The organism is Curvibacter lanceolatus ATCC 14669, assembly GCF_000381265.1.
GTDB classification, from domain to species: domain Bacteria; phylum Pseudomonadota; class Gammaproteobacteria; order Burkholderiales; family Burkholderiaceae_C; genus Curvibacter; species Curvibacter lanceolatus.
Window position 1 is genome coordinate 57,672 of record NZ_KB906268.1, and the last position, 57,083, is coordinate 114,754.

The 57,083-nt window shown below is 58.3% G+C and carries 52 protein-coding genes and 5 pseudogenes (1 of these 57 only partly in view); 21 read left to right on the forward strand and 36 right to left on the reverse strand.

The genetic code is table 11. The features are described from left to right. The 5 genes in view from F624_RS0122975 to F624_RS0122995 are tightly spaced (at most 52 nt apart) and all read left to right on the forward strand, a layout consistent with a single transcriptional unit that may run on beyond the window. A protein-coding gene (locus F624_RS0122975) for a DUF6283 family protein (protein ID WP_051107497.1) crosses the window boundary here: on the forward strand, positions 1-36 show its 3' end. 321 nt of this gene lie to the left of the window's left edge; the window shows 36 of its 357 coding nt (coding positions 322-357); its start codon lies beyond the left edge, outside the window; its stop codon occupies positions 34-36. Further along, positions 20-292 carry a hypothetical protein gene (locus F624_RS0122980; protein WP_019576718.1) on the forward strand — a complete coding sequence of 91 codons (273 nt, stop codon included), beginning with the start codon at positions 20-22 and terminating at the stop codon, positions 290-292. The genes F624_RS0122975 and F624_RS0122980 overlap by 17 nt, the downstream gene beginning before the upstream one ends. Positions 293-323: 31 nt before the next feature. Continuing rightward, positions 324-737: a hypothetical protein gene (locus tag F624_RS0122985; protein WP_019576719.1), complete on the forward strand. Its 414-nt coding sequence runs from the start codon at positions 324-326 to the stop codon at positions 735-737. A 17-nt stretch (positions 738-754) separates the two neighbouring features. Further along, positions 755-982, forward strand: a complete 228-nt coding sequence (locus F624_RS0122990) for a hypothetical protein (RefSeq protein WP_157443586.1) — start codon at positions 755-757, stop codon at positions 980-982. A 52-nt stretch (positions 983-1,034) separates the two neighbouring features. Then, positions 1,035-1,673 carry a DUF2786 domain-containing protein gene (locus tag F624_RS0122995; RefSeq protein ID WP_019576721.1) on the forward strand — a complete coding sequence of 213 codons (639 nt, stop codon included), beginning with the start codon at positions 1,035-1,037 and terminating at the stop codon, positions 1,671-1,673. Here F624_RS0122995 and F624_RS0123000 read toward each other — a convergent pair. Beyond that, complete coding sequence (locus F624_RS0123000; protein ID WP_157443587.1) at positions 1,636-2,529, reverse strand: hypothetical protein; 894 nt, start codon at positions 2,527-2,529, stop codon at positions 1,636-1,638. The genes F624_RS0122995 and F624_RS0123000 overlap by 38 nt on opposite strands. 358 nt (positions 2,530-2,887) lie before the next feature. Between F624_RS0123000 and F624_RS35000 the strand changes: the two genes are divergently transcribed. The 3 genes from F624_RS35000 to F624_RS35395 all read left to right on the forward strand — a co-directional run bounded on the left by F624_RS35000 (position 2,888) and on the right by F624_RS35395 (position 4,870). Further along, positions 2,888-3,943, forward strand: coding sequence for a hypothetical protein (locus tag F624_RS35000; RefSeq protein ID WP_157443588.1), 1,056 nt, complete (start codon positions 2,888-2,890; stop codon positions 3,941-3,943). A gap of 237 nt (positions 3,944-4,180) precedes the next feature. Then, entirely contained in the window at positions 4,181-4,588 is a 408-nt protein-coding gene (locus F624_RS35005; protein WP_157443589.1) for an HAD domain-containing protein, read from the forward strand. 12 nt (positions 4,589-4,600) lie between these two features. Continuing rightward, complete coding sequence (locus tag F624_RS35395) at positions 4,601-4,870, forward strand: HAD domain-containing protein (RefSeq protein WP_169426682.1); 270 nt, start codon at positions 4,601-4,603, stop codon at positions 4,868-4,870. 277 nt (positions 4,871-5,147) lie between these two features. Here the strand turns inward: F624_RS35395 and F624_RS0123010 are convergent, their stop codons facing one another. The 8 genes from F624_RS0123010 to F624_RS0123040 form a co-directional block, all read right to left on the reverse strand. Beyond that, on the reverse strand, positions 5,148-5,525 hold the full coding sequence (locus tag F624_RS0123010; protein WP_019576724.1) for a hypothetical protein: 378 nt from the start codon (positions 5,523-5,525) through the stop codon (positions 5,148-5,150). 79 nt (positions 5,526-5,604) lie between these two features. Further along, positions 5,605-6,300, reverse strand: coding sequence for a hypothetical protein (locus F624_RS0123015; protein ID WP_019576725.1), 696 nt, complete (start codon positions 6,298-6,300; stop codon positions 5,605-5,607). A 78-nt stretch (positions 6,301-6,378) separates the two neighbouring features. Further along, a complete protein-coding gene (locus F624_RS32750) occupies positions 6,379-6,588 on the reverse strand; it encodes a hypothetical protein (protein WP_019576726.1) in 210 nt (69 codons plus the stop codon). A gap of 86 nt (positions 6,589-6,674) precedes the next feature. Continuing rightward, positions 6,675-6,950, reverse strand: coding sequence for a hypothetical protein (locus F624_RS35010; protein WP_157443591.1), 276 nt, complete (start codon positions 6,948-6,950; stop codon positions 6,675-6,677). A gap of 77 nt (positions 6,951-7,027) precedes the next feature. Continuing rightward, entirely contained in the window at positions 7,028-7,279 is a 252-nt protein-coding gene (locus F624_RS0123025) for a hypothetical protein (protein ID WP_019576727.1), read from the reverse strand. A 76-nt stretch (positions 7,280-7,355) separates the two neighbouring features. Then, on the reverse strand, positions 7,356-7,994 hold the full coding sequence (locus tag F624_RS0123030) for an ATPase (RefSeq protein ID WP_084679619.1): 639 nt from the start codon (positions 7,992-7,994) through the stop codon (positions 7,356-7,358). After that, positions 7,978-8,202 (reverse strand): hypothetical protein, encoded by a 225-nt coding sequence (locus F624_RS0123035; protein ID WP_019576729.1) that lies wholly within the window; start codon positions 8,200-8,202, stop codon positions 7,978-7,980. The genes F624_RS0123030 and F624_RS0123035 overlap by 17 nt, the downstream gene beginning before the upstream one ends. A 191-nt stretch (positions 8,203-8,393) precedes the next feature. Next, the gene (locus F624_RS0123040; protein ID WP_157443592.1) at positions 8,394-8,732 is read right to left on the reverse strand and encodes a hypothetical protein; all 339 of its coding nucleotides are present in this window, start codon (positions 8,730-8,732) and stop codon (positions 8,394-8,396) included. Between the two features lie 27 nt (positions 8,733-8,759). Here F624_RS0123040 and F624_RS0123045 point away from each other — a divergent pair. Then, positions 8,760-9,791, forward strand: a pseudogene (locus F624_RS0123045) (Mu transposase domain-containing protein); the annotation flags it as partial. After that, positions 9,788-10,153: pseudogene (locus F624_RS0123050) on the forward strand (ATP-binding protein); the annotation flags it as partial. The pseudogenes F624_RS0123045 and F624_RS0123050, both read left to right, overlap by 4 nt. Positions 10,154-10,638: 485 nt before the next feature. On the opposite strand, the gene tnpC reads toward F624_RS0123050, so the two are convergent. The 11 genes from tnpC to F624_RS0123100 form a co-directional block, all read right to left on the reverse strand. Continuing rightward, on the reverse strand, positions 10,639-12,216 hold the full coding sequence (tnpC, locus tag F624_RS0123055) for an IS66 family transposase (protein ID WP_019576733.1): 1,578 nt from the start codon (positions 12,214-12,216) through the stop codon (positions 10,639-10,641). Positions 12,217-12,233: 17 nt separating this feature from the next. After that, entirely contained in the window at positions 12,234-12,584 is a 351-nt protein-coding gene (tnpB, locus tag F624_RS0123060) for an IS66 family insertion sequence element accessory protein TnpB (RefSeq protein WP_019576734.1), read from the reverse strand. Continuing rightward, positions 12,560-13,027 carry an IS66-like element accessory protein TnpA gene (tnpA, locus tag F624_RS34295; RefSeq protein WP_031255973.1) on the reverse strand — a complete coding sequence of 156 codons (468 nt, stop codon included), beginning with the start codon at positions 13,025-13,027 and terminating at the stop codon, positions 12,560-12,562. The genes tnpB (F624_RS0123060) and tnpA overlap by 25 nt, the downstream gene beginning before the upstream one ends. Positions 13,028-13,043: 16 nt before the next feature. Continuing rightward, a complete protein-coding gene (locus tag F624_RS36535) occupies positions 13,044-13,247 on the reverse strand; it encodes a transposase (protein WP_084679620.1) in 204 nt (67 codons plus the stop codon). Positions 13,248-13,559: 312 nt separating this feature from the next. Beyond that, positions 13,560-14,006, reverse strand: a complete 447-nt coding sequence (locus F624_RS0123070) for a type IV pilin protein (RefSeq protein ID WP_031255975.1) — start codon at positions 14,004-14,006, stop codon at positions 13,560-13,562. A 32-nt stretch (positions 14,007-14,038) separates the two neighbouring features. Then, complete coding sequence (locus F624_RS0123075) at positions 14,039-17,293, reverse strand: pilus assembly protein (protein ID WP_019576737.1); 3,255 nt, start codon at positions 17,291-17,293, stop codon at positions 14,039-14,041. Continuing rightward, a complete protein-coding gene (locus tag F624_RS0123080; protein WP_019576738.1) occupies positions 17,293-17,901 on the reverse strand; it encodes a pilus assembly PilX family protein in 609 nt (202 codons plus the stop codon). Before F624_RS0123080 ends, F624_RS0123075 begins: the two co-directional genes overlap by 1 nt. Further along, entirely contained in the window at positions 17,901-18,626 is a 726-nt protein-coding gene (locus F624_RS0123085) for a PilW family protein (RefSeq protein ID WP_019576739.1), read from the reverse strand. Before F624_RS0123085 ends, F624_RS0123080 begins: the two co-directional genes overlap by 1 nt. Further along, entirely contained in the window at positions 18,623-19,180 is a 558-nt protein-coding gene (gene pilV / locus F624_RS0123090) for a type IV pilus modification protein PilV (protein ID WP_031255977.1), read from the reverse strand. Before pilV ends, F624_RS0123085 begins: the two co-directional genes overlap by 4 nt. Positions 19,181-19,182: 2 nt before the next feature. Next, on the reverse strand, positions 19,183-19,713 hold the full coding sequence (locus tag F624_RS0123095) for a GspH/FimT family pseudopilin (RefSeq protein WP_031255978.1): 531 nt from the start codon (positions 19,711-19,713) through the stop codon (positions 19,183-19,185). A gap of 314 nt (positions 19,714-20,027) precedes the next feature. Then, on the reverse strand, positions 20,028-20,789 hold the full coding sequence (locus tag F624_RS0123100) for a hypothetical protein (protein WP_019576742.1): 762 nt from the start codon (positions 20,787-20,789) through the stop codon (positions 20,028-20,030). 108 nt (positions 20,790-20,897) lie between these two features. Between F624_RS0123100 and F624_RS0123105 the strand changes: the two genes are divergently transcribed. Then, on the forward strand, positions 20,898-22,088 hold the full coding sequence (locus F624_RS0123105) for an efflux RND transporter periplasmic adaptor subunit (RefSeq protein WP_245573716.1): 1,191 nt from the start codon (positions 20,898-20,900) through the stop codon (positions 22,086-22,088). Positions 22,089-22,161: 73 nt separating this feature from the next. Next, the gene (locus tag F624_RS32755; protein ID WP_019576744.1) at positions 22,162-25,404 is read left to right on the forward strand and encodes an efflux RND transporter permease subunit; all 3,243 of its coding nucleotides are present in this window, start codon (positions 22,162-22,164) and stop codon (positions 25,402-25,404) included. A 623-nt stretch (positions 25,405-26,027) separates the two neighbouring features. On the opposite strand, the gene F624_RS0123115 is transcribed toward F624_RS32755, so the two are convergent. Continuing rightward, positions 26,028-26,654 carry a response regulator transcription factor gene (locus F624_RS0123115; RefSeq protein ID WP_019576745.1) on the reverse strand — a complete coding sequence of 209 codons (627 nt, stop codon included), beginning with the start codon at positions 26,652-26,654 and terminating at the stop codon, positions 26,028-26,030. Positions 26,655-26,719: 65 nt separating this feature from the next. Between F624_RS0123115 and F624_RS0123120 the strand changes: the two genes are divergently transcribed. Next, positions 26,720-28,390, forward strand: coding sequence for a HAMP domain-containing histidine kinase (locus F624_RS0123120; protein ID WP_019576746.1), 1,671 nt, complete (start codon positions 26,720-26,722; stop codon positions 28,388-28,390). Between the two features lie 29 nt (positions 28,391-28,419). Here F624_RS0123120 and F624_RS0123125 read toward each other — a convergent pair whose 3' ends face one another. The 6 genes from F624_RS0123125 to F624_RS0123150 form a co-directional block, all read right to left on the reverse strand. Next, the gene (locus F624_RS0123125) at positions 28,420-30,042 is read right to left on the reverse strand and encodes an efflux transporter outer membrane subunit (protein ID WP_245573717.1); all 1,623 of its coding nucleotides are present in this window, start codon (positions 30,040-30,042) and stop codon (positions 28,420-28,422) included. Next, a complete protein-coding gene (locus tag F624_RS0123130; RefSeq protein WP_019576748.1) occupies positions 30,032-30,937 on the reverse strand; it encodes a TolC family protein in 906 nt (301 codons plus the stop codon). The genes F624_RS0123125 and F624_RS0123130 overlap by 11 nt, the downstream gene beginning before the upstream one ends. Further along, positions 30,930-34,139 (reverse strand): efflux RND transporter permease subunit, encoded by a 3,210-nt coding sequence (locus F624_RS0123135; protein WP_051107500.1) that lies wholly within the window; start codon positions 34,137-34,139, stop codon positions 30,930-30,932. Before F624_RS0123135 ends, F624_RS0123130 begins: the two co-directional genes overlap by 8 nt. Before the next feature lie 13 nt (positions 34,140-34,152). Then, positions 34,153-35,388: an efflux RND transporter periplasmic adaptor subunit gene (locus F624_RS0123140; RefSeq protein ID WP_031255989.1), complete on the reverse strand. Its 1,236-nt coding sequence runs from the start codon at positions 35,386-35,388 to the stop codon at positions 34,153-34,155. A 290-nt stretch (positions 35,389-35,678) separates the two neighbouring features. Then, on the reverse strand, positions 35,679-35,948 hold the full coding sequence (locus F624_RS0123145; protein ID WP_019576751.1) for an acyl carrier protein: 270 nt from the start codon (positions 35,946-35,948) through the stop codon (positions 35,679-35,681). A gap of 757 nt (positions 35,949-36,705) precedes the next feature. Further along, positions 36,706-36,978: a metal-sensing transcriptional repressor gene (locus F624_RS0123150; protein WP_031255990.1), complete on the reverse strand. Its 273-nt coding sequence runs from the start codon at positions 36,976-36,978 to the stop codon at positions 36,706-36,708. A gap of 221 nt (positions 36,979-37,199) precedes the next feature. On the opposite strand from F624_RS0123150, the gene F624_RS0123155 reads away from it, so the two are divergent. The 4 genes from F624_RS0123155 (at position 37,200) to F624_RS35020 (ending at position 43,894) form a co-directional block, all read left to right on the forward strand. Continuing rightward, entirely contained in the window at positions 37,200-38,663 is a 1,464-nt protein-coding gene (locus F624_RS0123155; RefSeq protein ID WP_084679629.1) for a carbohydrate porin, read from the forward strand. A gap of 121 nt (positions 38,664-38,784) precedes the next feature. Then, positions 38,785-39,501: an MgtC/SapB family protein gene (locus F624_RS0123160; protein WP_019576754.1), complete on the forward strand. Its 717-nt coding sequence runs from the start codon at positions 38,785-38,787 to the stop codon at positions 39,499-39,501. A 280-nt stretch (positions 39,502-39,781) separates the two neighbouring features. After that, complete coding sequence (mgtA, locus tag F624_RS0123165) at positions 39,782-42,547, forward strand: magnesium-translocating P-type ATPase (protein ID WP_031255994.1); 2,766 nt, start codon at positions 39,782-39,784, stop codon at positions 42,545-42,547. Between the two features lie 648 nt (positions 42,548-43,195). Beyond that, positions 43,196-43,894 carry a hypothetical protein gene (locus F624_RS35020; RefSeq protein WP_157443593.1) on the forward strand — a complete coding sequence of 233 codons (699 nt, stop codon included), beginning with the start codon at positions 43,196-43,198 and terminating at the stop codon, positions 43,892-43,894. Between the two features lie 767 nt (positions 43,895-44,661). Here F624_RS35020 and F624_RS0123175 read toward each other — a convergent pair. The 3 genes and pseudogenes from F624_RS0123175 to F624_RS34305 form a co-directional block, all read right to left on the reverse strand. Continuing rightward, positions 44,662-45,591, reverse strand: a pseudogene (locus F624_RS0123175) (IS3 family transposase); the annotation flags it as partial. After that, positions 45,551-46,795: a HAMP domain-containing protein gene (locus F624_RS0123180; protein WP_019576759.1), complete on the reverse strand. Its 1,245-nt coding sequence runs from the start codon at positions 46,793-46,795 to the stop codon at positions 45,551-45,553. The gene F624_RS0123180 and the pseudogene F624_RS0123175, both read right to left, overlap by 41 nt. A 281-nt stretch (positions 46,796-47,076) precedes the next feature. Beyond that, on the reverse strand, positions 47,077-47,547 hold the full coding sequence (locus tag F624_RS34305) for an arsenate-mycothiol transferase ArsC (protein WP_169426676.1): 471 nt from the start codon (positions 47,545-47,547) through the stop codon (positions 47,077-47,079). Positions 47,548-48,035: 488 nt separating this feature from the next. Here F624_RS34305 and F624_RS0123195 point away from each other — a divergent pair, with 488 nt between their 5' ends. Both F624_RS0123195 and F624_RS0123200 read left to right on the forward strand, forming a co-directional pair. After that, positions 48,036-51,161 (forward strand): hybrid sensor histidine kinase/response regulator, encoded by a 3,126-nt coding sequence (locus tag F624_RS0123195; protein ID WP_019576762.1) that lies wholly within the window; start codon positions 48,036-48,038, stop codon positions 51,159-51,161. Beyond that, positions 51,151-52,257 carry a response regulator gene (locus tag F624_RS0123200; protein ID WP_019576763.1) on the forward strand — a complete coding sequence of 369 codons (1,107 nt, stop codon included), beginning with the start codon at positions 51,151-51,153 and terminating at the stop codon, positions 52,255-52,257. Before F624_RS0123195 ends, F624_RS0123200 begins: the two co-directional genes overlap by 11 nt. Here the strand turns inward: F624_RS0123200 and F624_RS0123205 are convergent. From F624_RS0123205 to F624_RS0123215, 3 genes are all read right to left on the reverse strand, one after another. Continuing rightward, the gene (locus F624_RS0123205; protein ID WP_019576764.1) at positions 52,245-53,051 is read right to left on the reverse strand and encodes a substrate-binding periplasmic protein; all 807 of its coding nucleotides are present in this window, start codon (positions 53,049-53,051) and stop codon (positions 52,245-52,247) included. The genes F624_RS0123200 and F624_RS0123205 overlap by 13 nt on opposite strands. Before the next feature lie 339 nt (positions 53,052-53,390). Next, entirely contained in the window at positions 53,391-53,492 is a 102-nt protein-coding gene (gene tnpB, locus F624_RS36540) for an IS66 family insertion sequence element accessory protein TnpB (RefSeq protein ID WP_019576765.1), read from the reverse strand. Positions 53,493-53,643: 151 nt separating this feature from the next. Beyond that, entirely contained in the window at positions 53,644-54,048 is a 405-nt protein-coding gene (locus F624_RS0123215; RefSeq protein ID WP_019576767.1) for a transposase, read from the reverse strand. A gap of 136 nt (positions 54,049-54,184) precedes the next feature. Here F624_RS0123215 and F624_RS35400 point away from each other — a divergent pair. Next, positions 54,185-54,535 (forward strand): annotated as a pseudogene (locus tag F624_RS35400) (integrase core domain-containing protein); the annotation flags it as partial. Between the two features lie 144 nt (positions 54,536-54,679). Here the strand turns inward: F624_RS35400 and F624_RS0123220 are convergent. Together F624_RS0123220 and F624_RS35405 are read right to left on the reverse strand one after the other, a co-directional pair. Further along, entirely contained in the window at positions 54,680-54,901 is a 222-nt protein-coding gene (locus F624_RS0123220; RefSeq protein WP_031256006.1) for a hypothetical protein, read from the reverse strand. Positions 54,902-55,121: 220 nt separating this feature from the next. Beyond that, a complete protein-coding gene (locus F624_RS35405; protein ID WP_169426680.1) occupies positions 55,122-55,514 on the reverse strand; it encodes a thioredoxin family protein in 393 nt (130 codons plus the stop codon). Positions 55,515-55,686: 172 nt separating this feature from the next. On the opposite strand from F624_RS35405, the pseudogene F624_RS0123230 reads away from it, so the two are divergent. Beyond that, a pseudogene (locus F624_RS0123230) lies at positions 55,687-56,295 on the forward strand (cation diffusion facilitator family transporter); the annotation flags it as partial. Between the two features lie 19 nt (positions 56,296-56,314). Here F624_RS0123230 and F624_RS0123235 read toward each other — a convergent pair. After that, entirely contained in the window at positions 56,315-56,983 is a 669-nt protein-coding gene (locus tag F624_RS0123235) for a response regulator (protein ID WP_019576770.1), read from the reverse strand. Between the last annotated feature and the right edge of the window lie 100 nt (positions 56,984-57,083).

Here is a 57,083-nt window from a genome sequence, read left to right on the forward strand (position 1 = left end):
GAGTCAAAGGAGGCCCACCATGGATCAGCTTCCTGATCAAGTTCAGGTGAGCCAGGACGGACAAACAGTGTGGGTCCACAGCGCCGATGGAAGCACCGTGGGGCGCTTTTCAAAGCGGTTCGGCCTCGACGTGCATCGGACGGTGACGGAGCAGCTGCAGGGCGCATCCCAATGCTTGCACTGCACCCATGAGCCACCCAACCACGCTGAATGGGTGCTCTTCTGTCACCTCATGCGTGAGCATTTCGGAATTCAGGTGGACGTGGGCTTGCTGACCATGGCGCCAGTTTGACCCTCGCACGGCTTGTAATGGGAGAAAAGAGATGGTGAGTGCAGCCCTACAGCACAAGATCGACCAGCAGAGGGCTGCAGCCCCTTTGGAATTGCCCAAGGCCCGCCTCTGTGCTCGCGTGGTGCTGGCCGCCCTGGCAGAGGATCCTTCGGCCTCGGGCGGAGCGGATTTGGTTGCAGCCCTGGCAGCATTGAAAGCGGATCTCGGCCAAAGGTGGTCTGCGGTGACCGCGATTCAGTACATGTCCGGGCGCCAGGCGGAGTTCGCCGCTGAATGCGGGTTGCCGCAGGAGCGTGCGGGGCTGCTTTGGGCTCATCTGGTGGCCAAGGCCTTGGTTGATGGCGCGCAGCCTCTGGGGGGCCTCAGCAGCGCTCACGTGAATGCCTTGCAGGGACAGGCGCAGATGCTGGCGCAGGGGCTGTTTTCAGAGGAGAAGGTGCAATGAGTTGTGTGTACGAGGACATGGCTGACCTCATGGTCGCCTCGATGTCCGGGGCTGCTACCGGGATGAGCCGCGACGAGTTTGTCGCCTTGTTCAAGACCCGGTTTCCTGACGAGGCTGACTTCCGGGTCTTCTTGGCCCAGATGCGCGCTCACACCGCACAGATCCTCGGTTCAATGGCCACGGCTGGCGCCGCAAACGACCAGGGCCAGGCGCCAGCTGGTTCCCCGGCCAACCGTTCGCAGTGATGGCCGATCGCCGTAGACATACCTTCGCCCCCCACCGCTTGAAAGTCCACCCTTGAGCAGCTCTGAACTCGACCCGAAAATTCTGGCCAAGATCAAAAAGTGCTTGGCCCTGGCCACCTCTGACAACCCCAATGAGGCCGCCACAGCCATGCGTCAGGCCCACGCGCTCATGAGCAAGCACGGGTTGACTGCAGAGGCGATCACGCAGGCAGACATTGGCGAGGCCCAGACGGCCAGCCGAACGATGGCGCGCAACAAGCCCTCCAAGTGGGAAGCGGCGCTGGCTGGATTGGTCGCAAACGCCTTCGGCTGCAGGATGCTGATCGCGAGCATGGTGCCCAAGGAGGATGCCGAGCTGCCCAAGCGCAGCCAGGGCATTTTCAATGTCGGCAAGTACATCTTTGTCGGCCTCAAGAATCAGGTCGAAATCGCCGCGTACACGGCCCAAGTCCTGACCCGCAAGTGCCAGAAGGCTCGGGCCGCTTGGATCAAGGAGAAGTGCTCGGGCCTCTCGAAAAAGCCTGGGGGACGCAAGAGGACCACCGCCCACGGCGATGAGGGCGGGAGAACGTCGCCGAGATGCTCGTTGGTGGACGAGCTGAGAGGAGAGGGCATGGATTCAGGACGAGAAAGGCGATTGGCGGTGGTGGGTTTTATCGTGGGCGCACGTGGGGCCAGGTGCCCACAATAGGTTCTGAAAACCCCTTTGACCGCAGTGTGGTGATGGCAAGAACGATGTTTGATGTCGAGTAGGCCTGTAGCTCAAGGTCGGGCATGCCGCACTCAGGAGGGAGGGCCTTCTCCCACCCCTCGAAGACCGGCCATGGCGCCAGCTTTTGGCTTCCGTCCTGGGCCTGGACGCGCACCCAGTGTTGGCCCTCAGGCGAGCGTAAAACCGCCACGGAGAAGTTTCTGGTGTGCTGCCATGGCCAAGGTCGATTGGGAGCGGCCAGGGGCCTTTCTTGGGGCTTGCTGGGCTGCTCTCTGGTCTGGGAAAGCTTCTCCATGCGCTCAAGGAAACCCATTTTGGGCTGGCCCCGGTGCTGGCCAGCTGCATGAGCGCGCAGCGCCCGCAGCTTGGCGACGGCTTCGGCCCTTGCCTGCGCTGCCTGGACCTTGAAGCGCTCGATCAGCTCTGCTGTGTTGTCGATCAGCAGCTGGCGCTCTTCGTCTGTCAGTCGGCGCCCAGACCCTGAGGCGCCAGCATGCAGCGGCTGGCCAAGAGCCTTTGCAGATCCGTATCGCTTCGCAAAGCAGCTCGATCCCAGCGCCAGCAATTGGCCTCCTTCGTCCACCACGTGAATGGCAGCGTAAACACTGTGCTGGCATCCTGGCTGCTGACAGAGCACCCGGTTGGTTTGCGCGACGGCCACGATGGCCAGCAACTTGGCGTGCACGGGAGCCGAGGAAGTTGGGTTCGTTATTTGATATGTCATCTGAGGTGATTGTGTGGTGGTGGATCCGCTCTTGTCGTGCTCAAGGCCGTGAAAACCACCGGGGTACGGGTTTTCCAAAAGTCGTACCCTTTGACCGAGCACGAGTCCCATTGGTGCCCCTGACTCGACCCAGGCCTGAGCGCTTAGACTTCCCCCATATAAAGGGAGAGAGTGGATGGGAAACTGGAAGGCGGTCATCGCGAGCGTCCTGGTGCTTTGCGCGTTTGGGAATGAGGCACCAAACATTGATGCCCCGTCACTGCTTCAACGCCCCTTACCTGCAGGTGGGTGATTGCCACGGCCACCACCCGAGGGGTGCCCAGGAACTTGGCTGGGCCCATTCGGCACGGGGCCACGGGATGCGTTCAGTTCGAAATTTGTCATGTCATTTCCTATGAAGTTGATTTGAAATCGTCCCGGGGGACAGGCGATATCCTCCCCGGCCAGGTGACCCCTTTGGTACCGCAACATGGAAAACTTAGCGCGCCAGCATCATTCGAAAACGACATCCTCCGCCGTGCAACAGTCAGGCTCGTTCATATCTCCCTTTGAGCCGGTTGCTGTTCAGCGAGAGCTTGGCACCTATGGCAAGTTTCTGGATCTGACCCCGGGTCTTTTCAGTCCACCACATCCCGAGTTCATGGTCAGACTCGTGACTGATGCCGTAAGTCATCAGGCCTATTTGAGAGATGCCTTGGGTGGTCAGTTCAAGAACTTTGAAAATCATGTAAGAGGCAAGCATAAAGCCAGCGAGATAACTCTAAAGTCGATTGGGAGTGTGTCCAGATTGGACGTTGACCTTCTCAGAGGCCTTGGCGGCACCGCTCCTGATGGCCCATTGCTTGTCAACCTTTTAAATATATTCCAGGCAATTGAGGCACTTCCTGCATCCTTCGCAATTGGGATGCATCGCACTGAAATTCGGTGCAAATGTTGCGGCCATAACATCGTGGATGATGTCGCGCAGTGGTGGACGGAAAACGGGGCTGGTATACGTCAATCCGAATTCATTTTTGCTGAGCGTCTTTTGAAAGCCTTGGTGATGGTTTGTTGTCTGTGTTATTTTCCAATATTCACCTCACTGTCTGGCGCGAATCTCGTTTCAGAGTTGTTTGAAATTGCAGATCCCAAGCGGCATGCAATTGGCAACTGGCTATCGATGGTCCAGAAGTCAGCCTCCGCTAAGTCGCTTGTTGAATTGCATAAATTCATTTTTCGTGAGTCATCCCCTTCTGATTCCGAAATTGCCTATGGCAGGCTCAAGAAATGGGCGTCAGGACAGGATGTGATGCCATTTGAGGCGGCAGAGAGAGTTGCCAAGGCTGGTCGCTTAGGTGACGGATGGCGACCTCAACTGGTCAAAGCCAGATCGGTTGCTGTGATTGTCGATTTTGTTCATTCTTCACTGCCAGATTCTGGCGATGATCTTCAGATTCTTGCGCGGCAGATTGTGTTAGAACGAATCAAGAAAATCGACTTGAATTTTGGAACTATTGTCAGGCAGCATTACCTCAATAGGAGGTAATGTTCTACAATTAGGGGTAGGGTACTTTTTATTCAATCGATTGGTGGACTTTGTTTATGGGTGATTTGATATTTTTCGGTGCTCTGACTTGTATGGTGCTTATTGGGTTTGTATCTCTTGCATTTAGGGTTTTCCGTGGAAGGGATGTGAGTTCAAGCACTCAATCAATTTCGGCTGATTCTGGAGTTTCCATTCCTGACGGCGGGGTACGGACGTTCGGTCAACTTGATGACGTGGATGAATATACAAAGCTTTCTTGTGATCCGACAAGACTGCCTGGTCATTCGCATCTCTTTGATAGAGAATGAATTTCTATTCGCATCGGCGCATCTACTGGGTATGCGTATCTGCAAATTTGTTTTAACTCAGTGGAAAATTGGTGTGAAAATGCCTATTGTTTTTGTCCGACAACTCTTGTCTCGCCTCAATGGACCGGAGGGTAAGCAGCCTATTTCTAGTACAAAAACTTCTAAGTTAGGAATTAACGCTAGGCCATTAGAGCGATTGCCTGCGTTGGGTGTTGTTTTTCTGGATTTTGATGGGGTTCTTCATTCTGGGACAAGTGGGACCTTTGCCCTTTTGCCAAAATTCGAAGACTTACTGACTATTCATCCTGGCATAGATATAGTAATTTCATCGACTTGACGCAATGCCGAAATTGAATATCTAAAACGCTATTTTTCAATTGAAATTTCGACAAGAGTTATAGGTGTCACTCCTGAATTCGATGGACTCGCTGCGCGTGGGCGGGAGATCATGCATATTGTCAACACCTACCAAATCAAAAATTGGATTGTGCTTGATGATGATCCTAGACTGTTTGATGTTGATTTTCAAAACATCATATATACAGAAGGGCACACAGGCATTACCGATGCACATCTTGAGCCCTTGGCGAAGCATTTCAGATCCTGGAAGACTGCTTGATTCCTTAGCGTAAGACGTTTTGATGAGGTAAGCAATTTTTTGTGTTTAAGTGCCCTTGCCTAAAGTTATTAGATCAGCCCTTCGCGCATTTCGTTCAATTAGGTACTCATAAATCGGTTCAACTTACATCACGAGCATCATCCATGATCCGTCAACAGGGTGGTTCTTTTAATCGATAACGAGCGAATTTCGAGTTCAAGCGCCTTGGAAGGGTGCTGGCGCCCCAAAAAGAAAACCCCCGGCCATTGCTGGCGCGGGGGCTCGGGGTTGATCAGGCTCAGGCCTGATTCACCGTGTGAAGGTCAATGCCTTCAGGCGGATGGGTTCGCAAGCTCTGGGCAACCTGGGGGCTGCTCAGGGCCGCATGGTGCAGCGCCAGCGAAGCGTGCTTGATGAGCTGCTCGTGCTCGGCCTTGGTGCCCTCGGGGAGGGTGCCCAGTGCCGCCAGAGCGCGGATCAGCAGTTCGCCGGCCTCGGCGACCTTATCGGTGCAGCTCTTGAGACCGTGCATCTCTGCGTAGCGCAGGATCCACTCCCGCTTTTTGGGAGCGGACTCGGTGTAGAAGCCGCGCCCGTAGTGCAGGCCAACCCACTCCGCGACATCATCAAGGTCAATGGAGTATTGGGCTGCGAGGGCCTTGGTTTGGGAAGTCATTTTTTCTCTCCTGAAAATGTAGATGGGCCCTCCCCGATGGTGGTTCCCATCGGGTGGATGATGATGTTGTGGATGGCGATCAGGTCAGGTGATCGTGGGCCTCGGTGACCAGAGCATCAATGTCGTCGCCGACGATGCAATAGCCATCCGAATCCTGCTGATCTTTGACCATGAATGCGCCAGCATGTCCAGGCCTGACGGCCGGGTCACGTGGCCCCACCAGGTAGCCAGCTTGCGCCAGCTGAATCTGCTTTTTCTGCAGGGCATCAGATGGTGTTGCCAGCCAGACAGCCTGGTGACTTGGCAAGACGAAGGGGGAGTACGCCTGCCGGCGTTCGTCCTCGCTCGCATAGGTGCGCACGACGGGGACAAACGTGTCCTCGGCCTTGGCGGGGTCGCCGTAGCGCCACCACACGATGTAGGAAAGCCCGTTGAGCGTTCCCCACTCGCCAGGTTTCCAGCCAGAGGAGGCATCGAACTCGACCAGGTTGTCCAGACGGGAGCCGATCGACACCCCAGTGAGTTCGTCCAAGGTGAAGTAGCCCATGATGTCGAGCGACTCTTCCAGCTTCGGCTCAAACGGGCCGTCCAGAACGGCACAGGCCTCCTCAGTGCTCGGTGCATGGGATGCCCAGATGAAGTAGGTCGATGCACCGAAGCGGTGCTGGTGAGTGACGGCGTAGGGCTTCAAGCCATCGAGGGCTTCGGCTTTCTGCAGCAAGGCCAGGGCCTCGATGCGCAGTTTCAAAGCCTGGAGGGCGTTGGAGTGGTTCATGGTGAATTCCTTTGGGTAAAAGGATGGCACCAGCCCCGTGAGGGCAATAGGTGCCCTCCGAGGGTTAAAGAGGATGTATCAGAGCGGTGTGACGGCCACACGCAAACCCATGGCCGCCAGCAGGGCTCGAAGGCTTTTCAGCTCCGGATTGCCAGCGGTGGACAGGGTGCGGTACAGAGATTGGGTATTGAGCTTCGCACGCTCGGCAACGGCCTGGACACCACCGAATGCGGCAGTGACCCGACGAATCGCCAGCATGACCTCATCCCGGTGGCCATCGGCCAGCACAGATTCAATTTAGACGGCCGCCAACCCGGGGGCGGTGGCCATTTCTTGAATCAGTGTGTCTTCGTGTGAAACACAAGCTGGGTGAGTCATGCCTTGACCGACTCTGCAACATAGCGCGTCACAAGATCAATCACTTCACGCGCAGATTTGCCAGGAGCGACATCAGCGCCCATGCCCTTCTTTGACGGAGGAAACCACACGTCGAAGGAGTCACGATTGTTGATTTTCGCCAAAGGCGATCGAGCAATTGTGACGACCTTCCCGCATGGGAGTTCAATCGTCATCCGCTCATCTGTATCGTCCTGCCCAACCTTCACATTGAGCTTGAGTTGAGACAGTTCGGATCGCAGTGAAAGAGGCATATTTTTCCTTGATTAAAAGGAGAGTACCAGCCTCTGAGGGCTGGATCCCTCAGAGGGTTGAAAGGGTAGGGAAGTGATCAGGCGGCGCTGAAGTCACCATCGCCCAGCTCGTCTACCAGCAGGCCAATTTCGTCCCAGAGTCGGTCCACGTCGCACGTGGCGTGCAAGCGGTGGATCTCACTGGTCTCCATCTCGCCGCGATCGTGCAGCACCTTGAACAAGGCCCCGACGACGCACCCGTTTTCAGGATGGTTCTCGATGGGGCTCAAGCAGTTGCCGCAGAGGGCGGGGGAGGTCTTGGCCGCAGGGGCCTGGGTGGTTTGGGTCATTTCCTGTGCTCCTGTTGAAAGAAGACAGGCACCGGCCCAGACGGGCAACAAGTGCCCGTCATGGGGTGGTGGTGGATCAGCTGACCATCAAGGTCATGGCCCAGGTTGGAATTTCGCTTACGTCCAGCTCAGCATAAAACTGATGCCCGGATCCCATGCACAAAACCAGTTTGGGTTCGCCGTAGGGGGCGCTGTTGTCAAAGATCATGGCTTGATCGACAAGCGCCAGCACTTCGGGAAGAAATGCGTGTGTCTTGTGATATCGGTTGATGATCTTCTCCGGGGGCACGTCATGCCCACCAGAAGAGACTCTCTGGGCAACACGACCCACGTTGATGGCTGGATTCTCGGTCGAGATAAAGATCAGCTGGACTTGGAAGCCCGCCGCCTTTGCTCGCATGAAGAAACTCAGCCACCGGCTCCGATCCGACATGACCGTTTCGGTTGCAAACGACTTTCTTTGCTCAAGAAGTTCGTGTCGTCGTCTTTCAGCAGCATGCGCCGCTTCAAGAACTTGCTCATTGCTGGCGCTGGTTTGACCCAATGCGCCAGCCATATCCGCCGCCATCACATCAGCGTTCACCAACGGACCCATGTTGGCCATGTGTTGGATCAGCTTTCGCGTGAGCGAAGTCTTGCCTGACCCGTTAGGGCCTGCAAAGACTGTCAGTGTTGGCGGAGATGTGGGCTTGGTTGACTCAGACCCGTTCGACATCGCTCACCTTCGCCAAGCGCAGATCGCTCTTGGAGACAACAGCAAGAATGCGAGGATCGGTGGGGGCCAGCGTCTGAACACGGCCATCAACGAGCCCAGTGATGGGGATCGAGGCCTTGGCATTTGCTGCAACAGCATCCTCCATCGCTTCTTGAGCGATCTTGGCCATCTGTTGGGTGGAAAAACCAAAGAAGGTAGGACGTGTCATGGAAGAAAGCCTACTCCCAATCCCCGGAGGGGTCAAGGTTGCGGGCCGATGAGTCACAAATGTCAGCATGTGAGTTCCTTTCGGTTTGCGACAGGCCCAGCCCCAGAGGGCATTGGTTGCCCGTCTGGGTGGTAAAGCCCCGAGGGGCAGAGTGAGGTTCAGGAGCGGTAAACCGCCGCCATCACCGTTCGTTACTCAGGGTCGCCTTCATCCGTCTTCGCCACGTGGGCGATACATCCGAAGTCGGCCGCCACAAGCAATTCGGCCTTGTAGCCCGATCCATCCAAAGCGTACGCCTTGAATCTCAGGTACTCAGGCTTGATTGGCCCGCGATCAAGTCCGTCCATGAAGCCCTCCGGCTCCGGCTTATCTGCACGTTCCTCTGTAGCGTCGTGGTACTGAGGAACGTTCAAGCACTGGCCGAGACCTTGGTTGAAGCCTTCAGAGCCTTGCTCTCGCTCTTCCCACAATTGGCACGAAGCACAAGTGCGAGGTTGCTGAGCAGCTGGTGGATTTGAAGTGGTGTTCATTGCGAAGCAGTTCTATGAAACCGAGGACAGGCCTGGGCGTACTTCGGTGGCTCCACCCGTTACGTGGTGCTCGACAACCTCAAGGAGGGGGTCTTGAAGCCCGACCTGTACGAGCCCGCCCTCAACCCGGTCTACGCGGCCACCTTGGCCCACTACGAGGTGGTGGCCGACCCGGCCCGCGTGCGCGACCCCAACCGTAAAGGCACGGTAGAGAACGCGATTCAGCACACCCAGGCCACAGCCCTCAAGGGTCGCCGCTTTGAGACCCTGCAAGAGCAGAACGCGTTCTTGGAGCACTGGGAGAGCAAGTGGGCGGCTTCGCGTATACACGGTGCCGAACGCCGTCAGGTGCAGGCCATGTTCGAGGAGGAGCGCGCTCACCTGCAAGCCCTGCCGGCCAGCACCATGCAGTACTTCACCGAGGTGCAGCGCACCGTGTGCGACGACAGCTGCATCCGTGTTGATCACAGCAGCTACGCAGCCCGCCCGGCCCGCATCGGCTCCAAGGTGTTGGTGCGCCTGTTCGAGCGTCGCATTGAGATTCGGGAGCTGGGCACCCAGGCCTTGCTGCGCACCCACGCCAGGGTGGATCGTCCTGGCACCGTGGTGCTGCCCATGGCCGAGCGGGTGTTCAACCCCTCGCGCGAGACCCGCCTCATCCTGGCCCAGGCGCGTGCCATCGGTGCTCAGGCCGATCGGTTGTGCCAGATGCTGTTTGCCATTGAGGGCCGAGTGGGTCAACGCAAGCTGTGGGGCATCGTGAACCTGGCCAAGCGCTACCCCCACCACTTCATCGATGCGGCCTGCGCGGCCGCCATGGAGCAAGGCGTCACCAGCTATGGCCATGTCAAGGCGCTGACCGAGCAACTGGTGGTCAAGGCTTTGGCCGATCTGCAAACCGCATCAACGCCCACGCCTGAACCTGCATCACCTCAGGCCGACTTGTTCATCCAACACCACGAACTCATCCGCAGCGCTGACGAATACGCGGACCTGTTTGCCCAGGCAGTCAGCACCACCACCTCGGCCCCGCTCAGCCAAGAAAGCACCCAGCCATGAACATGAACGAGATTGAACGCGCCCTGCGCGAGTTGCGCCTGTCGGGCATTGCCGAGACCCTGTCCACCCGCGTCATGCAGGCCCAGGCGGCCCAGCAACCCTTTCTTGAAACCTTTGCCGCCGTGCTGCAAGACGAACTCGACCGGCGCCGCTCTCGCCTGATGGAGCGCCGCTTCAAACGCTCGGGTCTGAGCGAGAGAGCGACTCTGGCCGACCTCGATTGGCGCTTTAACCCCAAACTTCCACGCCAAGCCTGCTTCGAATTGCACACCCTCAAGTTCATCGCTGAAGGGGCCAACGCGCTGATCATCGGCAAGCCCGGAACGGGCAGCTACCGATTCAAGAACAGTTCTGCCCAGCAACCCCAATCTAAAAAGGAAAGGAACGCCAAGAACTTATCCACAACGTGAGCTTCAAGTTCACGCAACAGGGTGGGTCAGATCGAGATGGAATTGGTGGGTTCGGATTGCATGGAAATCAACACTGATACATCCCAAAGTTCATCTAAGCCACAAGCAGATGGCCGAACGAAGCCTTCCGGCACACGCTCACTGGAGTTGACCCGGTTCCGTGGAAACATGCCACTTGATGTCCATGCCTGCCCCGTTCGACAGTTACGTCGAGTGGACCGCTCGGTTGTAGCCACGAGCCAATACAGCGTGACAAGGTGATCGCCTCGGCGCAGTCCGACTCGGATGCTTCTCCACGCTTGCTCATGCCAAACAAGTTCGACTCGCCACCGGACTACTGCTGCTTGGGCACCAAGCCCAGCAACGCCGTAAGGTGGTAAGCGCTCAATAAACCACGCACTTGCGTGGTGGGCGCAAGCCCTGCCCGACCTGTTGGCCTACTTGGATTCCAAACCAATGTTCCAGGGCAACAAAGCCTCGTAGTCATCCACGGTCTGCGCCAGAGGCAGGCGCTTGAACAGCGCGACGAGGTAGTGATACGGGTCGATGCCGTTGGCCTTCGCTGTCTCGATCAGCGAGTACAGATTGGCGCTGGCGTTGGCACCGCCCACGGTATCTGCGAACAACCAGCTCCTCCGCCCCACCACGAAGGGTCGGATTGCGTTTTCCACTGGGTTGGAGTCCAACGGCCAGTTACCGTTTTCCAGGAAGCGGATGAGCTTGGGCCACTGCCCGTGCAGGTAGTGCAGGGCTTCGCCCAATAGGCTCGATGGCGCCACTGCGTGCAGGTGCGTGAGCAGCAGTTGCTCAATTTCACTCACGATCCTCGCGCTGTAACGTGAGCGCAGGCGCAGCCTCCTGGTCGGCGTCCAATCCTTGGCTGCACTTTCTGCCCTGTACAGCTTGCCAATGAGCCGCACGAATCGACTGGCAAGCTGATCGGGTGAGCGAGCCGCTTTCGGAATGGCTTCCTCCGCCTTAATGAAGGGGCGCCTCGCGTGGACCCAGCACCCCAGATGCGTGAGCTTGCCCGTCTTTGCAATGCCGTTGTAGACCTCGTAGCCGTCGGTGATGAGCGTGGCGCCAGTTCGGATTCCGGCATACAGCTTCTCGGCATGCACAGCGCCGCGCCCGGGTGCATAGGCGAACAATCGCACCGGCCGCCCGTCACCATTCATCTGGGCCCACATGTAGCTCTTGGTCTGAGCCTTGCGTCCAGGCTCCTTGAGCACCTGTACCGTTGTCTCGTCGCCGTAGATCAGATCCGAGTCCAGCAGGTGATCGCGCAGCAAGTTGATCACCGGCTGCACGGCTTGACCGATGCGTACGCCCCCTGCGGCCAAGGTGTTGCTTGCCAAGTCACCACCGAATCGACGCAACAAGGCCGCGGTGCGGTACAGCGGCATGCCGAACTGGTACTTGCCGGTGATGACCCAGGCCTGGGCTTGCTCCGAGAGCAACCCGCGCGGGATGATGCGTGACGGCGCTGGTGTGACCTTCAGGCTCTGGTCACAGCAGGGGCAGGCGTACTTGATGCGGTGGTGCTGGAGCACCCGCACCTGCTCGGGGATGACGTCAAGTTGTTCGCTCACGTCCGCACCGATCTCCACCAGCGCATGACCGTCATGGGCACAGATTCGCTCGGACTCTGGCAGCTCGTGGCGCACGATCTCGCGTGGCAGTGCTGGGTCCAGCGGCTTGCGGCCGGGCTTCTTGCGCTGGTGGCCGGTAACCGGGGTCGACTCCTCTGGCTCGGCTTGCGCCGGCGCCGTTTGGTCAGTAGGTGCGAGGGCCTCGGCCTCGTTGAGAAACAGGTCCTTCTGATCGGTACTGCGGGCCTCACTCTTCGCCGCAAACAGTTGGCGCTGCAGAGCGCGGAGCCGTTCCAGGGCCAGGTCCCGCTCGGTGGTGGCCACCCGCAGTGCACCAGCAAGCGCGTCACGCTCAGCAATGAGTGCGGCGAGTTCTTCGGCAGTGATGGCGGCAACAGAGGACACGGCAGCTTGGATTGACATGTCCCATCATTGTTCCTTCACGCCACGCTGGCGTAGCGAATTTGTGCGTGGCGTTGCACCACGGCGATGTCGATGCCCTCGAGCAACCAGTGCAGTTGCTCGACCGTCAGCGTGGGCACCGCATTGGCCGATGGCCAGATGAATCGGTCCTTCTCAAGGCGTTTGAGGAGCAGCCAGAAGCCGTTGCGATCCCAACCCAAGACCTTGACTCGGTCGCGCTTGCGATTGCTGAACACGTAGACGCATCGGGCAAACGGATCCAGGCCCAGCGCCTGCTCCACCAAAACGGTCAGACCATTGATGTTCAAGCGGAAGTCCACGGGATCGCGATGCAAATAGACCTTCAATCCTTCGTCGAAGCGGAACATCGCAACCTCCCCAACGTCTCGATCACAACGCCCAGTTGCTGGGCTTCAATCTCGTGGAGATCGACCAGTACGCCATTGGGCAACGTGGCTTGAATGGCGAATGTTGAATTGCCAACCAAGTTGCTCAGCGTCTGCTTCGGAGTAACCTTCACAGGGATGAAGGCTGGCAGCACCGACGCTGCTTCCGGCACAGGTTCAATGGTGACCTGGTTGACTGGAATTGGCTTGGCGCAATCGTTGGCCTCGCGTTCGTGGCGCCGAATCCAGCCACTGAGTTGATTGGAGTTGATCCCGCATTGGCGGGCCACCTTGGACACAGAGATTCCTGGCTGCTGACAGGCCAGGATCAACTCACGTTTGGCTTGCTCGTCATAGACGCAGCGACCATCTCTTTTACGGCTGACGACAAGGCGCTGCGCCAAATCTGAAATCCACTCTGACATCACGTTCCCACGTAACCTACATGGGAACGTAGCCTCTCAGCTTGTGCAGGTGGTGCAAAGGGCGGGGTTTATTGACCGCATACGTAAGGTGCCGACATCCATCGAAGTTCTTCACATCCCCAATGGAGACCACCAACGCGCTCGCCGGGAGCGGACCAATGCCTGGAACTTGGGTAAGCTTACTGCTTCGTTCGCTACTTCGATGCCACAGACGCATCATGAGCTCGTGGCCAAACTGTGGCCGGCCCGTAGGATTGCGCGGTGCCGCAGTTTCAATCAGCACCGTCAGTTCGCGCAGGGCACCATCGCTTCCATCTCGTCGAGAATTTGCGCTTTACTTGTGCGGCCTGTCGACAGGTTCAGGCCGAGGTCATGTTGCCTCTACATGCCCCGATGGACTGCAGACGCCGCAACGCAGTTATCGGATCCGCAGCACTTTTGAACACAACATCTTTAGCGCAAGATCACCAAAGGTACCGACTCGTGCTCATCAGGGCCACTTAGCGATCATTGGTTCCAACCGTTCGCTAGGTCACTTCCAACAGTCCGCGGCGCTCATGCTGCCCCCGCTGATTCCCTGAACGCCCAGGCTGGTCAGGGTGTAAGAGCCACAGGTGTCCTGGGTCTGGTTGCCCGTCGGGGTGGCCGTCAGGGTGTAGCTGCCATTGCTATTGCTCAAGGTCACGCTGAGTGTGTAGGTGGCGGCACTGCCCGAGGGCACGCTAACGGGAAAGTCACTGCTAAAACCCAGCAGGGTACCGTTGCTGGCATAGGCTTGATTGGTGCTCATGTAGCGCTCTTCGCGCGAAGCCAAGTCCAACAGAGCCGTCTTGGCGTCGGTGCGGCGAGACTTGAGGATCTGCTTCTGGTAGGCGGGCAAGGCCACTGCCGTGAGGATGCCAACAATGGCGACGGCAATCATCAGCTCAATCAGGGTGAAGCCGGCAATCATAGAGCGGTGGGTGTTTCGATGGGGCATGGTTCTCTCGGGTGAAGGGGGCATCGTGCTCATTACCGGATTTGTTGCCAGGTGACCCGAGCGCCGGTGGTGCCGCCCGGGGGGTTGATCTTGCGCACGTCGCCGGTGCCAGAGCTGGTCTGGTTGACGATGTAAGGAGTCTTGGTGCCGCCACTGGGGCCCGCTGTCACCACAGAGGGGCTACCCACGGCGGAGAGTTGCAGGCCGCTCACGACCACACCAGCATAGTTCACGAACTTGCCCGTGCTGTCCGCAAAAAAGGACTGGACGAACGAGCCCCCCGAGCCCATGGAGATCGCCATGGTCCAGCCCGAATCAAGGTTGCTGGCACAGTTCAGCGGCGTGTTGTTTGCCGGAATAGTGGTGTTCACGATCAGGGCACCCTGATACAGGACTGGGCTGTAGACCACCTGCTCGTTGGTGGTGGGCAGGTTCAGGTACCAGCCGTACTTGTTGTTGCCGGAACTGCAGTCGCTGGCGCCCTGCCAGCACACCTTGGTACTGGACACCGTGCGGTAGCTGGTGCTACTGATCAGGGAGACCGTCTGCACCTGCAGATTGGTGGTGCTCAGCGTCACCGGGCCTGCCAGGCTGTTCATCTGGGCCGTGGAGCCAGCCTTGCCGTTCCAACCGCTCATGTCCCAGTCCCAGATGCCATACAAGCTCTGGGTGCCGCTGGCATAGACGGCGGCCGAACTCGTGGTCTGGGGCGTCTTATTGCCGGTGCCGAACGACACGATCACTCGCGGATTACCAGACAGGGCCGGCACGATGGCGACCACAGGCTTGGTCGTGATCGGCTGCGCGCTGGGGGTGCTAAAGAGGGCGGTGGCCGTCGAGCGACCGAACTTGGACACGGCCCAACTCGAGGGTGTCGAGCTGGTCATGTCAAAACGCCAGATGTTGCCTTTGACATCGCCGGCATACACGTAATCGATGATGTGGTCCCCATCGAGATCAGCCGGCGTGACATAGGCAATGCCATTTTTGGCGCTGCTGGAACCACTGCCCGTGTCGAAGTAATAGACCGTCTTGGCGCCGGTGCTGGGGCTGACCAGCACCACGAAAATGCCGGCAGTGCCATTGCTGCTGTTGAATCCGTTGCCCAGCACAAAGCCCCACTGGCCATTGTGAAAGCGCCGGATCTGTGGCGTGCCGAAGGTATAACCCAGGTAGTTGCCGCAGTTGCTCACGTTACTGCAACTGATACTGGAGTTGGTCCAGTCACCGATCACCAGGCTGCTGGCATTGCTTTCGCTGAACTGCGTGGGGTCGGTGACATCCAGGGCGTAGAAGCCCTGCCCGCCCGCGCCCAACCCGCCGACCAGCCAAGTGTGCCAGGCGCTGTTGTAGTACAGGTCGCCGGTGTAACCGCTGCCATTCACATTGAAGGCATGCGCGTACTGGGTGTTGCTGTAGTCGAGCGCAGCCGTGGTGCTGTGGATGCTGCTAAGCACGGCCGCAGGCATGTAGGCAAGCACCTCCTGGCCATCGTTGGGTGTGGTGCTGTTGTTGACATAGTTGCCGCTGCTGTCGTAAGAGCCCGATCGGAAGCCATGCATCAGACCATCGTTGGCCCCCACATAGACCACGTTCTGCCGCGTGGCGGCAGCGGTCTTGAAGCTGGAGTAGCTCTGCACACCCGTGGTATTTTCGGGCAGGGACCCCGAGGCGTTTAGCTTGTCCGACCAGGTGTCGGCATAGGGTGCAGCCGGAGGGCCCACCCATGCGGGGGCCGAGTCCTGGATGTCGGCCAGCACGCTGGTGCGTTGGCGGTACAGGCCGGTGCCACTGGTGGTTAACTCGTTGCTGCGGTCGCCACGCAGGAAATTGAGCCGATTGGCATTGGCCGTGCTGTCGCCTTGGGTCAGCGCCGTCTGCTGGCTGGAGCTCAGGCTGTTCCATTGGAAGGGGATTCCAGCGCTGCCGCTCCAGGTCAGGATGTTGCGAGCCGAAGAACCCTGGGCGGTGTTGGTGCTCCCGGTGGCCGTACAGGTGCCGCCGGTGAGCACGCACGACGCATCCCAGTTGGCGACCGAGGCGATGCTGACCGAATCGGTGCTGCTGTTGTAGACCAGGTTCTGAGAGGTCATCTGACCCCACCAGTTGTTGGTGTGGTAGTAGGCCAGATAAACCTGCGTGCCAGTCTTGACCTGTCCCGTCTGCTGGGTGTTGATGCCTGAGGAACTAGCCGACTGCGAGGCGGGTGCCGCCTGGAAGCAGGTCACTTCATGAATGTTGTTCGATCCCCCGGTGGAACCCGAGAATCCGAATCGGAAAGTGCTGGGCAGTGTGCCGTTAGCGCTGGCAATCGACTGGTTGGTCAACACCGGCTGGTACACCCCGCCGTTGTAGCTGTAGGACAGGCTGAGCAGGCTGTCCTGGGTGATCTTGAGCTGGTAGGTGATGGGCACCGCACTGGGGCGGGTGGTCGCGTTGGTGTAGAGCGGCGTGTTCGAGGGCAAGGTCACATAGCCCCCAGTGATCAGGTTGTAGTTGTAGGTGATCTGGGTCTTCTTGGTCGGGTTGTAGACACTTTTTGAGAAATCCCAGAGGTAGCCGCTGCTGCAGGTCGTCTGCACGGCCGTCTGCTGGTTGCTGCTGGACAGGCTGGAGGGGTACCAATTGGGGTAATTGGCATTGAGCCAACTCCACGCCGTGTTGCCCGAACCACGCAGGCCGATACGCCCCGCCTGGAAGCCGTTGCCGGTCGAGGCGTTGTCACCGGCATTGAGGAAGTTGCCGTACTCGTCGATGCCCAGGCCGATGTAGGCGCCGACCAGGCCGTTGTACTTGCTGTTGACGTTGGAACACGAGTAACCCAGGCTCCCCCCGAGACCACCCACGGCACTGGGCGTCAACGAGCCATCCATGAGAAAGAAGCTAATGCCGTCAGCCCCAGTGCCGCCATAGGTGACTGTAGAGAAGGTGACGGCAATGCCGCTGCCTGACGGGAAAGTGAAATTGGAGACGATCGCACCCGTCTCGTTGTTAGTGTTGTTGGTGAAACGCAGCGCACCGTTGCCCGTGGTGTCGGGCAACGTGCCAGTCTGCCCCCCCGAGAGCGTCACGCCGCTGTAGTAGCTGTTGCCATAACAGGCAGGTATGGAGCCCGAGCCATTGCCAGCCGTGAGGCAGGCACCGTCGAAGACCAGCCAGTTCTGCGAGGCCGTGGCCCCGGTGAAGTTGTCCTGGACAATCACGTTCTGCGCATGGGCTGCCACGCTGAACAGCAAGCCCGCCACAAGCAAGCCCGACAGCCATTGGCGATATGTGTTTGTCTTCATCACAGGCCTCCTGCATCGACCACATTGCTTTTGACACCGAAGACACTTTGCACAACGGCAATCGTGTCAGCGGTAGCGCCCTCGGCCATGGCACTGACCTGATAGAGCTGTACGATCCCGCTCGGATCGGTGCCCAGCGGACTCACATAAAAACGGGGCTTGATGGCCACAGCCCCACCACCCGGCGTGCTCGAGACGGTCAGGTTGGGTGGGGTGTAGGCCACGCCCAGATCAGTGCCCCCTGAGGTCTTCCAGGGCACCGCAGACACCTGGGCCTGAGTGCTGGTGGCCGCAGTGCTGAGCAGGCCATTGCTGCACACCTGGGTTGTGGGCGGGCTGGCATCAGCGCTCAACAGGGACGAGCAACTCGATCCGGCTCCGCCATTGCCCTGGCTGACCCACCACTCGGCATATTGAAGAGTGTTCTGGGCCACATTGAAAGTGCGCTGCTTTTCCATGCTGCTGCCCGACATGCGCTCCAGCACACCAAAGTTGCGGAACATCGCAACAGAAAGCACGGTTGTCACCACCAGGATGATCATGGCGGTGATCAGGACAATGCCCTTCTGGGCGCGCTGGCGACGGCCGATCGATGGATGAGCTTTCATCAGGCGTGACTCATGAGGTTGATGACGCGCACCGAGGTGATCGGCTGGGTGCTGTCCAGGGGGTTGGTGAACGTGAGGGTCACCTGCACGGAGACCACCGTGGCCCAGGTGGCGTTGGTCATGGCGGATGCGGGGAAATAACCGTTGACCGAGCCGTTGCCATCCGAGTCCACCCCATAGAGCACCGAGAACCCTGTTATCCCTCCAACCAGGGCCCGCGCCGTCTGCGTGCCAACCGCACAGGTCAGCTCGTTGCTAGAGTTGAGCGCGAATGTGTTAATCGACATTGCCGTGCTGCTGCTGCCGGCGATGCCGCCATTGCAATCCTCCATGAAGTCAGAGGTGCTGCCGCCAGAGGTGGATGGAAAGTAACGCACGGTGACGGTGTCGTTGCCCGCGGTGCTACCGGAGGTGCCCGTGACGACCTGGCCGGCCGTGGGAAACTGGGTGGTCGCCGGGAAGGCCGTGGTGGCCAGTTGGCTTTGGGGGTTGTAGTAGTACCCCGCGTGCTCGATCACCGTGGTCAGCAGGGTCATCGCGGTCCGCTCGTTGTCCTGCCACTGGCTCATGCCGGTCTGGGCAGTGAAGTTCTGGCGCGTGCTGCCAAAGACCGTGACGATGCCCGCCAGGATGAACAGGCCGATGGTGATGCCGATGAAGGTCTCAAGCAGACTGAAGCCCGCCTGGCGCGCTTTGCGTGAATGGGGGGAGTAGCGATGGATCATGGTTCCACCAGGGCGATGAAGGTCTTCGTGGCCGTCTGCTGGCTGCTGTTGAGGGTGCCTGTGTTCAGGCCCACATACTTCTCGTTCCAGCTCACCTTGACCGTACAGGTGACCGGCAGCCCCACGGTCGTCGAGCAGGCGACCAGGCCATTGCCGCCCGGCAATTGCAGCAGGCTCTGGCCCCAGGTCTTCAGGTCGGCACTGGCCATCTGCACCGGCGTGCAGCTGGGACTGGTATTGGCGCTGGAATAGATGCAGTTGGCCGTCTGCCCATTGAGGGTGGCGTCGCCGATGGTGGTGCCCACCACCGTAGTGCTCGCCGGTGCCAGGCCCGCCTGCCAATAGGCCCGATTGGCATGCATAGCCGACGACAGGCTGGCGGCATAGATCGAGGCCAGCGCGCGGCTGCCTGCCACCTGGGTATTGCCGATGGCTAAGGCATGCATCTTGGCAATGCCCAGCAAGCCCACGGAGACGATAAGCAGCGAGATCATCACCTCGATGAGGGCGACGCCGGCCCTGGCCCGGGTGTGTCGTGATATGGAGAGATTCATTATTAGCAGCCTCCGACGCCGGGCAACTCGACCGTCATGCGCCCAGCGGCGCCCACTGCCAGGCAGCGCTTCTGGGTGCTCGCGTTGCTGGGCGGCGTGAAGGTGAAGGTCACCGGGTCGGCGGGCAGGCCGGCCGCTATGCCCTCGCGATTGAAGCGCACGGTGCTCACACTGTTGTCTGCGACCACGGTGTTGGCTGAGGCCAGGGTGGCCTGCTGACGCAGGACGGTATCACCGGCGTCCAGCGACGCATTGTTGTTCACGTCCACGAACACCAACCATCCGGACTTCCAATTGTTCGTGCTTGAGCAACTCGTGCCATTGGCACTGCTGCACACAGTGACAGAGAGCCCGCGTCTGACCGCCTCGGCCCGGGCAAACTGGAACGAGGTGAGCAGACCATTCAGCTCGCCTGATATGCGGCTGCTGTTGATGATGAATTGATAGGACGGCACTGCCAGCCGAACCATGATGGCCACGATGGCGATGCTCACCAGCAATTCAAGCAACGTGAAGCCTTGTTGCAGCCTCATGATGGGGATCCTGTTCTCTGGCTCCCTGCTTTGTCGTTTTTATTTTCAATTGGACAACCGATCGTCTGAATCCAATCACCACTCATACTCGGTATATGACCGTTTATCGGTTTTGAACGGTTATTGACTTGGCTTCAACACGGCGACTGAGGTAACGCTGCCAGGACAGCGCTGGCCGCAGCACGGTGTGCACCGCCATCGCGCATACCTCGCCCATGATCTGCGCAACGCCGGTCCTGAGCTGTTCGCCCAGAGTTCGGCAAGTACGCTGGCGAATGAGACGCACCAAGGCTGGGACATCGTCAACGGCACTGTTATAGGGGATGTGCCGCTTGCTGTGAGTTGGAGGCCACTACCCAAGCCAGGCTCAATGAGGCAAAGACTGCATGCACCAGAACCGAGGTCAAGGCCGGCGCATGGAACTGCCCGGCCAACCAGACGGCTGGCCCAACCAAGGCCAGGGCCTGAATGCCGATCAGAACGCACCATGAGAGCGGTGATGACAGTAACTCTCGGAACGCCTTGCTGAGTGCGATGAGAGGGTCTTTGTCGTCAGCGGCGAGATGGGCCGAGCAGATCGCCACATAGAGCACAGCGATTGCGTCGCTGAGACTGAAAGGCAACAGGGATGCCGTGGCGCCAGGAAACAGCGGGGAGACTGAGGGCAGGATCCTGAGCGCTTCGGCGCTACCTCTCTGAACCAGCAGGCCCAGCAGGCCGTACAGAAACAGGGCGTAATTGCTTTGATGGCGCCGCAGCTGGCTTGCCAGAACGCCTGTCAAAACGCTCCGGGAGCTCGTGCCCACAACTGCCTTCGGGCTGGTGCAGGCGTGCCAGGCAGAGAGGCCGCAGAACACCACCCAAGGCCATGTTAACCAGTTTAGCCAAGGCAACAGGCTGGCTATGCCCTGGATCAGCGCAGCCAGCGCCAACAAGGTCAACAGGATGTTGCGCTCCTGTCGCTTGAGCCCGTACAGCCGGCGGGCCCGGGTCAGCACCTCAGGGACGAGCCATAAGATGCGCCACTTTAAGCTTCTCGGGCCTGGGGCGCCTGCAGGGTATGAGAAATCATTCATGGCGTCATCCTAGAAAGACGAGGTTCGCTGAGCAACTGTCACAGATCACAGTAGACGCTGTAGGGCTGCCTGCCGAAGATCGAGCCGAACTGGCATCGGAGTGTAGGAATGCAGCGCAGAGCATGGATCGGAGTGGTGATGGGCTTGGCCTTGGTGGTCGGTCTGGGGGGCGTGTACCTGTTCGGACGGAACAAGGAGGGGCCCGCGGCGGTACAAGGTGAAAATGCTGGCGAGTCGCGGCCCGGAGGCCGCAGGGACACCGTGGACGTGAATGCAGCACAAGCGGATCTGCTTTCGATCCAGCCGATCGGGACGCATGTCTTCCAGCTTCAACGTTCAGCCCTGGGCAGCATCGACTTCAATGAAAACTTGACGACGCAGGTGTTCACGTCCTACCAGGGCAAGATCATCGCGGCCATGGCAGATATTGGAGACCGGGTCAAGCGGGGGCAGGTTTTGTTCACTCTGGACAGCCCCGATCTGGCGGCCGCCGAATCCACCTTGCTCACGACGCGCGGCGTCTACGATCTCACGACTTCCGCCTTGCACCGGGCACAGGCCCTGTATGCCGTCCAGGGGCTTGCACAGAAAGACTATGAGCAGGCGGTATCGGATCAGATGAGTGCCGAGGCCAGCCTCAAATCGGCGCGCGAGGCGGTGCGCATCTTCGGCAAAACGGATGCCGAGATTGAACGCATCGAAACCCAACGCAAGATCGATGCCACCCTGACGGTCCGCAGTCCGGTCGCTGGCTTGGTGACGGCGCGCTCGGCCCAGCCTGGCTTGCTGGTACAGCCGGGCAACGCACCGGCGCCCTTTGTGGTGGCTGACACCTCGATCAAGTGGTTACTTATCAATGCCACGGAGGCCGACAGCCCGGCCCTGCGTGAGGGGCAGACCTTGGAGGTCACCGTGCCCGCCTTGGGTGGCAAGACGTTCAGTGGAAGGATCAAGGTCGTCGGGGCCAATGTCGATCCGGTCACCCGTACGGTCCAGATGCGTGCCGAGGTGCCCGATCCCGGACAGGTGCTGAAGGCGGGCATGTACGCCGCTTACCGGATCAGGACGGGTGCGCCGGTGACCGCCCTGGGGGCCCCTCATGAGGCCGTGGTGCGTGAGGGCGATGGTTCGATGTCGATCTGGGTCACAAAGAATGGCCGCCATATGGAGCGCAGGACTGTCCATCTCGGTGCCGAGGAAAACGGCTTCCTCCAGATTCTCGATGGCCTGCAGGCTGGCGAAATGATCGCTACCAAGGGAGCCATCTTCCTGAGCAACATGCTGGCGACCGCCAACTGAGCATCCAGGAACTGGCAACACCGCGGGGCTGCGCCCTGTTTGTAAGCCTGTTCCAAACCGAGAGAGATCTGTTGTGATCAAAGCCATCATTGCGTTCGGACTGTCGCGCCGACCCATCATCTTGCTGAGCCTGCTGGTCTTCCTGGGCGCCGGCCTGATGAGTTTTACCCGGCTCAACATTGAGGCCTATCCCAATCCAGCCCCGGTGATTCTCGAAATCACGGCCCAGGCCCCGGGGCTGTCCGCGGAGGAAATGGAGAAGTACTACACCATCCCCATGGAAATCGGCCTGTATCCAACCCCGGGTATCCAGAACATCCGCTCGACCTCGTTCTACGGCCTGAGCTTTGTACGCGTCACATTCAAGTACGGCGTCGACTACTTTTTCGCCTACACCCAGGCGGCGTTGAGCCTGCAGCAGAATGTCTCGCTGCCCCAGAACCAGGTACCCCAGATTCAACAGTCGTCCCTGGTCGGTGAGGTCTATCGTTATCAGGTGGTTGGCCCCAAGAATTTCGGACTCAGCAACCTGCGCACCGTACAGGATTGGATGATCGTCCGTCGCCTGAGCACGATTCCGGGTGTGGTTCAGGTCAACAGCTGGGGGGGGACCACCAAGGACTTCGAAGTATCGATCGACAATCAGAAATTGCAGGCCTATCACCTGACCTTGCAGCAGGTGGTTGCGGCATTGGGCAATGCCAATGTCAATGTGGGTGGGCGTGAGGTGAGTTTTGGGCAGCAGTCGGTCAACATTCGCGGCCTGGGGCTGATCGACAGCGGTGGTGCCGATGATTTGACGCAAGGTCACCGGATTGACGACATCAAGAACGTCGTGTTGACCCAATCCAACGGTGTCCCGATCCGGGTCGGGGATGTCGCCAAGGTCCAGGTCGGGTACGTCCCTCGCCTGAGCATCGCTGGGCGCGACCACGAGGATGACGTGGCTGCTGCCATCGTGGTGATGGGGCGGACCCAACACACCAACGACATCGTGCCCAAGATCCAGGCCATGGTCGAGCAGATGAACTCTGATGGCAGTCTGCCAGCGGGGGTGAAGATCGTTCCTTACTATGACCGAACCGGGCTGGTTGCGGTGACCACCCGGACGGTGCTCGAAAACCTGATCTTGGGCTGTCTGCTGGTGTTTTTCATCCAGTGGATTTTCTTGGGGGATCTGCGCAGCGCAGTGATCGTGGGGGTGAACATTCCCTTTGCCTTGCTGTTCAGCATCATCATCCTGGTGTTGCGCGATGAAGATGCCAACCTGCTGTCCATCGGCGCGGTGGATTTCGGGATCATCGTCGATTCGGCCGTGATCCTGGTGGAAAACGTATTCCGTAATTTTCAGTCACCGCCGGCTGAGCGGGTTGCCTTGCTCAGCCAACTTGCAGAAGGCCGTTTGGGCGCCGATCCCTCGCGTGCAGTGGGGGCTGAGATCAAACCCTCCTGGACAGACCGCCTGCGCATGATCTACATCAGTGCGACCCAGGTAGACCGCGCCGTTCTGTTCTCTGTGGCCATCACCGTAGCGGCCTTCATTCCTCTGTTCACCATGCAAGGGGTCGAAGGACAGATTTTCGGGCCAATGGCCAAGACCTATGGCTATGCCCTGTCTGGTGCGCTCATCGCCACATTCACGATCACCCCTGTGCTGGCCTCGATGCTGTTGCCCGAGCACATCGAAGAAGCTGAAACCTGGTTGGTCCGCACGTTGCGCAGAATCTACGCGCCGATACTTCGCTGGGCACTGTCCAATCGCCGGTTCATGGTCGGAGTCGGTGCAGTGTTTCTGCTTCTCTCCGGCTTGCTGGCACAGCGTCTCGGCTCCGAGTTCTTGCCCGCGTTGGAAGAGGGGAACCTGTGGATCCGGGCGGCCATGCCAATGACCATGACTCTGGACGCAGGTACGGATGCAACCCGCACCATGCGCGAAATTCTCTTACGTCATCCGGAAGTGGTCACGGTGGTTTCGCAGCATGGAAGGCCCGACAATGGCAGCGATGCTGCACCATTGTCCAATGTCGAGCTCTTCGTACCGCTCAAGCCCATGGATGAATGGCCGCGGGGTGAAACCAAGGAAAAACTTGTTTCGAACATCCAGCGCGAGTTCAATGATGAACTGCCTGGGGTCGTTTTCAACTTCTCGCAATACATCCAGGACAACGTCGAGGAAGCCCTTTCCGGCGTCAAGGGGGCCAATTCCGTCAAGATCATCGGTCCCAACCTCGCCAAACTTGAGGAGCTCGCCGTGCAGGTCCGCGACCTGATGTCCACGGTGAGAGGGGTGGAAGATCTGGGCGTCTTCAACGTCCTGGGCCAGCCGAACCTGAACATCAAAATCAACCGGGAGAAAGCCGCTCGCTATGGCCTCAACACAGGCGACGTGACCACCGTGATCCAGGCCGGACTGGCCGGGGCGGTGGCAACCACCGTCTATGAAAACGACCGTCAATTCAATCTCACGGTGCGGGCTGACAAACCATTTCGTGACTCGATCCAGGCCGTGCGCGAATTCCGCGTTGGGTATCAGACCTCCAGCGGTTCCACAGCCTACATTCCCCTGTCTGATATCGCGGAAATTACATTGGACACCGGCGCCGCCTACATCTATCACGAGTCGACAGCCCGCTTCATCCCCATCAAGTTCAGCGTGCGGGGGCGGGATCTGGGTGGGACGGTGTCCGAAGCCCAGGAATTGATTGCGAGGAAAATCGAGTTGCCGCGCGGCTACCGCATCAGTTGGGCCGGAGAATTCGAGGACTTGCAGAAGGCGAAAGAACGCCTGTTGGTGATCGTACCGTTGAGTATGGTGCTGATTCTGGTGTTGCTCTATGGCTTGTTCAATTCCTGGCGAGACAGTTTCCTCGTGCTGGCCGGCCTGCCATTCGCCATCAGTGGTGGCATCATTGCACTCAGCGTCTCAGGCTTGGATTTCAGCATCTCTGCGGCCATCGGTTTCATCTCGCTGTTCGGGATCACCGTCATGGATGGGATCCTCATGACGACCTACTTCAATCAGACCCGAGAGCAGACCCAGCTCAACGCACTCGATGCGATGTTCCACGCTGCCAGCCAGCGGATGCGGCCCATGTTGATGACCGCTCTGTCGGCCTGTATCGGGCTGTTCCCGGCGGCGATTTCCCACGGCATCGGCAGCCAGGTGCAGCGACCATTGGCCACTGTTGTGGTTGGTGGTTTGCTGATAGGACCTGTCATGTTGTTGGTGGTGGTTCCGGCGCTGCGGACCTTGTTCATCAAGAACGCCACAATGACGGATGTCGTGGCAGGGGTGGACATCCATTCGGGTCGATGACATGCGGTGCAGTTCAAATTGTTGGCCAGTCCCCTTGATGGGGAAATACAGAGCACGGCGATGGGGTGTGCGAACCATTGCAATCGTCGGCGCCCTCTCTCCCTTGTGGTGCTTGGCAGTGTCGCCCGCTACCGGGGCGCTGCTGGTGCGTCCCGCAAATCGCATGATCGCGGGATCGGGCGCGGGGGCCATTGATGGACAAAGCCGAGTGCTGGGGTATGCGTCAGCTGGTGTTGTCGGTGGTGGCGCCACGGTCCCTGGAGCCGCAATTGGAGGAGCCGCCGTCCCGCCGCCCAACTCCATGGTGCGGGCCGGAGCAGTCCCTGCCACGGCGAATGCGGCCCAAAATCCTGCAGGAGTCGGCGGCGTTGTTATGGGCAACGGCGCAGCAGCCCCGCCCAACACAAATTCATCAACGCCCGTGCCATCGATCCCATCCGCTGGAAATACGGGTAATGCTGGCTCAGTCAACCAGCCACAGCGATCAGTGGGGACAAGTACAGCGACGAATCGTGTCACAGGGCTTTTCCAGCGTCCGTCGGTTGCGGCCGGTTCCGGGCCCAGCGCCACAGATTCAGGCGCATCCTCTGCGACAGCGGCGTCACCTTGAGTGGGGTGTGACCTCAGCCTTTGTACTGATGGATGATGCCGCTCGCGGCTGCTTTCACCACCGCCTCGATCCGTGTTGCGACTCCCAGTTTGGTGCGCGCGTTGTCGATGTGGAAATCAATGGTCCGTTTGGACAGGCCGAGGATGATCGCGATCTCACTCGAGGTCTTGCCCCGAGCAGACCATGTCAGTGCCTCTATTTCGCGTTCGCTCAACTCCACGCTCGGCGCCTGGGCTCGTTGGCCTTGCAGTCGGGCCAACCGCGTGCGGATGATCGACAGGAGTATTTCGAAATCGACGGGTTTGGTCAGATAGTCATCCGCCCCCATCTGCCGGCCTTTGAGCTCTGCGGTGCGTTGCCCCAGGGCGGTCAGGAAGATGAACGGGAGATCGATGAATCGCGGAGCCAGGGCATTGATTTGCTGCAGCAATTCAAATCCATCCATGCCCGGCATCGTCACATCGCACAAGACAAGATCCGGGCGTTGCCGCAGCAGGCTGCTCAGGGCATGAAATCCATCCCGGGCGACCTCGACCTGGAAGCCCTGATCTGTCAGTTCCTCAGCGATGAGCTCGGCGGTATCCTGATCGTCTTCAACACACAAAATACGTTGCTGAGGATGGCCGATTGGGTCTTCCATGCCGAAAACTCCATGGCTGTAGATCTTGAAATGTTGCCCCTGACAGGGCGCCAGGCTGACTGCAAATGATAGCAAAGCTCAATCTCCAGTTCGCGGCCATCATCCGTTTTTTCTTCGGGTCTGGCGACCAGTTGCAGACGGTCCGATACATCTATTCCATCCGGCTGCGCCTGTTGGTGATTTTTCTCACTTTCCTGTTTCTGGTGCTCGGGGTGGGCCTGGTCGGCGTGTACCGCCTGAGCGAGTTCAACGGGGTGTCGCGCGAGATCAGTGCCCACTGGCTGGAGAGCACGCGCATCATGGGCGACCTCAACAATTTCATCTCCGATCTCAGGACCGCCGAAGGCGATCTGATCATTTCCCCCGCCCCGAGGGACCGGGTGAACGCTGTAGGCCAGTTCCGGGAGCTCGACCGCACCGTCAAGCACAGCCTCCAGGAGTTCGGACGCATCGTGAACGATGCCAGCGAGGCCCTGCTGTACGAGGAGTTCCAGCGTGAATGGCGGACCTATCGCGAACATGCCGATGAGGTCGTCTCGCTGACACTGCAAGGGAGGGTGGAAGATGCCAGGAACTTGTACCGCGGCCCTTCACTGCAGGCCTACAACATTGCCAACCACAGCTTGCTGCAGTTGATGAACAACAACATCAAAGGGGCACGGGTTGCGGTCGATCGACAGTCGGCGGCCTACAGGCAGGCCTTCGGAATGATCCTGATGGTCATGTTCGTGGCCCTGTTCCTAGTGCTGACCGCAATTGCCGGATTCGTGTCCGTGGTTTCCAAGCCCATGCTGGATCTGGTGGACATCATGAACAAGATCGGGGCGGGCCAGTTGCAGGTCCAGGTGCCGGGTCTGCAGCGACGTGATGAAATGGGTGAGATGGCCCGGGCCGTGCTCCGATTTCGTGACAACACCGAGGAGTTGAACCGAAGTCGCCAGATCCTGGCCGCCCAAGCGAAGCGTCTGGGACAGAGTCTCGACATCGAACGGCGCATGGTGGCTTTGCAGAGCGATTTCATTTCGACCGTTTCACATGAATTCCGCACCCCTCTGAACGTCATCGATGGTCATGTCCAGCGCTTGCTGCGGACCAAGGATGCAGTCGATGCTGAGGTCCTTGCGGCGCGTTGCCTCAAGATCAGGTCGGCCGTTTCGCGCATGACCGACCTCATCCATCGTTTGCTCGACTCCGCGGATGCGCTGGAATTGCAGATGCCCGAGGCGCTTCAAATGGGAGCTTTCTCATTGCGTGGCATGCTGCACGAGCTGGCCGACATGTACCGTGACTCTACCCAGCCAGAACGCCTGATCCACGAAGACTATGAGTCCGGTGTCCCGGACACGTTTCGTGGTGATGAACGCCTGCTGTCGCAGGCGGTGAGCAATCTGCTCGACAACGCTCTCAAATATTCGGCCTCGCCGCAGCCGGTCGTGCTCCGTCTGAGGGCCAACGAGCGCGAATTCCTCATTGAAGTGATCGACTGCGGCATCGGTATCCTGGACAAGGACCGGCAGCGCATTTTTGAGCAATATACGCGAGGTGAAAATGCCAATTCGGTTGCCGGTGCCGGGGTCGGCCTGAGCCTGGTGAAATGGGTCATGCGGCTTCACGGCGGAGCCGTCATGCTGGATTCCATCCCCGGTCGGGGCGCGACATTCAGCCTCAGACTGCCCAAGCCGCCTGTTGCTGGTGCCGTATCGTCAGCGCCGACCGAGGGGCGCGCGCCGGCCTGATGGGCCCGTTTCACTCGGTGGCCTTGGGCCTATTTCGGGGCGGCTTCAGCCCGCTGTTCGCGCCCACGGTTCCACCATCCGCCTCCAAGTGCCTGGAACAGGGCCACGGAGTCGCCCAATCGTGACGCTTGGGCTTGGATCAGTGACAGCCGGGCTTGCTGATAGTTCTGTTCGGCAGTGAGCAGGGTCAGGTAAGACACATAGCCCAGTCGGTATTGCTGTTCCGTCAATTCGAACGACACCCGTGCCGCCGTGACGGCTCTCTCGGCTGCGGCATGGGTATGGGCGTCTGCATGGATGGCGTGGAGCGTGTCGGCCACGTTTTGGAAAGCCGTCAGCACGGTTGACCGGTACATGGCCTGTGCCTGGTTCAGTCCTTCTTCGGCGGCTCTCTGACGTGCCTTCAGCGTGCCTCCATCGAACAGGGTTTGGGCAACGTTGCCTGTCAGGCTGAACAACTTGCCAGATGGCCAGAACATCTGACTAAACTCCGAGGCGTTGCCTCCCAAGGTCGAGTTGATCGAAAACTGGGGAATGCGCGCCGCAATGGCCACGCCGACCTGCGCGCTGGCGGCATGCAGCTGCGCCTCGGCGCTCAGGATGTCAGGTCGCTGAGAGACCAGCTCAGAAGGCAGGCTCAACGGCAGCTCGGCCGGCAGAGTGAGAGATGCCATTGTGAAGTGCTCATTCAAATCTTGGTCTGGGGTCGTACCGGCCAGTACACGGATCAGATCGCGGGTTTGTTCCAACTGCTTTTCCAGCGGGGGGAGTGACTGCTGCGCCTGAGCCAGGGCCAGCTCCTGGGCGGCCACATCAATGCGCATGGCATACCCCAGACGGAATTGTTCCCGCAGGACCTTGAGTGCCCGCTCGCTGGAGTCGATCAAGGCTTGCACCGTCCGGATCTGATCCCGTGTCGAGGCTTCCTGGATGGCCGCGGCCACCACGTTGCTTGCCAGGGTGAGGTAGGCTGCTTCCAGTTGATAGCCTTGGAATTCAGACTGTGCCTGCAAGGATTCGACCAGGCGCCGATTGGCACCGAAGACATCGGGAACGTAGCCCACGGTCAAGGTGGCACTGTGCCAGTTGTAAATCACTGCCTCGTTAAATGGGGCAGTTCCTCCTTGGCTGGCGGGGGTGTTGGAGACAGTTGAGATCACGCTGCCGTTGCCCTGAATGCCCGGTGAGTTTCCTCCGGTATTGCCTGACAGCTTGGTCCGAGAGGGGGCGTAGCTGGCTTGTATCGTCGGGAAAAAGAAGCCTTCCTGAGCGGTGGTGTTGTAGCGGGCCTGGCGCAACGAGGCCACAGCGGCATCAATGGTCGGATTGGCTTGAAAGGACCGGCGTACCAGCCGGTCCAGGTCCGGTGAACGGAACTGTTCCCACCATTGAGCAGAGATCCTGTCCCCGATCCGCAGCGTTTGAGACGGTGCGTCACCGGCCATCGTTGGCGCCGCGTGATCCGGTCGTGATTCAGGGCTGTAGCGCGTGGCGGTCGGTGGTGTCGGCCGGGTGAAATCGGGCCCCACTGCACAAGCTGTAAGCAGGCTTGTCGCAACCAGTGTGCCCGCAAGGTACAGACGATCAATTCGAGGTGATGGATGCATGGCTGTAAGACCGTCAAGAACGACAACAAAAATTCTAGGAAGCATAGGGCTTGTCGCCTACTGTGACTTGTGACAGCCGTGTTCGATTGGCTGGGGTTACCTGCACCGGGGCCTGCTGAACGGCGCCCAGATCGGCTGCCGGGAAGTCGCCACACAGCACGGCCAGCAGGTTGCGGGTCTGCTCCAGTTGCTTGCGCAGCGGGGGCAGTTGGGCGGCAGTTTGGGCGTAGGCCGATTCTTGCTGGGCCAGGTCGAGGCCGCTGGCGTAGCCGCGGGCTTGCAGGCCACGGCTGTGCTCAAGCTGTTGGCGGGCCAGTTGCAGGGCTTCATCCAGCAGGGCGATCTGCTCGACCAGCATCTGCTCTTGGATGACGGCGGTGGCTACATTGCTGGCCAGGGTGACGCGCAGGGCCTCCAGTTGCAGGCGCTGGCTGTCGGCGCTGGCCTGCAGCGATTCGACCTGGCGCTGGTTGCCGCCAAACACGTCGGGCACAAAGCCGACGCTGAGCTGGGCGGTGTTGAGGGTGAACAGGCTGGCATTGGAGGCCAGCGGCGATGCCAGCACTTGGCCAGAATTTTGCCGATTGGCGCTGTAGCCCGCCTGCACCTGCGGAAAGAACAGGCCGCGCTGGGCGGTGACCAGCTCTTGGGCCTGGCGCAGGTTGGCGAGGCCGGCGTCGATGCTGGGGTTGTGCTGCAGGGCGCGTTGCACCAGGCTGTCGAGCCGGGGCGAGCGGTAGGCTGCCCACCAGTCGGGGCGAAGCTCGGCCGTGGCGGCGGTGGCCGCTGGATCAGCCTGCCGCGTGAAGGCACTGACCTGTGGCGCCTGGGGCGCGCGGTAGTCGGGGCCGACGGCGCACGCGGACAGCAGGCCGGCGCTGAGCAGGCCCAGTGCCAGGGTGCGCAGCGGGCCACCAATATGGCGCGATGAATCAAGCATGATCGTCCTCCTCATGGGCCAGCGCATCGCCACCCAGGCCCTTTCGACGGGTCTTCAGTTTGATACCACGCAGCACGGTGAGGCGGATGGCAGGCACCACCAGCAGCAAGAAGACCGGTCCGATCAACATCCCGCCGACCACCACGGTGGCCAGAGGGCGTTGTACCTGGCTGCCAATACCGTGGCTAAGAGCGGCCGGGAACAGGCCGATGCAAGCGGACAGTGCTGTCATCAGCAGAGGGCGCATACGGTGGACGTACGCGTCGTAGATGGCGTCTTCAGCGCTTTGACCGGCCATACGCAGTTCTTTGAAATAACTCAGGATCAAGATACCGTCCATCACCGAGACCCCCAGCAGCGAGACGAAGCCGATCACCGCTGAGATGCTGATCACCTGGTCAGACACATATAGCGCCAAGATGCCGCAGGCCACCGTGAAAGGAACAGCAACCAATGAAAGCAGGCTGTAGGCAAAGCTGCTGAACAGCGCATACAGCAGCACAAGTATGAGGGCCAGGGCCATCGGGATCAAAATGCTCATTCGAGCCTTGGCCTGTTGCAGCGACTCGAACTCGCCCGCGTACTGGATGCGGTAGCCTTCCGGCAGTTTGACGTCAGCGCTCACGCGCTGTTGCAACTCGGACACGGTGCTACCGAGGTCACGGTCACGTACGCTGAACTTGATCGGAATGTAGCGCTCATTGCGCTCGTGATAGATGTAGGTGGCTCCTGTGTCTAGCGTGATATCAGCGATGTCGCGCAGCGGAATGAACGCATTGCTCCCTGAAGACGTGGTGTATCCAATCCGAAGATCTCGAACGCTTTGGATGTCGCGTCTGTTAGCGGACAAATAGCGCACACTCAATCCATACTGGCGCTCGCCCTCGAGCACGGTGGTGGCCACAGAACCGCCCATGGCGGCCTGGATGGCGGTGTTGACGTCGCCGGTGTTCAGCCCATAGCGGGCCGCCTTCTGCCGGTCGATCTGGATGTTGAGGTTGGGCTGGCCCAGGGTGTTGAAGATGCCGACATCGGCCGTGCCCTGGACCTTGTTCATGACGGCGACCACGTCTACGGCCAGCTTCTCGAGCATGACCAGATCGGGCCCGATGATCTTCACCGAATTGGCCCCCTTGACGCCCGACAAGCCCTCTTGCACGTTGTCCTGGATGTATTGCGAGAAGTTGAAGCCCACGCCCGGGAACTCGAGAGCGAATTTCTCCTGCAACTCTGTTACCAACTTCTCCTTCGTCATGCCTTCAGGCCACTGATCAAAGGGCTTGAGCGGGGCGAACAGCTCGACGTTGTTGAAGCCCGAGGCATCTGAGCCGTCGTCGGGGCGGCCGTGCTGCGAGACCACGGTGATCACCTCAGGATAGCTGTCGATGATCTCGCGCATACGGTTAGCCTTAGCGGTACCGGCCTCCAGCGAGATGGTGGGCGGCATGGAAGCCCGGATCCAGAGGTTGCCCTCTTCCAGCGCTGGAAGGAATTCACTACCGAGGTGTGACGTCAACACCCCTACGGCTACCAAAAACACCACACCACCCACACAGACCTTGCGGGAGTGTGTCAGTGTCCATTTCAGCGCAGGCTCGTAGAGGTGACGAATGAACTCGACGATGCGAGTTTCGTGCTCCTGGATGCGGCGCGGCAGCAGGTAGGCAGCCAGCACCGGGGTGACGGTGAAGGTGGCCAGCAGCGCGCCCGCGAGGGCGTAGCCATAGGTGCGAGCCATGGGGCCGAAGATCTGGCCTTCGACACCGGTCATGAGGAACAGTGGCGAGAAGGCGGCGATGGTGATGACGGTGGAGAACAGCACCGAGTTGTCGACTTGCAGCGAGCTCATGAAGATCATGCGCAGGCGCTGCGTCCAGCCCAGGGCCGGGTCGGTGACCATGCCGTGGGGGCCACGGGTCATGGCGCGCAGGGCGTTGATGCGTTCGCGCGGGCTCTTCTGGAAGTTGCGGAAGATGTTCTCGACCAGGATCACAGCCGAGTCGACGATGATGCCGAAGTCGACCGCCCCCAGCGAGAGCAGGTTGGCCGATTCGCCGGTGAGCACCAGCATCATGATGCTGAAGAAGAGCGCAAACGGGATGTTGACGCTGACGATGACGGCGCTGCGTAAATCACCCAAAAAGACCCACTGGATGAAGAACACCAGCAGGCAGCCAAAGATCAGGTTGTGGATGACGGTGTGGGTGGTGACGTTGACCAGGGTGGATCGGTCGTAATAGGGCACCAGTTGCACGCCCTGCGGCAGGCTGCCATCGGCATTGATCTTCTTGACAGCCTCTTCGACGCGGGCGATCACGTCTTTGGTCTGCTGGGTGCGGTTCATGATGACCACGCCTGTGACCACGTCGTTTTCGGCGTCGCGGCCAGCCTCGCCCAGCCGGGGCACGCTGCCCACGCTGACGGTGGCCACGTCCTTGACCAGCACGGGCAAGCCGTTTTGCTGGGTGATGACGATGTTGCCGGCGTCGGCCGCATCGCGCACCAGGCCCAGGCCGCGCACGTTGACCGATTGCTCACCCACGCTGAGATTGCGCCCACCCACGTTGCTGTTGGCATTGCCCACCGCGCTGAGCACCTGCTGCAGGGTGAGGCCATAGCTTTCAAGCTTGGCGGGGTTGACCTCGACGTGATACTCCTTGGTAGTACCGCCCCAGGTGACGACCTGGGCCACACCGGGCACGGTGAGCAGGCGGCGCTGGATGATCCAGTCCTGGATGCCGCGCAGATCGGTGAGGCTGTAGGTAGCGGGGCCCTTGACCTGGTAGCGCAGGATCTCGCCGACCAGGCTGGAGGCCTGGATCTGCGGCTGCACGCCGCCGGGCAGGTTGACGTTTTGCTGCAGGTTGAGCGCGGTCTGGGTCAACGCGGGCACGTACTCGACACCGTACTTGAAGGTGACGCGCACAAAGGCCAGGCCATAAAACGAGGTGGAGCGGATGTTGTCCACGCCCATGGTGGTGGCCAGGCCGATCTCCATGGGGCGGGTGTAGTAGCGCTCCATCTCTTCGGCCGACAGGCCAGGGGCCTGGGCGGTGATTTCAAGAATGACCGGGGCCGGGTTGGGGTAGGCCTCGACGTTGAGTTTGATGAAAGCCAGCACGCCGGCGGCCATGAAGGCCAGCAGCCCGAGCAGCACCACCGGGCGGCGCGTCAGGACGAACGCCAGTAAAGAACGGAACACGGCAGGGCCTCTTTCAGTTCGTGGTGATGAGGTAGAGGTTGCTCAGGAACAAGCCCTTGTCTTGAGCCACCTTCTCACCGACCTTGAGGCCTTCGGTCACTTGCACCATGCCATTTTGAATCAGACCAGTCTTAACGACACGGCGCTTGAAGCGAACACTGTCGGTGGCGACCCACACGGACATACTGCCGTCGCCCTCGCGGGCCAACGCGTTCTGCGGCACGGCGGGTGACGTCACAGTTGTGCCAACGCGGATGACGAAGCTCGCCAACATCTGTGCTTTGAGTAGATGCTGCGGGTCTGCAACATCCGCGCGCACGACAATCCGATGTGTCACTGGATCCGTGGTGTCGCCGATGTAGCTCAACTTACCGTTGAAGGTCTTGTCGGGATATGCTTGAACCTTGACTTTGGCTTCTTGACCCAGGCGATAGCTGGCCAACTCCGATTCCGGCACGTTGGCAACCATCCAGAGGTGCTGCAAGTTCGCGACGGCAACAGGCGCTGGGGCGTTGCCTGGCTGCACCAACTGCCCGACGGCTCCCGCACGTGCAGTCACCCGTCCGGCGAATGGGCTGCGCACGGGCATTTCTGTGTCGACTTTGCGGGTGGTTTCGATGGTGTCGATGTCGTGCGCACTCAAGCCGAACAATTCGATGGTCTTTCTGGCTGCACGATACGCAGCATCGGCTGCCTGCTGATCCGCTATGTTTTGCTGCAACTCCTTTTGAGGAATGCTCTGGCTTTCGGCCAACGCCTTGGCACGGCGAAGGGTCTCGTTGGCCACGCGCAGGTTGCCACTGGTTGAGATCAAGGCCGACGCGGCCTGGGCCAGATCGGGGATCTGCACGGTGTACAGGACCTGGCCTTTGCTCACATCGTCGCCAGCGCGGACGTTGAGCTGCCCGATGCGACCCTGGTACGGCGAGAACACCTGAACCGCGTTGTCTTGGTTGAGGTCAATGATGCCAATGGCCTCACGCTGTTGCTCGAAAGCCTGCGCCTTGACTTCACCAACCTTGAGTTCTGCGACCTGCTCAGGCACCATTTGCAGCTCGTCTCGCCCGACTTTGGCTGCCAAAACTGGTGGGGTTTCAGAGGCCTGGCGAGCAGGGGTGCTGGGGGATTTGAAGTAGTAGATGCCTGCTACGACACAGCCAACGAGCGCAACTCCGAGAGTTGCCAGCAATGCAGGCCGAGTGCTTCCGGCGTTGAGCGGAGCATTTTTGACCTTGTTGTTTCCGGACATGTGAAGAACCTCGAGCGTATGGAACTGAGTTGATTGGGCCGTCAGCGACGGCCGAGACTGTACGAGTGAGTTACTGACCACCAACTGACCCAACCTGTCAGGTCAAACCTAGGTCATGTTCCTGGCAGCTTGCTAAAGCCCCCAATCGGGTCACATCGGCAGCGTGGGGCCTTCCAGGTGATACACACGCCCAAGCAGACTCCCTGCATTTGAGTCAGGTGTCAGTTCACGTTGAGCAATGCCCCTCGTGACGTGAAGTCAAAACCGAGCAAGATGCGCAGGCGTGGCGGTCATGGCTGCTCTTTCGGCACAGCATCTAAGTGATCCTGAATCGTCTGTACTATTGATCCGAGAGTGACAGCCTCATGCTTGAGGTCAAGTTGATCCTCGGGTATCCGTACCTTGAATTCATCTTCGATAGCGAAGACGAACTCCATCAATTGCAACGAGTCCAAGCCCAACTCGTTCAGGTGTATATCCGGCTTGATCTGATCTTGGTTCACATGGAACTTCTCCATCAGAACTCGAGCCACTGCAGTCAGCACACGGGTGTTGTGCATGATGACTCCTTGAAAAGTCATGTTCGGATGTGAGGATTTTTCGGCCAGGAGTATTTCGTTTTGCCGGCGTGTATGGCTTCCAAGGAAGCCTGCGGAAAGTGTGCGGCAAGTACCTGAATGCAACATGAATCGAGGTCTATCGCCGGTTGATGGTCATCCTGTCGAGGCGTCACGTACCCCTCACGCTCTCAATGGATCGGTAAAGCATGCTTCGTACGGCGGTTTGCCCGTTCAGATCGTCCTCGCCCAAGGAGCACCGACTAACAGACCCCGTGCGCCGACATGCGGTGCTGGATGACCTAGCGCTTACCGCAATGTGTTAGGGGCGTGGAGGAATTACCCATATTCAGGCTCCCTTCATCTCGCCGTGGAAGGATTCTTTGATCTTCTCGGGTTCGCTCTTGCGCCGTGCGGCGCTAGGATGAACTCGACGACAAAGGAGCCTCCCATGCTTTACAAATCGTGTCTCAAGTCTTTCGTGCTCATAGCGATCAGCACGGCTCTCGCAACTTCCTTTGCCATGGGGGTTCGAGGCCATGGCAAGCTTTGTCCGTATTACAAGAAGTCGCCTCATGAGTGTTCAATACCTGCGACACAGACGCAGGCGCCCTCCGAAGAAAAGTTGACATCGGGGCAGGACAAGTAGTTTGAGTCTGCAGCCACTAGCGGCGAATTGTTTCGCTTGCTGGTTTCTTCGGTCCTGTCCTAAGGGACTGTGAGTGAATCCATAGGTCCGCCTCAGCGGCGACTGTGGTCCTCACACGTACTTTGTGATTTCCTTGAACTCGCGCAAGGCGTCCTCGGCGGCAACTGCGCCATCTCGGGCCATGTGCTCTAGGCAATGATCGATGTGATCATGGATCAGGGCCTTGCGGGCGTTGCCGATGGCGCGCTCGACCGCCAGTAGTTGCTGGGCCAACTCCAGGCATCCCCGCCCATCTTCCAACATCGCGATCGTGCTCTTCAAGTGCCCGTGTGTGCGCTTGAGTCGGACGAGTACGTTTTGATGGTCTCTGCGTTCGTGTTCCATACTTTGCTTGCATCCCCCCTGGGGGGTTGTTGTCTGGATGTTTCTTTCCTGCTACATTTCGTGCTGCGTTGCACAAATGTTGCTGCTCATGGTAACGCGGTTGCTGACCAGACAGCCGTGTCATACCTGAGTCACGTCAGATAACTAGGGTGTTTCACGAGGCGCCCTTTTTGAAAAAGTTCATTTAACTCGGACGTCATTTGCTTGCAAGCATTATCTTGATGCGTGCAGTTTTTGACTTCTGCACAATTCGATATGAAAGCGGAAGAGGTTTAAAATTGTTGATCAGAAAAAAAACTGAAAGCATCATCTCACAGAAGCTTGTGTTGCTGGTGTTGGGTGTTTGTGCTGGCTTCTCGAACGCTGCCTTTGCTGCAGAAGAGGACTTTGAAGAGACTCAAGCCAAGTTCCAGGCTACCTGGATCTGGCAGAGGCATGGGAACTTTGCTTCCAATCCCCCCGCTGGGCTGGATTCTTCAAAATATTCTGGTGGATACCCGATCTACAGTTTGCCCGGTGGTCGAGATGTGACCTATACCAGTACGGTCACAGGTTATTTTGGCTTTCGACCATGGGCTGGTGGGGAATTCTATTTCGACCCAGAGATTACGCAGGGTGTGCCATTTGCAAGTTATCTTATCGGCATGGGCGGATTTTACAATGGAGAAATCACCAGAGCATCTGGCTCCAACCCCACGCTATATCGTCAAAGACTTTTTTTAAGGCAAACTTGGAACCAAGGCGGGGGCAGTGAAAAAATTGAATCCGACCTCAACTGGATGGCTGGTACTGTTGACAAAAATAGGTTTGTCCTAACGGCTGGAAATTTCTCCACGCTGGATGTTTTTGACAAAAACAAATATGCTGGGGATCCACGCCGCCAGTTCATGAACTGGGGCAATATGACCTCGACCGCCTTTGATTATGCGGCCGATGCCAGGGGCTGGGGTTGGGGTGCAACGGGCGAATGGTATCGAGACGACTGGGTTATTCGTTTTGGCCGCATGACGGGACCCGTCCGCCCCAATGAGTTGCCCATGGATCTGAGGATCTTCAAACATTATGGCGATCAACTTGAGATTGAACATGATCACGAGGTAATGGGGCAACCGGGTGCTGTGCGGGTCATGCTCTGGCGCAACAAGGGGTATCTCTCAAGATTTCGTGATGCCATCAATTACGGCAATAGTGTGAACTGGCAACCGGGCGCAAATGGTATGGAATACATATTGGATGTGCGCAAAGGCGATAATGTCAAATACGGTGCTGGCTTGAATTTCGAACAGGCACTCAGCGATGACAGTGGTATCTATGGTCGCGCCATGTGGGCGGATGGCAAGACCGAGACCTTCGCGTTTGCAGAAGCGGACCGGTCGTTGGCTGTTGGTGCGTCTTTCAAAGGCACTTCCTGGGGGCGAGCGGAAGATACCATTGGTGTTTCATACATGCAGAATTTTTTATCGAAAGATCGGCGAGAGTATCTTTCCAAAGGCGGTATTTCATATTTCATAGGGGATGGCTGGCTGAATTATCATCCTGAGAAGATTATTGAAATGTATTACAGCGTAGCTGTGCGAAAAGATCTCTGGATCACGGCTAACTTGCAATACGTGAAAAATCCAGCCTACAACGCTGATCGTGGGCCATTCACCATCGGATCGATTCGGGTACATGCAGAGTTCTGATCGAATTCCAATGGGGGGTGACCCAGGGGGGGCCTCTGTCCGCGCCCCTGAGTAGCCTTCATCAGTTGCGTGACGTTGGTCTTCATTCCTTTCGCAATCTTCACTGTGTTGGGGGAATTTCGTGCAGATCATTGAAAATCTGAATTTCATATCAGCCCTCGATACCCTGGTGAGTTTGGCTGCAGCCTTTATTTTGGGAGGGCTCATAGGGCTGGAGCGCCAGTATCGACAACGGACTGCCGGGTTGCGGACCAATGTGCTGGTGGCGCTGGGAGCGGCTATTTTTGTGGATATGGCCAATCGCCTCGGAGGGCATGAGGGTGCCGTCCATGTCGTCGCCTATGTTGTCTCAGGCATCGGCTTTCTCGGGGCCGGAGTGATCATGCGTGAAGATGGTAATGTCCGCGGCCTCAATACGGCCGCGACATTATGGGGCTCTGCTGCTGTAGGGGCGTGTGCTGGGGCCGACCTGATCGTCGAAGCGATTCTCGCGACGGTCTTTGTCCTCGCGGCTAACACCCTTCTTCGACCCGTGGTGAATCGGATCAATCGTCAACCGATGGATACACACGGTGTTGAGGTGACAAACACCGTTTACGTCATTGCTCCGCGATCGCGGCAAAAAGAGGCATTGCTGCGCTTGGAGGCGGAGTTGGAAGCAGCGTCATTCCCCACGCGTGGACTGGTTGTCCACGCTTTCGGTCAGGATGCCGTCGAGATTGAAGCTGTACTGACTGCAACCGAAATCGAAGGGGAGCATATGGATGTGGTCATCCAAAACTTGTCATCCAGTGATTGCATAAGCCAAGCATTCTGGAGCCCCAGCACCACTGAATGACGAAATTGGGCTTCATGAGTCGGGTGCATATCCAGATTAACCAGTGAATGTGCCAAGTCAAGGGTTGGTCGAAGCCCTTCTGTTAGAAGGTTTCAATTTTCTAATTTGTGCAAGTGTTGACCAGAGCAGGGTAGCGTCAGGACTTTTCCTATAGTTTCGGTGGTGGGAATGTCCACAGATCTTTCCGGCGTTTCCCTCGAAATGAAATTGTTGCTACCGCTCGCAGCGATGATTTTTATGAACGAGGTTCTGCAGTTTCACATGCCGAGGAGAACTGTGCATGAAGAGCGATTTCTTTAAGAATTTTTTTGTTCGCTTCGTCCGGTCTAGGGGATTAGGCAGGCATTTCCGACGTTTGGTGATGCTTGATGCGGTCATGCGGGATGCTGGGAGCCGCGAGATGCCTCCGGGCATTGCCAAAGGTCTTTGTGATGCATCTGCAAGCGGATCTGACCGGCTTCTCGAGCAACTCCATTCCCATCCGAGGGGATTGACCAGCGTTCAAGCGGCTGCCATTCGCGAAAAGCTCGGCGCCAATGTGATCGAACAAGAACGCCCCCCGTCTTGGTGGTTACATTTATGGCAATGCTACAAAACGCCATTTGATCTCTTACTGACCTTGCTCGCCTTCATTTCCTTCGTAACAGAGGATCTCAAAGCGACCATCGTCATTGGAGCGATGGTGGTGCTTTCAGTATTGATCCGGTTTTGGCAAGAAACCAAGTCCAACCAAGCCGCGGACAAGCTCAAGGCATTGGTTGGTAACACGGCGACTGTCGTCCGTCGTGATCTGGCCGAAGAGGTTTTGGAGGAAGCTCGCATCTACTTCGAGGTCAAGCTCCATCCCAAAGCACCCGAGTATGTAGAGGTGCCGGTTGACCAATTGGTTCCAGGGGATTTGATCACATTGTCTGCTGGTGACATGATTCCCGCAGATTGTCGAGTGCTCACTGCCAAAGACCTCTTCATCAGCCAAGCCGCAATGACCGGCGAATCCTTGCCGGTTGAAAAATATCCTGATCAGCAAGACGGCGGAGCCAGTAGCCCCTTGGATCTGCAGAACATTCTTTTTATGGGTACCAATGTGGTGTCGGGTTCGGCGCTCGCAGTAGTTGTACATACGGGTAGCAGAACCTATTTCGGGGCTCTCGCACAAGGGATAACTACAAGCGACCAAGCGCCCACCCAGTTTCAGGCAGGGGTAAACAAGGTAGCCTGGTTGCTGATTCGATTCATGTTCATCATGGCCCCGCTGGTTCTTTTCATCAATGGGTTCACCAAAGGAGATTGGACTGAAGCATTCCTTTTTGCCATGTCCATTGCTGTAGGGCTGACCCCCGAGATGCTACCGATGATTGTGACATCGACGCTTGCCAAAGGGGCCGTTGTCCTTTCACGTCAGAAAGTGATCGTGAAGCGACTGGATGCGATCCAGAACTTCGGGGCGATGGATGTGCTTTGCACTGATAAAACAGGGACCTTGACGCAAGACAAGATCGTGCTGGCTCAGCATACCGACATATGGGGTAATGAATCAGATGCGGTACTGGAAGCCGCATACCTCAATAGTTTCTACCAGACGGGTTTGAAAAATCTGCTTGACGTTGCGGTGCTGGAGCATATTGATATTCACAATGAGCTCAATCCAGTCATCAATTACCGCAAAATTGATGAGATACCTTTCGATTTTCAGCGTCGTCGTATGTCGGTTGTTGTTGCACAGGGCCAAAGCAGGCACACCCTCATATGCAAAGGTGCCGTCGAGGAGGTACTGGCTGCATGCACGCATGTTCGCCATGGAGAAGTCGATGAGCCTGTTGACGCAGGTTTGCTGGCAAGGATTCGCAAGGTGACTGCGTCCTTGAATGAGGATGGCCTGCGTGTGGTCGCCGTGGCCTCCAAAGCAATACCCGTCGATCAGGATGCGTACGGTGTGGCGGATGAAGTGGAACTGACCCTCATTGGGTATGTGGCATTTCTTGATCCGCCCAAAGACTCCGCGGAGCCAGCGTTGAAGGCCCTGGCCGGTCACGGCGTGACGGTCAAAGTGCTCACAGGAGACAATGAACTCGTGACAGCGACAGTTTGCCGCCAAGTAGGTCTGCAGTCCGACCGAATTCTTCTAGGGTCCGACATCGAAATTATGACCGATGACAAGCTGGCGAAGGCAGTTGAGAAGTACGCCCTTTTTGCCAAGTTGACTCCAGCTCACAAGGAGCGTGTCGTCCGCACACTCAAGAACAACGGTCATGTTGTTGGGTTCATGGGTGATGGGATAAACGACGCACCTGCGCTGCGGACCGCGGATATCGGCATCTCAGTCGATACGGCCGTCGATATCGCCAAGGAGGCAGCGGACATCATCTTGCTGGAAAAAAGCTTGATGATTTTGGAGGAGGGTGTTATCGAGGGGCGAAAGACTTTTGCAAACATGCTCAAATACATCAAGATGACGGCCAGCTCAAACTTTGGCAATGTCTTCTCGGTACTCGTTGCCAGCGCCTTCATTCCATTTCTTCCGATGCTGCCGATGCATCTTCTGGTGCAGAACCTACTCTACGACTTCTCACAGATCGCCATCCCTTTTGACAAAGTTGACGAAGAACTTGTCAAATTACCGCAACGCTGGAACCCGTCAGATATCGGGCGGTTCATGCTCTTTTTTGGCCCGGTGAGCTCTATTTTTGATATCGTCACGTTCTGCGTGATGTGGTTTGTCTTTGGTGCAAATTCAAGTGAGCATCAAACGCTTTTTCAATCTGGCTGGTTCGTGGAAGGTCTGATGACACAGACATTGGTGGTTCACTTGATTCGCACGCAAAAGATCCCATTCATCCAGAGCCGTCCTGGGATAGCACTGATGTTGGCTACAATTACAATCATGGCGATTGGGATATTCATTCCGATGGGGCCATTTGCCGAATATTTCAAGCTTCAGGCGCTTCCAACAAGTTACTTTTTGCTGCTGGTAGTAATCTTGCTGGCCTACATGACACTTGTGCAACTTATGAAGCATTTTTATTCGAGTAAATATGGATGGCAGTGAAATAAAAATCATTTATTGTCGATGTCAAAAAAATAAGACTGCCTAGCAGGCTGAAGAAATGCTTCGCCGACCAGTGCAGTTGATTAGTCCGCCCTGAACGACGCGCAAGTCCTTGATGTATCTTGAGATTGGCCGGGTTGCTAGGCGCAGGATTTGCAAGGTATGGTTTGCCAGCACCTGTTTTCTTGCAAATTTATCCGAGCAATCCCATGGGCCCGAAGCCTTCACAACCTCAGTCCGGTGAGTTGTTTCGTCCACGGCTGGACGAGCAGATTGTTGATTTCCATGCAATCCGAACCCACCGGGGGGGGGTGGATTGCATGGAAATCAACATCTTTTGGATGGAATGCTCGTCGGCATGAATATTTTATGCGTGTTAAGGTTCCCTTCAGGTAAAGATGTACCATGTGCATGGTGTCTGAGAGAGGGTATGAATTCATACACCCATCAAAAAAATTAATACCAAGTTGGCGTTGCAATTTCCTTTGATTGGCGGATATGCCAATTTGATAGGTTCGATCGTGGTTGACGAAAACACTAGGCTGGTTGCGTGGGATATAGATCGGCATTTTTTCTCAATAGGAAATCCTAGCAAGACGCTTAGATGTTTTTGCAATTTCTTCTCGCAATTGAGAAAGGTCAGTTCGCATGACTCAAAGTCCGTCTCAATCTTCACTTTTCAAGCAAATCCCTTTGATATTGCGGCCCGTTATTGATCAAGCCATCAATGAGACGTTGGAGGCATCAGCTCAAAAATCCTCTCTTCCGCTGGGTGTTGTTGGTCGGTGTGCTGATTTTGCAATTGTAGGGGCAAGATTGTTATCAAAAATAACAGGCCACCCCTACCGCTCAGTCAGTGGAGGCGCTGTTGTTGATTGCGGAAATAATACTTGCATGATCATCAACCCCTCTCGAAGAAATAGGCGAGACGCACGTTTTTTATCGAGTCTAAGGGACTATCATTGCTGGATTGAGTCTGTGTATCGAATGGCTGATGGCCACGCTCGAGTGGAAGTTGTTGACTTTACACTTCGACATGATGCAGAGTATGTGCATGCACACAAAAAGATGTTTTTCAATGATAGCTATCCTTCTTACCGATGGGATTTCAAGGATCTTATAGTACCTCCCCCAGAGGATTTCATCAAAGGCATTCAGGGTGCTGAAAAAAGTCAATTTTGGACGTGGGAAATTGCGGATTGCACTCGATTGCTGCACGCCTACGAATGTAGTCATGAAATTAATTTTCAAGTCTTAACGAATAATGCATTTTTGAGATTTTATCAGTCATTGGAGCTGCTTCATAAAGATTTATCCTCCGAAGCCCAACCACCCAAAGATCTTTAAATTAGTCAACTCAGCTTGGTTTTACCAGAATTTCATTAATTAACTTCGACGCCCAGCCGATAGGAGTCCGGCATACAAATTGAGGCGTACGCCAAAATGTAATAAGAGGTGTGCTGCAGTTATTGATTGAATTAATTGTTTAATCTCCAAGAGGTAAATCTCGAAAAGTAAATTGCGGGACTTAATGTGCAATTGATTAGTCGTCCCTGCCAAACCCCACCAACTCGCATGAACATTGGCCTCGCAAGCTATTGCCTCATCCCAGAACTCCCAATTTAATATTCACCAAATCCCAATTCCTGGGAGTTTTGCCTGAGGCCCGATCAACCATGACCGCTGACTTCTTCTGCAACCGTCTTGATCAGATGATTGATATGCACCATCCGTTGGTGGTGTTGGCCAACCGGATGCCCTGGCAAGAACTGGAGGCATCTTTGGCCCACCGTTTTGCAGGTCAGGTGCGCGCCGGCAACTGTCAGCGCCAAGCCGGTGCGTGTCAAAGTAGTTGTCGCCTGATTCGTGCGCACCGAGGCGCTTTATCCAGTGCTGATACCGGCGTTTGGATGGTAAGCAACCGGCCAAGTCATCTATCCAGGGCCCTCGCCATAAGGTATTAATGTCCACGCCAATCAGCGCGGACATGAGTCCACTTCAATTTCTCTCTTGAATTCAGCCTTCGCGTACACCAGCCCACCTGTGGGGCAGTAATTCCGCAATCCGATTGGCCTTGTGCGTGGCTGTGCGTGTCAAGACAGTTGTCGCCTGATTCATGCGCGCCGAGGCGCTTTATCCAGTGCTGATGTCGGCGTTTCGATGGGCGCCGAGTCCCGCTCCGGATTGAGCTTGACCACCGCGATGTGATCCCAGTTTCGGGTGTGTCTGGCCCACCTGGCCGGATGGCATCGCCGGGCCTGCTGGTACAGCTCATCGCGGCGTTTCAATATCTCCACGTCCTGCCCACTGTGTCGCTGCGCTGGTGTCACGTATCGAATCCCGCTGTGGCGGTGCTCCAAGTTGTACCAATGCACGAATCTCGAAGCCCAGGCCCGCGCATCACTCAGGCCCGCAAACCCGCTCTTGGGGTATTCCGGTCGGTATTTGGCCGTTCTGAACAGCGCCTCGACAAACGCGTTGTCGTCGCTCACCCGGGGCCGCGAGTAAGAGGGTTTGACGCCCAGCCAGTGCAGCATGGCCAGCACCGTCGTGGCTTTCAGCGTGGCGCCGTTGTCGCCATGCAGCACGGGCTTACTGTCTTTGGCTGCAATCCCTTCGGCCAAGGCCGTGCGCTGCACCAGGCGGGCTGCGTGGTCTGAATCATCCTCGGCGTGCACCTCCCAGCCCACGACCTTTCGGCTGTACAGGTCCACGATCAGGTACAGGTAGAACCAATGCCCAGCAACAGTGGCTGGCAGGTAGGTCATGTCCCAGCACCAGACCTGGCCCGGTGCTGTGGCGATGTGCGTGGTCGGTGGCCGTTGCGCTCTTGGCGCCCTGGCACGGCTGCGGTGGGCGTTTTGCCCAGCTTGGCGCAGCACCCGTGCAAAGCTCGATTCGCTGGCCAGGTAACGGCCTTCGTCGGCCAACAGGGGCACGATGCGCGCAGGCGGTAAGTCCGCAAAGCGCGGCTCGTTTGCCACGCGCAGCAGTTCGGCACGTTCAGCTGCACTCAAGGCGTGTGAGGGGCTTGGGCGATGACTGCATGCGGGCCAGTGCACGCATCAGCATCGCGCTTTCATCGCTGCCGGTCACTACAGGGTGTTGTTGAAGGTCGCCCGCCGCCATGGCATCGAGGTGGTGGATCACCGCAGCCAGTCCGCTGTCCATCACCCGCGCGAAGCAGTAGAAGAAGTAAAGGCCCAGGCACAGGCTCAGGATGGCCAGTACAGCTTTCCAATTGCGTGCTAGGGTCAGTGCGGCTTCACGCACCTCTAATTGCTGGTCCAGCACCGGCAGCCCCTTGTCATAGAGCGACATGAATTGTTGCAGGGCCGCCTGCCCGCTTTGATACGCCTCCTTGGGCTCCAGCGCGGCCTTGATCATCTGGGTCGGGTCTGCCGTCTGCAAGTAGCTGCGTGTGAGCTCGAAAGCTTGGCTGTCGAGCGCGCCTTTCTGTCCGGGCAGGGCCTCCAGGGCCTGGGCCCAATTCAAAAGCCCTTCGTTCACCCCGCCCTCGGCGCGGGCGTTCCACACGGCAAAGCGGCGGTATTGGGCTGGGTTGTCCAGTCCACCCTTGGCCAGACCGTAGGTGCTCCAGCCCCAGACCAGGCCCAGATCTTCGCCGGCCTTGGGCAGATCGGTGAACAGTGGGGCAATCAGGTCACGGGTGCGCAGGTCGACATCCATGCCCAGTTGTGCCTCGGCATAGAGATGCCTCAGAGCCTGTTGCAGCGCCAGACTGACCACCGGTCGCTCTTCAACGGTCGTCTTGTCTTGTGGGCCTGCCCCAGTTTGCCAAGCCGTTTGCAAGTCCTTGATTTTGGGTGTCAGCACCAGCCTGTCGCCGGTGTTGCTCAGGTGCTCCTGCAGCTTGACGAGCGCCGCATCCGCTCGTTGGCGCGCCACCGCGCCCAACGCGGCAGCTTCTGTGAAGCCGCCATCGACTGCGCGCTGAGCCGCCCGGGCCTCGATCTGGGCCCTGAGAAAGGGCACCAGTTGCTGCATGGCAGCCACCCCGGCCCGTTCTTGTCGCACTTGATCGAGTTGTCCCTGCACACCGGCCAGGTAGGCACCTCCCAGGACAATCGAAGGCAGAACCAGAACGGCTGAAATCAAAAGGGCTTTGGGGCGGAAGCGCAGTTGCCTGAACAGGCGCATCACCGGGTTGCGTTCATCGGACTGGTTCGTCTGAGTCGGGCCAGCGCTGGCGGGTCGCGTGGCGATGGTCGGCCAATGCGTGCTCATGATAAAATGATAAAAATAAATTTAGAAACAATTTAATACGATAAAAATCATATTTTTGCGATCATTGACCATTTGAATGTCATTCATGATGACATGACCCTGCCGCGTGATCAAACCGCCATGCACAGCACCGGGCCCGCACGGGGTAATGGTCTTTCAAGACCATTGGGGGCTGTTGGACTCAGATTGGCTCAGACGGGATTGGATGACACGGCGCGGTCAATCCAATCAGGCGCAGGTGAGCGCCTAACTGTGACAGGGCGCTCCACGAAGGGCGGGCGTCAGTGTCGGGCCAAATCGCGCAAATCGTCGCGCAGTTCGCGCGGACGCCCTGCCTTGTTGTGCAAGGCCACCAACAGTTCCAGGCGGCGCTGCAGTGCGTAAAGCATCTGGGTTGCTTGGGTGAGTTGTTGTGCCTGAGTGTCACCGGGCTCCAGCGCTGGGAAATGCCACAGCGCCTGTTCGGGTTGCCCGGGCCAGAGAGGCAGGGGCAGGCCAAGCGTACCCTCCAAGGTGATGACGAAGTCCATCTTCGGCGCCCCGGGTTGGACCAGGGTCGACCAGTCTTTGGGCTTCAAGCCTTCGCTTGATATGCCAGCCTTGTGAAGAACCTGCCGGGCCACTGGGCTCAGTTGGTCTGCAATCTGGCCTGGTACACCACAGGAATAGGCTTTGATGGCACTCCCCCCCAGCTCACGCAAAAGTGCTGCTGCCAACTGACTGCGCGCGGCGTTGCGCGACGAGACAAACAATATACGGGTCACGTTGGGTTCAAGCTAGGGTGCTGTGCGCCATTAGATCCGCGTCCGACTGGCTTTGAAAATGGATTGGGCTTGGGCAAAGAAAGGTTGGCCAGAGGCCTCTTTCAAGGGGCAGTAATGGATGGCGACGCTAGTGCTGCCATCGGGTCGTGCGATCTGGGTGGCGTGCACGTACAAAGCCGCCGAGGGGCGCTCGAAAATTTCGACGTAGTAGTCGTGCAAACCTTGGTCCCCCTGATTCTCGGAGCCGATGTAGAAACGAGAAGTCACCGTGAAAACCCTGACGAAAAGTTGCCTTTCTTGCAATGGTAGGACATTTTTCTGTAATGAAGGGGGTGGACATCAATCCAAAGAATTACCAAGCGCAGAGCGAACGCCCTAAGCGCCCGCTTTGTCATGACTTCATCACGCAATCGGCCTAAAGTGTCTCCCTAGCGGGGCGTGATCGTCGCGCCCAGGCTACGCACGCGACCACTCAAATGACACTCAGCGCCCTCAAAGCGCAGATCCAGCAGCGGCTTCCCTCGTCCAGCCTCGGATGGCGCCTGGCCGGTTCGACCTTTGCGTTGGCCGTGTCCCTGTCGTTTCTGGCCACCCTGGCCGACTACATGCTGTCCTATCGGGTAGACGAAGCCCAGACCCGTGAGCAGGTCTCGCAGCAGGTGCACCCTTTGCTGTCCAGCCTGGGTCTGGCAGTCTGGAACTACGACAACGATGCCTTGAAGCTAGTGACCCAGGAGCTGTTCAAGCTGCCGGATCTGGCGCTGGTGCAGGTCATGGAGGCCGGCAAGGTGTTGTCCGAGCGGGGGCGCATGCCTGAGCGCGCGCTGTCCAACGAGTTTTCGATCACCTATGCCTTGCCCAACGGCCCTGCCCAGGATGTGGGCAAGCTGGTGGTCGTGCTCGACTTCGGTGCCGTGCGATACCGTGCCATGGGTCGTGCCCTGGAAGTGTTTCTGAAGTCGCTGTTCATTTTCGTGCTGATCATGGGCGGCTTGCTGTACCTCATGGAGCGACATGTGCTGCGCTACCTGCGGCAGGCGGCTCATTTTGTCGAGGGACTGACCAGCGAGACCCTGGACACCGCCCTGGTGATGGAGCGGCCGACGCCACCCGCCACCAAGGACGAATTGACCCAGCTCAGCGACGGTATCAACCGCATGCGTGAGACCCTGTTGAAGTCGATCGATCAGTTGCGCGCAGATTTGACGCTGCGGGAGCAAGCCCAGGCCGAGATCGAGGCGCTTAACCACGCTTTGGAGTCGCGGGTGGAAGAGCGCACCCGAGAATTGGAGACGGCACGTCAGCTCGCCGAGGCCGCCGCCGAGAGCAAGTCGCATTTTCTGGCCAACATGAGCCATGAGATCCGCACGCCAATGAACGCCATCTACGGGATGGGACATCTCTTGCAGAAGACCCCTTTGTCATCACGTCAGCAGGACTACGTGAGCAAGATGCAGCAGGCCGCCGAACTGCTGCTGGGCATCATCAATGACATTCTTGACCTGTCCAAGGTCGAGTCGGGCAAGCTCAACATCGAGGCCGCCGAGTTCGAGTTGGACCAGGTGCTGCGTAACGTGGTGGCCTTGATCGGCGAGAAGGCCGCGGGCAAGGGTCTTGAGCTGGTGTTCTCTGTAGCACCCGATGTCCCTGGCACGCTGGTGGGCGACCCCTTGCGCATCAGCCAAATCCTAGTGAACTTTGGCAACAACGCGGTCAAGTTCACGGACCATGGCGTCGTGTTCCTCCAGGTCAGCCTGCACAGCCGGGTCGAAGACCGAGTGACCTTACGCTTTTCCGTGCGTGACACCGGCATTGGCCTGAGCGATGCCCAACAAGGACGGCTGTTCCAGAGTTTCGAACAGGCAGACAGCTCCATCACGCGCAAGTACGGCGGAACAGGCTTGGGGCTGGCCATCTCCAAACGCTTGGCTGAGTTGATGGGTGGCGAGGTCGGGGTTGAGAGCCAGGAAGGTCAGGGTTCGCTGTTCTGGTTCACTGCCGAGCTGGGCCTGAGCGACAAGTCCAAGGTGTCAGCCTTGCCCAGCGTTCAACTGCGCGGGCTCAAGGTCCTGGTGGTCGATGATGTAGAGTCGGCGCGCACGGCACTGGCCGACAACCTCGCGCGCCTGTCGTTTGTACCGACCAGTGTGGGTTCCGGGGCGGAGGCCATCGATCGCGTGCGAGCCGCCGACGAGGCGGGTGTCCCGTTTGCCGTGGCCTTGCTGGATTGGCGCATGCCTGGCCTGGATGGGCTGGAGACGGCCCGCATATTGCAGGGGCTTGCCTTGGGCAGGCCGCCCGTTTTGATGCTGGTGAGTGCCCATGGGCGAGAGGAGCTTCAGCAGCTGGCCCTGAACCTGGGGGTTGCGCACGTGCTGGCCAAGCCAGTCACGTCTTCAGGCCTGTTGGACGCGATGATGCGGGCCTTGCATCAACCCCAGGTGTCTCGGGCCGTGCCGCCGCCTTTTCCTAAGGCCGTCGAGTCCAGCTTGCCAGCGGAGGCTGGCGCCCGTTTCAACGGCTACAGATTGCTGCTGGCCGAAGACAACCCCGTCAATCAGCAGGTGGCTACCGAAATGTTGCGTCTGGAGGGCTTTGAGGTGGACGTGGCAGGCGATGGCGAACAGGCGCTGGCCTGCTTGGCCCGGCAGCGCTATGACGCGGTACTCATGGACATCCAGATGCCGAACTTGGACGGGGTGGCTGCCACCCTGGCTTTACGCCGGCAGACCCACCTGAATGATCTTCCAGTGATCGGGTTATCGGCCAACGTGCTTGCTGAAGACCGCAGGCGCTGCCTGGCAGCGGGCATGAGCGATTTCGTGGCGAAGCCCATCGAGCCCCAGGAGCTTTTTGCCGCCTTGGGCCTTTGGCTCCCGGCTCGCCCCCCAGCTGCACCGGCGCCCGAGCCTGCTGCGGCGCCGGCTCAGGAGGTCAGCGACCTCACGCTAGCCGACACCGCTCGGCCTGTCGCGTGGGCTGCTGCAGCGCCGACGGACTGGTATGTGGAGGGCCTGAACATTCAGGAAGGCTTGCGCAGAATGGGGGGGCGAGTCGAGAGTTATCAGCGGCTGTTGACCGCCTTCGTCAAGCACCAGGGCCCTTGCGTGGAGCGGGTGGGCTTAGCGCTGGAGCGGGGCCATTGGGCTGATGCTCGGCGCGAAGTGCATTCGCTCAAGGGGCTTTCGGCTCAGATCGGTGCGGCCCGCTTGGCCCACTTGGCGCAAGAGTTCGAACTCTGGCTGCACGAGGGGGTGTCGATGTCTGAGTTCGCCCCACGGGTTGCCGAACTCAAGGCGTGCCTGCAGGATTGTTGTGAGGCCATTGTGCGGGCGCTCCCCGACCAGATTGAGGGTGGGCAACCCGGCATTGAGCAGACCACAGACTTGCAGTCATTGCTCTCGCATTTGCTGGGCCTGCTGCAATCCAGCGATGCCAAGGCGGCTCGTTTCCTGACCGACAACGCCGTGGCTCTCCAGGCCGGGCTGGGTCTGCGCCGTTTCGAGCGCCTGGCCAAAGCCATCAGCGATTTTGATTACGACACGGCTTTGCAATGGCTGGAGCTGTCCTCGCCAACCACCCCCACGTCCCATGAACCCTGAAGTGCCAACCATTCTTGTCATCGATGACGCCCCGGCCAATCTGGAGCTGATGGATGCGCTGTTGTCTGGCCACTACCGGGTGAAAGTGGCCTCGAATGCCGAACGGGGCTTGAGAATTGCTCGGGAGCGACCTGTGCCCGATCTCATATTGCTGGACGTGGTCATGCCCGGTGTCGATGGCTACGAACTGTGCCGTCAGTTGAAGGCTGAGGTGCTGACAGCGGCCATTCCGGTGATTTTTCTGACGGCCCGCAGCGATGTGGCGGACGAGCAGCGAGGGCTGGAGCTCGGCGCTGTCGACTACATTGCGAAACCCATCAGCGCGCCCATTTTGCTGGCCAGGGTACGCAACCACCTGACGCTCAAGGCGGCGGCAGACTTTCTTCGGGATCGCAACGTGTTTCTCGAGGCTGAAGTACAAAGGCGCGCGGAGGAGGCGACCCAGCGGGCCCATGAGGCACAGCTTTCCAATGAGATGACCATGGTGGCGCTGGCCTCGATTGCCGAGACCCGGGACAACGAGACGGGCAACCACATTCTGCGTACCCAGCACTACGTTCGCACACTGGCCGAGCAGGTACAGTCTCACCCGCGGTTTCGTCACCTGCTCAATGAGCGCACCATCGAATTGTTTTTCAAGGCAGCGCCCCTCCATGACATCGGCAAGGTGGGCATACCCGATCGGATCCTGCTCAAGCCCGGGCGCCTCACGCCGGAGGAGTTCGAAATCATGAAAGGCCACACCACGCTGGGGCATGACGCGATTTCCAAGGCCTTGCAGCGGGTGGGTGGACACATGCCGGTGCTCGAGATTGCACGCGACATTGCCCTGTCCCACCAGGAAAAATGGGACGGAAGTGGATACCCCAACGGCCTGGCGGGGGAGGCCATTCCGCTGTCCGCCCGACTGATGGCCATCGCCGATGTCTACGATGCCTTGATTTCACAACGCGTCTACAAGGCGGCCATGAGCCACGAAGAGGCGCTTGCCATCATGCGGAACGGTCGTGGCACCCATTTCGACCCCGATCTGCTCGACGAATTCTTTCGGATAGAGGAAGTCTTCCGTGAGATTGCCCAGCGCTACCTGGACTGAACAGGCTGGGGTGCGACCCATTGCCTGTAACGTTCATCGATTGTGTTTGCGCTGCCGTCCTTAAGCATCTGCTGCCAACTCTCTCGCAGCGATCGCATCCAGGGCTCAGGGAAGTTGCGATGGCAGGCGAGGTAAAGGTCTACCCGGTTGAATTGCAACACCGGCACCACCTTGTCCTGCCATCGGTACTGCTGGATTAGCACGGTAGAGGAGTACTGGCTGGAAGCCCAGTACTTGACCCGCCCAGACAACAACTTGCGCGCGCCAGCCAGTTCGTTGCTGCTGTAGTCCACCGAGTAGCCTCGTGCCGACAGGTGCTCTGCCACCGCATCCAGATGATAGCCGGCGATCAGTTCGCCACGGGCCTGCTCGAGAGACTGAAGCGGCACGGCTTCTTCTTTGCGCGCGTACAGCAGCCAGGCTGATCGGGCCAGCGGCCCGACCCACTTGAACAAGCCCTCCCGTTCTGGGGTGCGGGTGGTTGAAAACACGCAGGCCTCGGGTTTATCAAGCGCATACTGATAGGCTCTGGCCCAGGGCAGCAGCTCAAGCCGCTGTTCGATTCCGGCCAGCGCGAAGATCTGGACCACCTTTTCAACCGAGCTGCCGATGATGCGCCCGTTGGCCAGCATGTTGAGCGGCGGAGAATCCTCGGTGTAGAGCGCGACCACGGACCGCCCCTGGGCCTGCACAGTGCTGCTCGACGCCCAGCTGGCCAGCGCGATCCACAACAGGAGCCCGCCACGCCCTGCGTGCCGAAGGCCGACGGTGAACTTGCTTGTGCTGGCCAACATGATTCACCCCTTGCACCCATGGACGGGCTGTCTTGCCAGTCGTTGCTCGCCCCGTGACCGGACGGCGACCAGACCATGAATCCCTGTGCTGCAATAAGCTAGCACAGTGTCATGCCGTGCGTGTGACAGAGTTGAGCATAGGCCAGCCACGCATGGGCGTTGCGTTCGGAGAGTGCAAACAAAAACCCGGGAGACCAAGAGGTCATTAATGTCTTCCTAAGAAGACGAGATATGAGCTGTTGAGCTTTTCACACGCTAGGTCAGCGAATCAACCCTCCGTCGGTACATCACGTCTTTGGGCTTCCATAGCACTTTCTTCCCAACGATCTTGCCCTTGGCTCACCGGGGCAAGCCGGGCTCAGGCCCCGAGGCCCAGTTGAACTTGCCGTTGTGCAAACGGCGCGCAGCCAGCCACAGGCCCTGGCCGTCGTGCACCAGCACCTACATGCGGGTGGCTCGGGCGTTGGCAAACGCATAGGCGTGGTGAGGCTGGGCTGAGCCAAAGACGGCCATCACCCGGGCCAAGGCGGTGTCGGGGCCAGCTCGCATGTCCATGGGGGCGACCCCGCCAGCCAGACCGCGTCGATGCGGATCACCGCAGCCAGTCCTGCAGCGCGCCCAGGCACTGACCGGCCGCGGCTACGGGCCAATACAGGGTGACAAGGTGATCGCCACGGCGCAGTTCGATGCGGATATCCGCGCTGGGGGTGGCAAGCGGTATGGAGACAAACCCGGGCGTGGAGACAGAGGTGGTCAATGCAGGAGAAGCCTGAACCGAGGATGTAACCCGAGCCAATTGAACAGCAGCCTTGTAGGCGGGATCACTCTCGGCCACCCAGCGGCGCACAAGGTTGGCGTTGAGGCTATTGGCCAGGGCCACCGCAGCGGCTGAAACGCCCGGGGCTTTGCAGGCCGCGACGATGTCGGCCTTGAAGGAGTCGCTGTAGCGGCCGCGGCGCCGGCTGGGGGATGGGAGATTGATTGCTGAAGAGTCCATGTGTCCACCAAGGGGAGTGATTGGTGGGATGGATCCTCAGGGGGCGGCGCAGAGTTGGGTAGATGACTTGCTGAGACGCTTACAGTCAAAGGATGCTTGCTGCCGAATGTTGCTGACAACCACTATGCATTGGCTAGGGCCCAGATTCACCAGCAGAGCATTCATGGCCTGGGCTCAGACTCACGGAATTCGTCACATCCTGATTCAGCCAGGACGCCCGATGCAGAACGGATACATCGACAGCATCAATGGCAAATTCCGCGACGAGCAACTCAACGAGAGTTGGTTTGAGACCTTGCATCAGGCTCGAACATCCGTGGCCATCTGGCACACGGGTCACAACGACGTCAGACTGCACAGCAGCTTGGACCTCATACCACCGGCTCGTTTTGCCGAACTGCATCGCCACCGCGCTGGCGATGCAGCTCAACCCCCATTCAACTCAAAAACAAATCGATTAACCTTGAACCTGAATTTCCACTTCTGATTGGTACGTCTGCAAGGGGCGGGGCAGATTAACATTACTTCCGTCAATCGCAGGTCTGCGATGATTATTTATGCGCGATATAAATTAATATTTCCCAGTCAATTTGATTGATTTTATTTAAACCCCAAACGCAACGACGCTTAGTCAACCTCGATAATCATGAACATCGACCCTGGCCATCAATTCACTGGAGAGATTACTAACAGCCACATATTCCCGCCAGAGACGCAGCGCCAAATCCAAATGCTCAATACGACTCTTTGCCTTTTCACAACTCAACAAATCATCACTAGCCAAATCATGTCTGGCAATAAATTTCTCAGAGAGCAGCCACTCTTCAAACTCCTCCGTGTGCAACTTTTTCATTTAAATTCCTTTCAAGAAAATCTGTCGCATTCTCCGATTACCGTTGAGCCAATAAATTTCACAAAATAAAATCAAATTTCCATACACCACAATGAGATGCTTCGGATGTATGAATTCATACGATACCACTCTCGCATTGTGTCGCCAAATGTACGGACGTGCGAATGCAAAAAAACCTTCCTGCACACTGTTCTTTAAAAATTAATTTATGCCTCTGACTCTACTTAACTGAAGTTATTTGCTCCAATGAAACGAGAAACTCTGATGCATTTTGAAACCCAATCACCTTCTTGACCGGATCGGTACCGCCATACTGATTGAAGAACAAGACCCCAGGTGGGCCAAACAAGCCAAACCGCTTCATCAACGCCCGGTCGTCCTTATTGTTGGCCGTGACGTCAGCTTGCAAAAGACGTACTTCACCAAGTCTCATTTGTACCGAAGGATCACTGAAGGTGAGTGCCTCAAGTTCTTTGCAGGCAACACACCAATCTGCGTAAACATCCAGCATCACAGCCTGTCCACGTTGGCGCGCTGCCTGCACCTCAGCCTCAAGTTGCTCAAGGGAAGCAACTTTCTTGAAACGCAAGGCTTTGCCTTCATTGGTCGGCACGCCTACTCCACCTTGGGTCGATCCAAGGCCACGCAAATGAACCAGTGGCTGAACCACGGATTGGCCTCCCGATGCAGCCCCAACCAGCAGTATCGACGCAACAGCAATCGCAGCAGCCCCCCCGTTCTGGCTGCGACGGGAGTCGGTTTGTGCGAAGCAGTGCTCAGAGACGATCCCCCACGTGCACCCCACTGCAGTGTGGGTTGCTTTAGGCGCTTTGGCTGCCAAAGAACTGCTGTTCCGCTACATGCTTGAAGTAGCCAAAAGAGTTAAATCAAGTCTCTTGGTGGCAAACGCTTGGCACGCACGTTCGGATGCCGCATCCTCACTTATTGTCGGCGTGGGCATCGCTGGAAACTTACTTGGCTTTCCGATCCTGGATCCTATCGCTGCCGCCCTCGTCGGTTTCATGATAACCAAAATGGGATGGAGTTTTGCTTGGGATGCATTTCATGACCTGATGGATCGGGCCATCGATGAACAGGAGGTGATGACCATACGCGCAACCCTTCTGGAGACACCGGGCGTCCTCGGTGTTCACGACATTCGCACCAGAAAGATGGGAGACATGGTGGTCGTTGACGCCCATATTGAGGTCGACGAGACGTTGACCGTAAAGGAAGGCCACGACATAGCGCTCGAGGCTCGGCATCGTGTGATGCAGCGGCATCGTGTGTTGGGTCTGATGACCCATGTCGACCCCATCGAGGCCCTGAGGACTGTGGATCAAAATTCGCCGGCAATAAATGTGAGTAGCAAACAAACGAGACGATCATGCTGACGTTCGTGAGATTCACTCGCTAGCTGCTGTTGGCCAAACGGTAGCCCAGGCCACGCAAGGTCTGGATGCGCTCGCGCCCGATCTTGCGCCGCAGGTTACTGATGAACACCTCCAGGGTGTTGCTGTCGGTGTCGTCGTCAAAGCCGTACAGGGCATCGAGCAGGCTTTCGCGGCTGTGGATGCGCTCGGGGCGGCTGGCCATCACGCGCACCAACGCCCATTCCTTGGCCGTGAGTTCCACCGGCTGGCTGTTGACGCACACTCGGTTACGTGCCAAGTCGATGCTCAAGGCACCCAGGGTGAGCGTGGCTCCTTGGCCATGGGCCCCCCCACGGCGACGCTCCACGGCGCGCAGCCGGGCCAGCAGTTCCTCGGGGTCAAAGGGTTTGACCAGATAGTCGTCGGCCCCGGCGTCCAGGCCCTGGATGCGGTCAGTGATCTGGTCGCGGGCCGTCAACACAATGACGCTGCTGTCGGCATGCTGGCGTTGCAGCAAGGGCAGTAGGCCCAGCCCATCGCCGTCGGGCAGATGCAGATCCAGCAGCACGGCACCCCAGTGTGCCGCCGGTAGGGTGGCACGGGCCTGGGCTAGCGTGCAGACGGTGTCGACCACGAAGCTCTTAGCGCGCAGAAAGCTGACCAGAGCCTCGCTCAACTGGGGGTCGTCTTCGATCAACAGGATTCTCATGAGGATCGGATTCTGAACCAGTGAGCGCGATAGATGTCAACTCCTTGACCTCCTAGACATCATGGTCGCAACAGGCAATGGCAGGGGCCGACCTGTTCCT

Bases quoted from the DNA above. Each gene is read 5' to 3' on its own strand.
- F624_RS0123070 (WP_031255975.1), bottom strand. From the start codon at position 14,006: ATGCCCCATCGAAACACCCACCGCTCTATGATTGCCGGCTTCACCCTG.
- F624_RS0123195 (WP_019576762.1), top strand. From the start codon at position 48,036: ATGACACTCAGCGCCCTCAAAGCGCAGATCCAGCAGCGGCTTCCCTCG.
- F624_RS0123015 (WP_019576725.1), bottom strand. From the start codon at position 6,300: ATGAACCACTCCAACGCCCTCCAGGCTTTGAAACTGCGCATCGAGGCC.
- F624_RS0123075 (WP_019576737.1), bottom strand. From the start codon at position 17,293: ATGAAGACAAACACATATCGCCAATGGCTGTCGGGCTTGCTTGTGGCG.
- F624_RS0123100 (WP_019576742.1), bottom strand. From the start codon at position 20,789: ATGAATGATTTCTCATACCCTGCAGGCGCCCCAGGCCCGAGAAGCTTA.
- mgtA (WP_031255994.1), top strand. From the start codon at position 39,782: ATGAAGAGCGATTTCTTTAAGAATTTTTTTGTTCGCTTCGTCCGGTCT.
- F624_RS0123200 (WP_019576763.1), top strand. From the start codon at position 51,151: ATGAACCCTGAAGTGCCAACCATTCTTGTCATCGATGACGCCCCGGCC.
- F624_RS0123130 (WP_019576748.1), bottom strand. From the start codon at position 30,937: ATGCTTGATTCATCGCGCCATATTGGTGGCCCGCTGCGCACCCTGGCA.
- F624_RS0123125 (WP_245573717.1), bottom strand. From the start codon at position 30,042: ATGCTTCCTAGAATTTTTGTTGTCGTTCTTGACGGTCTTACAGCCATG.
- F624_RS0123085 (WP_019576739.1), bottom strand. From the start codon at position 18,626: ATGATCCATCGCTACTCCCCCCATTCACGCAAAGCGCGCCAGGCGGGC.
- F624_RS0123140 (WP_031255989.1), bottom strand. From the start codon at position 35,388: ATGTCCGGAAACAACAAGGTCAAAAATGCTCCGCTCAACGCCGGAAGC.
- F624_RS0123155 (WP_084679629.1), top strand. From the start codon at position 37,200: ATGCGTGCAGTTTTTGACTTCTGCACAATTCGATATGAAAGCGGAAGA.
- F624_RS0123180 (WP_019576759.1), bottom strand. From the start codon at position 46,795: ATGAGCACGCATTGGCCGACCATCGCCACGCGACCCGCCAGCGCTGGC.
- F624_RS0123040 (WP_157443592.1), bottom strand. From the start codon at position 8,732: ATGAACACCACTTCAAATCCACCAGCTGCTCAGCAACCTCGCACTTGT.
- F624_RS0122980 (WP_019576718.1), top strand. From the start codon at position 20: ATGGATCAGCTTCCTGATCAAGTTCAGGTGAGCCAGGACGGACAAACA.
- F624_RS35010 (WP_157443591.1), bottom strand. From the start codon at position 6,950: ATGCCTCTTTCACTGCGATCCGAACTGTCTCAACTCAAGCTCAATGTG.
- F624_RS0123145 (WP_019576751.1), bottom strand. From the start codon at position 35,948: ATGCACAACACCCGTGTGCTGACTGCAGTGGCTCGAGTTCTGATGGAG.
- tnpB (WP_019576734.1), bottom strand. From the start codon at position 12,584: ATGTTCCGCTTCGACGAAGGATTGAAGGTCTATTTGCATCGCGATCCC.
- F624_RS35020 (WP_157443593.1), top strand. From the start codon at position 43,196: ATGACTCAAAGTCCGTCTCAATCTTCACTTTTCAAGCAAATCCCTTTG.
- F624_RS0123095 (WP_031255978.1), bottom strand. From the start codon at position 19,713: ATGAGGCTGCAACAAGGCTTCACGTTGCTTGAATTGCTGGTGAGCATC.
- F624_RS0123035 (WP_019576729.1), bottom strand. From the start codon at position 8,202: ATGACACGTCCTACCTTCTTTGGTTTTTCCACCCAACAGATGGCCAAG.
- pilV (WP_031255977.1), bottom strand. From the start codon at position 19,180: ATGAATCTCTCCATATCACGACACACCCGGGCCAGGGCCGGCGTCGCC.
- F624_RS0123215 (WP_019576767.1), bottom strand. From the start codon at position 54,048: ATGGACTCTTCAGCAATCAATCTCCCATCCCCCAGCCGGCGCCGCGGC.
- tnpA (WP_031255973.1), bottom strand. From the start codon at position 13,027: ATGTCAGAGTGGATTTCAGATTTGGCGCAGCGCCTTGTCGTCAGCCGT.
- F624_RS0123030 (WP_084679619.1), bottom strand. From the start codon at position 7,994: ATGTCGAACGGGTCTGAGTCAACCAAGCCCACATCTCCGCCAACACTG.
- F624_RS0123150 (WP_031255990.1), bottom strand. From the start codon at position 36,978: ATGGAACACGAACGCAGAGACCATCAAAACGTACTCGTCCGACTCAAG.
- F624_RS0123220 (WP_031256006.1), bottom strand. From the start codon at position 54,901: ATGAAAAAGTTGCACACGGAGGAGTTTGAAGAGTGGCTGCTCTCTGAG.
- F624_RS0123205 (WP_019576764.1), bottom strand. From the start codon at position 53,051: ATGTTGGCCAGCACAAGCAAGTTCACCGTCGGCCTTCGGCACGCAGGG.
- F624_RS0123000 (WP_157443587.1), bottom strand. From the start codon at position 2,529: ATGGGACTCGTGCTCGGTCAAAGGGTACGACTTTTGGAAAACCCGTAC.
- F624_RS0122985 (WP_019576719.1), top strand. From the start codon at position 324: ATGGTGAGTGCAGCCCTACAGCACAAGATCGACCAGCAGAGGGCTGCA.
- F624_RS0122990 (WP_157443586.1), top strand. From the start codon at position 755: ATGGCTGACCTCATGGTCGCCTCGATGTCCGGGGCTGCTACCGGGATG.
- F624_RS0123080 (WP_019576738.1), bottom strand. From the start codon at position 17,901: ATGAAAGCTCATCCATCGATCGGCCGTCGCCAGCGCGCCCAGAAGGGC.
- F624_RS0123235 (WP_019576770.1), bottom strand. From the start codon at position 56,983: ATGAGAATCCTGTTGATCGAAGACGACCCCCAGTTGAGCGAGGCTCTG.
- F624_RS0123010 (WP_019576724.1), bottom strand. From the start codon at position 5,525: ATGACTTCCCAAACCAAGGCCCTCGCAGCCCAATACTCCATTGACCTT.
- F624_RS0123120 (WP_019576746.1), top strand. From the start codon at position 26,720: ATGATAGCAAAGCTCAATCTCCAGTTCGCGGCCATCATCCGTTTTTTC.
- F624_RS35000 (WP_157443588.1), top strand. From the start codon at position 2,888: ATGGAAAACTTAGCGCGCCAGCATCATTCGAAAACGACATCCTCCGCC.
- F624_RS0123025 (WP_019576727.1), bottom strand. From the start codon at position 7,279: ATGACCCAAACCACCCAGGCCCCTGCGGCCAAGACCTCCCCCGCCCTC.
- F624_RS0123105 (WP_245573716.1), top strand. From the start codon at position 20,898: ATGCAGCGCAGAGCATGGATCGGAGTGGTGATGGGCTTGGCCTTGGTG.
- F624_RS36535 (WP_084679620.1), bottom strand. From the start codon at position 13,247: ATGATGCGTCTGTGGCATCGAAGTAGCGAACGAAGCAGTAAGCTTACC.
- F624_RS35005 (WP_157443589.1), top strand. From the start codon at position 4,181: ATGAATATACAAAGCTTTCTTGTGATCCGACAAGACTGCCTGGTCATT.
- tnpC (WP_019576733.1), bottom strand. From the start codon at position 12,216: ATGTCAATCCAAGCTGCCGTGTCCTCTGTTGCCGCCATCACTGCCGAA.
- F624_RS0123115 (WP_019576745.1), bottom strand. From the start codon at position 26,654: ATGGAAGACCCAATCGGCCATCCTCAGCAACGTATTTTGTGTGTTGAA.